This is a genomic window from Microcoleus sp. MOSTC5, assembly GCF_036701825.1.
Taxonomy (GTDB): Bacteria; Cyanobacteriota; Cyanobacteriia; order Cyanobacteriales; family Microcoleaceae; genus Microcoleus; species Microcoleus asticus.
On record NZ_JAUBRK010000012.1, the window covers coordinates 97,347 to 150,236 of the forward strand.

The 52,890-nt window shown below is 46.3% G+C and carries 46 protein-coding genes, 2 tRNA genes, 1 pseudogene and 1 other annotated feature; of the genes and pseudogenes, 18 read left to right on the top strand and 31 right to left on the bottom strand.

The window, feature by feature from the left end:
* The 3 genes from QUA54_RS08880 to QUA54_RS08890 form a co-directional block, all read left to right on the top strand.
* On the top strand, positions 1-2,257 hold a 2,257-nt coding region (locus QUA54_RS08880), incomplete at its 5' end, for a CHAT domain-containing tetratricopeptide repeat protein (RefSeq protein WP_333414209.1).
* A gap of 253 nt (positions 2,258-2,510) precedes the next feature.
* Complete coding sequence (locus tag QUA54_RS08885) at positions 2,511-2,846, top strand: hypothetical protein (RefSeq protein WP_333414210.1); 336 nt, start codon at positions 2,511-2,513, stop codon at positions 2,844-2,846.
* A 13-nt stretch (positions 2,847-2,859) separates the two neighbouring features.
* Positions 2,860-4,410, top strand: coding sequence for a hypothetical protein (locus QUA54_RS08890; protein ID WP_333414211.1), 1,551 nt, complete (start codon positions 2,860-2,862; stop codon positions 4,408-4,410).
* 47 nt (positions 4,411-4,457) lie between these two features.
* Here the strand turns inward: QUA54_RS08890 and moeB are convergent, their stop codons facing one another.
* From moeB to QUA54_RS08925, 7 genes are all read right to left on the bottom strand, one after another.
* Positions 4,458-5,630: a molybdopterin-synthase adenylyltransferase MoeB gene (gene moeB / locus QUA54_RS08895; RefSeq protein ID WP_333185375.1), complete on the bottom strand. Its 1,173-nt coding sequence runs from the start codon at positions 5,628-5,630 to the stop codon at positions 4,458-4,460.
* 79 nt (positions 5,631-5,709) lie between these two features.
* Positions 5,710-6,189, bottom strand: coding sequence for a M67 family metallopeptidase (locus tag QUA54_RS08900; RefSeq protein WP_333414212.1), 480 nt, complete (start codon positions 6,187-6,189; stop codon positions 5,710-5,712).
* A gap of 460 nt (positions 6,190-6,649) precedes the next feature.
* Positions 6,650-6,877 (bottom strand): ferredoxin family protein, encoded by a 228-nt coding sequence (locus QUA54_RS08905; protein WP_333414213.1) that lies wholly within the window; start codon positions 6,875-6,877, stop codon positions 6,650-6,652.
* A gap of 144 nt (positions 6,878-7,021) precedes the next feature.
* Positions 7,022-8,257, bottom strand: a complete 1,236-nt coding sequence (locus QUA54_RS08910) for an ATP phosphoribosyltransferase regulatory subunit (protein WP_333414214.1) — start codon at positions 8,255-8,257, stop codon at positions 7,022-7,024.
* A gap of 227 nt (positions 8,258-8,484) precedes the next feature.
* Positions 8,485-8,661, bottom strand: coding sequence for a hypothetical protein (locus tag QUA54_RS08915; protein WP_333414215.1), 177 nt, complete (start codon positions 8,659-8,661; stop codon positions 8,485-8,487).
* A gap of 53 nt (positions 8,662-8,714) precedes the next feature.
* Positions 8,715-9,653: a tetratricopeptide repeat protein gene (locus QUA54_RS08920; RefSeq protein ID WP_333414216.1), complete on the bottom strand. Its 939-nt coding sequence runs from the start codon at positions 9,651-9,653 to the stop codon at positions 8,715-8,717.
* A 102-nt stretch (positions 9,654-9,755) separates the two neighbouring features.
* On the bottom strand, positions 9,756-10,571 hold the full coding sequence (locus tag QUA54_RS08925) for an inositol monophosphatase family protein (RefSeq protein ID WP_333414217.1): 816 nt from the start codon (positions 10,569-10,571) through the stop codon (positions 9,756-9,758).
* Here QUA54_RS08925 and QUA54_RS08930 point away from each other — a divergent pair.
* On the top strand, positions 10,561-10,731 hold the full coding sequence (locus QUA54_RS08930) for a hypothetical protein (RefSeq protein ID WP_333414218.1): 171 nt from the start codon (positions 10,561-10,563) through the stop codon (positions 10,729-10,731). The genes QUA54_RS08925 and QUA54_RS08930 overlap by 11 nt on opposite strands.
* A gap of 46 nt (positions 10,732-10,777) precedes the next feature.
* On the opposite strand, the gene QUA54_RS08935 is transcribed toward QUA54_RS08930, so the two are convergent.
* Both QUA54_RS08935 and QUA54_RS08940 read right to left on the bottom strand, forming a co-directional pair.
* A complete protein-coding gene (locus QUA54_RS08935) occupies positions 10,778-11,293 on the bottom strand; it encodes a thermonuclease family protein (protein WP_172186553.1) in 516 nt (171 codons plus the stop codon).
* Positions 11,294-11,327: 34 nt separating this feature from the next.
* Positions 11,328-11,696: a 2Fe-2S iron-sulfur cluster-binding protein gene (locus QUA54_RS08940; protein WP_333185390.1), complete on the bottom strand. Its 369-nt coding sequence runs from the start codon at positions 11,694-11,696 to the stop codon at positions 11,328-11,330.
* 213 nt (positions 11,697-11,909) lie between these two features.
* Between QUA54_RS08940 and QUA54_RS08945 the strand changes: the two genes are divergently transcribed.
* Positions 11,910-11,994: transfer RNA gene (locus QUA54_RS08945), tRNA-Ser, on the top strand.
* Positions 11,995-12,443: 449 nt separating this feature from the next.
* On the opposite strand, the gene QUA54_RS08950 is transcribed toward QUA54_RS08945, so the two are convergent.
* From QUA54_RS08950 to QUA54_RS08965, 4 genes are all read right to left on the bottom strand, one after another.
* A complete protein-coding gene (locus QUA54_RS08950) occupies positions 12,444-12,842 on the bottom strand; it encodes a transcriptional regulator (protein WP_333414219.1) in 399 nt (132 codons plus the stop codon).
* Positions 12,826-13,125, bottom strand: coding sequence for a type II toxin-antitoxin system HigB family toxin (locus QUA54_RS08955; RefSeq protein WP_333414220.1), 300 nt, complete (start codon positions 13,123-13,125; stop codon positions 12,826-12,828). Before QUA54_RS08955 ends, QUA54_RS08950 begins: the two co-directional genes overlap by 17 nt.
* A 46-nt stretch (positions 13,126-13,171) precedes the next feature.
* Positions 13,172-13,597, bottom strand: a complete 426-nt coding sequence (locus QUA54_RS08960) for a HEAT repeat domain-containing protein (protein WP_333414221.1) — start codon at positions 13,595-13,597, stop codon at positions 13,172-13,174.
* A gap of 82 nt (positions 13,598-13,679) precedes the next feature.
* Positions 13,680-14,489 (bottom strand): pentapeptide repeat-containing protein, encoded by an 810-nt coding sequence (locus tag QUA54_RS08965; RefSeq protein ID WP_333414222.1) that lies wholly within the window; start codon positions 14,487-14,489, stop codon positions 13,680-13,682.
* Between the two features lie 71 nt (positions 14,490-14,560).
* On the opposite strand from QUA54_RS08965, the gene QUA54_RS08970 reads away from it, so the two are divergent.
* A complete protein-coding gene (locus tag QUA54_RS08970) occupies positions 14,561-15,463 on the top strand; it encodes a phosphodiester glycosidase family protein (protein WP_333414223.1) in 903 nt (300 codons plus the stop codon).
* Between the two features lie 295 nt (positions 15,464-15,758).
* A complete protein-coding gene (locus tag QUA54_RS08975) occupies positions 15,759-16,415 on the top strand; it encodes a HEAT repeat domain-containing protein (protein ID WP_333414224.1) in 657 nt (218 codons plus the stop codon).
* 171 nt (positions 16,416-16,586) lie between these two features.
* Here QUA54_RS08975 and QUA54_RS08980 read toward each other — a convergent pair whose 3' ends face one another.
* Positions 16,587-16,784, bottom strand: a complete 198-nt coding sequence (locus QUA54_RS08980) for a hypothetical protein (protein WP_333414225.1) — start codon at positions 16,782-16,784, stop codon at positions 16,587-16,589.
* A 20-nt stretch (positions 16,785-16,804) separates the two neighbouring features.
* Here QUA54_RS08980 and QUA54_RS08985 point away from each other — a divergent pair, with 20 nt between their 5' ends.
* The 3 genes and pseudogenes from QUA54_RS08985 to QUA54_RS08995 all read left to right on the top strand — a co-directional run bounded on the left by QUA54_RS08985 (position 16,805) and on the right by QUA54_RS08995 (position 19,501).
* Positions 16,805-16,993, top strand: a complete 189-nt coding sequence (locus tag QUA54_RS08985; protein ID WP_333414226.1) for a hypothetical protein — start codon at positions 16,805-16,807, stop codon at positions 16,991-16,993.
* Between the two features lie 562 nt (positions 16,994-17,555).
* Positions 17,556-18,274, top strand: a pseudogene (locus QUA54_RS08990) (phycoerythrobilin:ferredoxin oxidoreductase).
* A 60-nt stretch (positions 18,275-18,334) separates the two neighbouring features.
* The gene (locus tag QUA54_RS08995) at positions 18,335-19,501 is read left to right on the top strand and encodes a ribbon-helix-helix protein, CopG family (protein WP_333414227.1); all 1,167 of its coding nucleotides are present in this window, start codon (positions 18,335-18,337) and stop codon (positions 19,499-19,501) included.
* A 48-nt stretch (positions 19,502-19,549) separates the two neighbouring features.
* Here QUA54_RS08995 and QUA54_RS09000 read toward each other — a convergent pair whose 3' ends face one another.
* On the bottom strand, positions 19,550-20,473 hold the full coding sequence (locus QUA54_RS09000; RefSeq protein WP_333414228.1) for a class I SAM-dependent methyltransferase: 924 nt from the start codon (positions 20,471-20,473) through the stop codon (positions 19,550-19,552).
* A gap of 351 nt (positions 20,474-20,824) precedes the next feature.
* On the opposite strand from QUA54_RS09000, the gene crtD reads away from it, so the two are divergent.
* On the top strand, positions 20,825-22,441 hold the full coding sequence (gene crtD, locus QUA54_RS09005; RefSeq protein ID WP_333414229.1) for a C-3',4' desaturase CrtD: 1,617 nt from the start codon (positions 20,825-20,827) through the stop codon (positions 22,439-22,441).
* A 363-nt stretch (positions 22,442-22,804) separates the two neighbouring features.
* On the opposite strand, the gene QUA54_RS09010 is transcribed toward crtD, so the two are convergent.
* The gene (locus QUA54_RS09010) at positions 22,805-23,146 is read right to left on the bottom strand and encodes a winged helix-turn-helix transcriptional regulator (protein WP_190740656.1); all 342 of its coding nucleotides are present in this window, start codon (positions 23,144-23,146) and stop codon (positions 22,805-22,807) included.
* Between the two features lie 93 nt (positions 23,147-23,239).
* Between QUA54_RS09010 and QUA54_RS09015 the strand changes: the two genes are divergently transcribed.
* Together QUA54_RS09015 and QUA54_RS09020 are read left to right on the top strand one after the other, a co-directional pair.
* Positions 23,240-23,566 (top strand): nuclear transport factor 2 family protein, encoded by a 327-nt coding sequence (locus QUA54_RS09015; protein ID WP_333414230.1) that lies wholly within the window; start codon positions 23,240-23,242, stop codon positions 23,564-23,566.
* Positions 23,566-24,345 (top strand): SDR family oxidoreductase, encoded by a 780-nt coding sequence (locus QUA54_RS09020; RefSeq protein ID WP_190740657.1) that lies wholly within the window; start codon positions 23,566-23,568, stop codon positions 24,343-24,345. Before QUA54_RS09015 ends, QUA54_RS09020 begins: the two co-directional genes overlap by 1 nt.
* A 101-nt stretch (positions 24,346-24,446) precedes the next feature.
* Here the strand turns inward: QUA54_RS09020 and rplL are convergent, their stop codons facing one another.
* The 9 genes from rplL to rplS form a co-directional block, all read right to left on the bottom strand.
* A complete protein-coding gene (gene rplL, locus QUA54_RS09025; RefSeq protein WP_333203144.1) occupies positions 24,447-24,839 on the bottom strand; it encodes a 50S ribosomal protein L7/L12 in 393 nt (130 codons plus the stop codon).
* Positions 24,840-24,976: 137 nt separating this feature from the next.
* Entirely contained in the window at positions 24,977-25,573 is a 597-nt protein-coding gene (gene rplJ, locus QUA54_RS09030) for a 50S ribosomal protein L10 (RefSeq protein ID WP_333414231.1), read from the bottom strand.
* 29 nt (positions 25,574-25,602) lie between these two features.
* Positions 25,603-25,775, bottom strand: a sequence feature (ribosomal protein L10 leader region).
* A 110-nt stretch (positions 25,776-25,885) separates the two neighbouring features.
* A complete protein-coding gene (gene rplA, locus QUA54_RS09035) occupies positions 25,886-26,599 on the bottom strand; it encodes a 50S ribosomal protein L1 (protein WP_172186536.1) in 714 nt (237 codons plus the stop codon).
* Between the two features lie 259 nt (positions 26,600-26,858).
* A complete protein-coding gene (gene rplK, locus QUA54_RS09040; RefSeq protein WP_006635588.1) occupies positions 26,859-27,284 on the bottom strand; it encodes a 50S ribosomal protein L11 in 426 nt (141 codons plus the stop codon).
* Between the two features lie 3 nt (positions 27,285-27,287).
* Entirely contained in the window at positions 27,288-27,926 is a 639-nt protein-coding gene (gene nusG, locus QUA54_RS09045; protein ID WP_172186535.1) for a transcription termination/antitermination protein NusG, read from the bottom strand.
* Positions 27,923-28,156: a preprotein translocase subunit SecE gene (gene secE / locus QUA54_RS09050; protein ID WP_172186534.1), complete on the bottom strand. Its 234-nt coding sequence runs from the start codon at positions 28,154-28,156 to the stop codon at positions 27,923-27,925. Before secE ends, nusG begins: the two co-directional genes overlap by 4 nt.
* Positions 28,157-28,307: 151 nt before the next feature.
* Entirely contained in the window at positions 28,308-28,517 is a 210-nt protein-coding gene (locus QUA54_RS09055) for a hypothetical protein (protein WP_172186533.1), read from the bottom strand.
* Positions 28,488-28,560, bottom strand: a tRNA-Trp gene (locus QUA54_RS09060). Before QUA54_RS09060 ends, QUA54_RS09055 begins: the two co-directional genes overlap by 30 nt.
* 134 nt (positions 28,561-28,694) lie before the next feature.
* Positions 28,695-29,078: a 50S ribosomal protein L19 gene (gene rplS / locus QUA54_RS09065; RefSeq protein WP_172186532.1), complete on the bottom strand. Its 384-nt coding sequence runs from the start codon at positions 29,076-29,078 to the stop codon at positions 28,695-28,697.
* A gap of 67 nt (positions 29,079-29,145) precedes the next feature.
* Here rplS and QUA54_RS09070 point away from each other — a divergent pair, with 67 nt between their 5' ends.
* Positions 29,146-30,498, top strand: coding sequence for an inorganic phosphate transporter (locus QUA54_RS09070; RefSeq protein WP_333414232.1), 1,353 nt, complete (start codon positions 29,146-29,148; stop codon positions 30,496-30,498).
* Between the two features lie 248 nt (positions 30,499-30,746).
* On the opposite strand, the gene QUA54_RS09075 is transcribed toward QUA54_RS09070, so the two are convergent.
* Positions 30,747-34,829 (bottom strand): amino acid adenylation domain-containing protein, encoded by a 4,083-nt coding sequence (locus tag QUA54_RS09075; RefSeq protein WP_333414233.1) that lies wholly within the window; start codon positions 34,827-34,829, stop codon positions 30,747-30,749.
* 118 nt (positions 34,830-34,947) lie between these two features.
* Positions 34,948-39,894, bottom strand: a complete 4,947-nt coding sequence (locus QUA54_RS09080) for an amino acid adenylation domain-containing protein (RefSeq protein WP_333414234.1) — start codon at positions 39,892-39,894, stop codon at positions 34,948-34,950.
* A gap of 295 nt (positions 39,895-40,189) precedes the next feature.
* On the opposite strand from QUA54_RS09080, the gene QUA54_RS09085 reads away from it, so the two are divergent.
* Entirely contained in the window at positions 40,190-41,299 is a 1,110-nt protein-coding gene (locus QUA54_RS09085) for an alpha/beta hydrolase (protein ID WP_333414235.1), read from the top strand.
* A gap of 146 nt (positions 41,300-41,445) precedes the next feature.
* Here QUA54_RS09085 and QUA54_RS09090 read toward each other — a convergent pair whose 3' ends face one another.
* Both QUA54_RS09090 and QUA54_RS09095 read right to left on the bottom strand, forming a co-directional pair.
* Complete coding sequence (locus tag QUA54_RS09090; protein ID WP_333414236.1) at positions 41,446-42,882, bottom strand: PepSY domain-containing protein; 1,437 nt, start codon at positions 42,880-42,882, stop codon at positions 41,446-41,448.
* 429 nt (positions 42,883-43,311) lie between these two features.
* Positions 43,312-46,647 (bottom strand): amino acid adenylation domain-containing protein, encoded by a 3,336-nt coding sequence (locus QUA54_RS09095; protein ID WP_333414237.1) that lies wholly within the window; start codon positions 46,645-46,647, stop codon positions 43,312-43,314.
* Positions 46,648-47,184: 537 nt separating this feature from the next.
* Between QUA54_RS09095 and QUA54_RS09100 the strand changes: the two genes are divergently transcribed.
* Together QUA54_RS09100 and QUA54_RS09105 are read left to right on the top strand one after the other, a co-directional pair.
* Entirely contained in the window at positions 47,185-48,963 is a 1,779-nt protein-coding gene (locus tag QUA54_RS09100) for an EamA family transporter (RefSeq protein WP_333414238.1), read from the top strand.
* Between the two features lie 176 nt (positions 48,964-49,139).
* Entirely contained in the window at positions 49,140-49,700 is a 561-nt protein-coding gene (locus QUA54_RS09105; protein WP_333414239.1) for a Uma2 family endonuclease, read from the top strand.
* 24 nt (positions 49,701-49,724) lie between these two features.
* On the opposite strand, the gene QUA54_RS09110 is transcribed toward QUA54_RS09105, so the two are convergent.
* Positions 49,725-51,755 (bottom strand): SUMF1/EgtB/PvdO family nonheme iron enzyme, encoded by a 2,031-nt coding sequence (locus QUA54_RS09110; protein ID WP_445301541.1) that lies wholly within the window; start codon positions 51,753-51,755, stop codon positions 49,725-49,727.
* Positions 51,756-51,837: 82 nt separating this feature from the next.
* Here QUA54_RS09110 and QUA54_RS09115 point away from each other — a divergent pair, with 82 nt between their 5' ends.
* Positions 51,838-52,020 carry a hypothetical protein gene (locus QUA54_RS09115; protein ID WP_333414241.1) on the top strand — a complete coding sequence of 61 codons (183 nt, stop codon included), beginning with the start codon at positions 51,838-51,840 and terminating at the stop codon, positions 52,018-52,020.
* 222 nt (positions 52,021-52,242) lie between these two features.
* Here the strand turns inward: QUA54_RS09115 and QUA54_RS09120 are convergent, their stop codons facing one another.
* Complete coding sequence (locus QUA54_RS09120) at positions 52,243-52,632, bottom strand: hypothetical protein (RefSeq protein WP_333414242.1); 390 nt, start codon at positions 52,630-52,632, stop codon at positions 52,243-52,245.
* Between the last annotated feature and the right edge of the window lie 258 nt (positions 52,633-52,890).

Sequence of the window (52,890 nt, forward strand, 5' to 3'; positions counted from 1 at the left end):
CGAAAAGCTGATCGCATTTTATGAAGCAGCTTTACAAGTTTACACCCGCGATGCTTTTCCCCAATATTGGGCGATGACTCAAAATAATTTGGCAAATGCTTACAGTCACAGAATCAAAGGAGAACGGGGTGAGAATACCGAAAAGGCGATCGCATTTTTTCAAGCTGTTTTAGAAGTTTGCAACCGCAAAACTTTTACGCAAGATTTGGGGGTTACTAAAAATAATTTAGTAAATGCTTACAGAAATAGAGTCAAAGGAAATAAGAATATAGCAAGGGCGATCGCACTTTATGAAGCAGCTTTAGAAGTTTACACTCCCACCGCTTTGCCAATTGACTGTTTGCAAACAGGCAGAAATCTAGGCAATTTAGGATTTGCAGAAAGTTTTTGGGGAACAGCCATCTTCGGCTACGAAAAAGCCATCCAAGCAGTCGAACAAAGCCGCGAGTGGATAACATCCGACAACCGCAAACGAGAAATCATCGAAGAAAATCTCGATGTCTACGAAAAAATGATGCAATCCTGCATCAATCACCAACAATATGACAAAGCCCTGCAAACAATCGAACGCAGCAAATCCCGCTACCTAGTCGAACTCTTCGCCAACAGCGAAATCTACCCCAAAACAGCCACCGACACCGAGAAACAGCAACTCCAAAACCTGCGCCGCCAAATCGCCGCCTCCCAACAATTCCTAGAAACAGAAACCCCATCTCCTCTCCCTCTTTCTCCCCCCCTTACCAAGGGGGGGCCGAGGGGGGTTCCCGAAGACTCTCCCTCACAACGCACAACCCAAACCCGCAGCCTCAGCCCCGAATATTTCCAACAACAAAAAGCCAAATTAGAAACAACATCACAGCAACTAACACAACTGCTGGAACAGATAAAACAGCGAGAACCAGAATTCTCCCTAACTCAAAAAGTCGAACCCATAGACATCACCAAATTCCAACAAACCTTAGACACCGAAACAGCAATCATAGAATGGTACATCGGCAATTCTAACTCCCCCTCCAACTCCAACTCCCCCCTTCTTAAGGGGGGCTGGGGGGGATCTGCATTTATCATCACCCGCGACAGCATAGAATTAATCACATATACCACAACCGAAATAGCCGAATTACAAACCTGGAAAAACAACTATCTCGACGAATACCGCAACAAAAAGACCAACAAAACCTGGCAAAACACCCTATCCCAAAAACTCGAAAAACTCTCAGAAATCCTGCGACTAAACGAGATAATCGCCCACATCCCCCCCAACAGCAAACAACTAATCCTAGTACCCCACCGCTACCTGCACCTATTCCCCCTCCACGCCCTACAATTCACCTCAGAAACCCGATTTCAACAAAAAACCAACTTTCGCGGCTACCTCCTCGACAGCTTCCCCGCAGGCGTGAAATACGCCCCCAGCTTGCAACTGCTGGAACTCGTAAAAAATCGCCTCACCACCAGAAACTCCCCCCCACCAAATCAGCTACAACTATTCGCCCTCCAGAATCCCACCGAAGACTTATTCAACGCGGATATGGAAGTAGAAACCATCAAAACCCGATTCAATCCCCATCAAATATTACTCAAAAAACAAGCCACAAAAACCGCCCTCAACGAAAACCGAGAAAACCTCTCAAACGCCAACTACCTGCACTTTTCCTGTCACGGCATATTCAACTTTGACTATCCGCTGCTGTCATCCCTAGTCTTAGCCGATTCCCTGGAACCGCAAACCTCACCTCCGCCCCCAGAGTCAAATCAGCCCGATGAAAAACAGCGCTATGTCACCCTACGCAGCGGCAGAAAAGCCCTCCCAGAAAAATGCCTTACCCTGCGAGAAATCTTTGCCGAATTGCAGTTACCGCAGTGCAGTCTCGTCACGCTTTCCGCCTGCGAAACCGGGTTAACCACCTCAACCGCAATGACGGATGAATACATTGGTTTACCCAGCGGTTTTTTGTATGCGGGTAGCATGAATGTTGTCAGCAGTCTGTGGGCTGTCGATGATTTTGCCACCGCAATTTTGATGATTAAATTTTATCAGGAATTGCCGGATGCAGATTCAGTAGCCCTCGCTTTGAATGCGGCGCAAAACTGGATGCGCGGGGTGAGTATGGAGGATTTGCGAGTTTGGGTAGGATTGTTAAATTTAGATGAAAAATCGAGACAAAGTGTGGAATTGTGGTTATTGTGTTCGAGTGAGGAACAGCCGTTTCGCGATCCGAAATATTGGGCGGCATTCTGTGCGACGGGATATTAAGTTAGGTGTGCCATCAGGATTTGGTAGAGGCGGGTTTTACAAACAATATATAACGATGACAAACAATCTAGATAAACCCGCCCCGCCCCACCAATAAGCCACATCAACCTGAAATTTACATCGAATGCTAAAATGTAGATAATGATTGTTCGTTGGGTGGGGGCGGGTTTGAGAGATTGTCGATTTCAGGCAATTATTGTTGGTCAAACCCGCCCCTACAAAATTAAATTTTTTAATTGCGGAAGTAATTACAATGGAACCTGACAAAGTTATCACTATCTTTCTCAAATGGCTGCATGAAAATCCGGCTATCTTCACGCCGACAGCCTGGAAAAAATTACCCCAATTAGAGGAAGAAATAGCAGAATCCGCAGATGATGAATTGTTTCCCATTGCTTTCACTATCAGCAAGTGGTGTGGCAAGAATGGATTGGGAGAGAAATTAAGAGAGAGTCTGCGGAAAGATTTCGAGGATGCGGGCGAACCCACCCCAAGTACAACACCGCCGCTAACCAATATCACTCAAACTCTGCGTACCAGCATTGAATATAGCTACAAAAAGCTTCAAGAAAGCGCAGCAAATAATTAATCAGATACCAGCAATGACTCAAAGTAGCAAAATCTATGCCCCCAACGTTTATTTATTTGCCTTTCACCTCTGCGACACCCTAGAATCAGAGCCAAATTCCCCTGTGGAATCCGCCAGTTTGTGGCAGAAGTGCCATGAGATTTTGCAGTCAAAATTGGCAGTAGGCACAGATTTTAATAACAGCTACTTGCACAAAAAAAAGGAACCTGTCGGCTGGCGCGTTAACCTGATTAATAAACAAGTTGTTGGCAACCGCAATTCCCTTGCCTTTACTAAGGAGATTTCGGTTGAGAATCAGCCAATTACTCTCAAGGGTTTTGCCCAACCGCTGCGAATTGATGACAGCTATGCCCTGGGTTTAAAAATTTTTGTTCCAGAAAAACTTAACACCATTAAAACACCTGCTGTCGATGTTAGCATCTTCAAGGAATTTAATCCCGATAACTGCTTGCGGCCGGATTTCGTGCAGAGTTATTTCGGGCAAACTCTGCTGCTTACAGCTTGGTTGAGTGTCGAACAAAATCAGGCGGCGCGGGCAGATTCGCAGTTTCTCCAAGCTTTAGGCAAACAGTGTCTGGAAAAGTTGATTTCTGGTCAAAATCTGCCGGATTTTTACCGTCAAGGCGAATTGTTCGGCAGTCCGATTTTGGAGTACGGCAATCCGAGTCAGCCCGATAGTTACTGTCACATTATTATCTGGTTTTTCAACAGTCCGACAATTGATGAAATCTGGGATGAGACGCGGTACAGCGATTTTATGGATTTGTTTTTGTACCGAAATAAGATTCTTCGCGCTTATCACGACAGTCGCAAGCTTTACGCCGTGACTCGCGAGGAATACAAGCAAATTGAACAGGATATTGACAAGACTTTTAAGTATTTGCAGCGCGATCAAGCTCAGCAGAGGCAATCGAAAGGTGCGGGTTTAAAGGAGGAAGAATTAAAATATCTGGAAACTCAGATGATTGAGATGCCGCCTCGGGCTGTGAAGTATGCCCGAATGCTGATTGATGTGGAGTTTCGCCAAAATACGATCGCCATTAACGCCCAAAATTACCAAGATAAATTAAATCAAATAAGTCTTGACTTAAAAGCAAGAAACAAGTACAGTGATGGTGATATCAATTTAAGTTTTCTCGAAACATTCAGCAAAGAAACTTGCCCGCAGTTTCAAAGGCAGATTCAAGCAGATTTAGGCTATTTCAAACACGGTTCCCGCTTGCTAGACCAAGCAACCGAGGCAATTCGAGCTATTGTGGCGATCGAAGAAGCTTATCGAGATGCCAAACTAGAGGTAACGATTCAAGCTGTCGGTTTTGGTTTGGGAGTAGCCGGGGTAGTGGCTGGCAGTTCTCCTTATTTGATTAAACAAGACCCGCCGAATCAAATGGTTGCTTTGCCTTTACTGAAGGTGGGAATTAATTCTTTTGCCTTCGTATTGTTGATTAGTATCAGTGCGGGGTTTGGGGTTTGGCTTTTGGTTATGTTGGGGGCCAATTGCAAGAATCTACTAGGTAAGTTCAAGAATCTACTAACCAGAAATAAACAGTTGCCGCCGCCATAATCCCCGTTCCGGGCGGGCAATTCACCCGCCCCAGAAAAAGATTAGCCTTAATATTGAGGAACAGACGAGTCTACTTCTTGACTCCAAGCAGTAATTCCGCCCTTAACATTAGTCCCCTCAATTCCAGCTTCCTTCAAAATCCCCAAAGCCTTCGCAGAACGCCCGCCCATTTTGCAGTGTGCAATCAAGCGGTGCCCGTTCAACAATTCCTTGACCTTGGCGACACCTTCGCCGTGTTCGATATCCGGCAAAGGAACCAAAACCGACCCCGGAATTTGAGCAATTTGATACTCGTTGGGATTGCGAACATCTAACAATACAAAATCCTTCGCACCGCTGTCGATTAACTCCTTAAGTTCGGCAACAGTCATCTCAGAAATTTGCTGTTGTTCTTGCGCTTCCTGCGCTTTAGCTTGAGGAATGCCGCAGAATTGTTCGTAATCGATTAACTTTTCAATTACCGGGCGCACTGGATTAGGCCGCAGTTTCAATTGCCGGAACGTCATATCTAAGGCATTGTAAAGCAACAGTCTGCCGCTCAAAGTAGTGCCTTGACCCAAGATAATTTTGATAGCTTCCGTTGCTTGGATAGAACCGACTACTCCGCACAAAACGCCTAAAACGCCGCCTTCTGCACAAGAAGGAACCATGCCAGGAGGCGGGGGTTCCGGGTACAAATCGCGGTAATTCGGGCCGCCTTCGTAGTTGAAAACTGTTGCTTGCCCTTCAAATCGGAAGATGGAACCATAGACGTTGGGCTTGTTTAAAAGGACGCAAACGTCGTTCATCAAATAGCGAGTCGGGAAGTTGTCCGTGCCGTCGATAATGATATCGTAAGGAGTGGCAATGTCGATCGCATTTTCGGAACTAACGCGAGTTTCGTACAAATCAACTTGACAAAAAGGATTAATTTCTAAAATCCGATTTTTAGCCGACTCAATCTTCGGTTTCCCAACCCAAGAAGTGCCGTGAATTACCTGCCGCTGCAAATTGGAATGGTCAACAATATCAAAGTCTACAATCCCAATGCGGCCAACACCGGCGGCTGCTAAATACAGCAGCAGCGGCGAACCGAGGCCTCCCGTACCGATGCAGAGCACGCTGGCAGCTTTGAGACGCTTCTGCCCTTCCAATCCAACTTCTGGGAGGATGAGGTGGCGAGAGTAGCGTTCGTATTCTTGTTTGTTGAGCTGGATCTCGTCCAGATTAGGATTTAGCATGATATTGTGTGTAGCGCAGATTTTGAATTATATCCTATCTGAATCTTTCGCCTTTTTACGAGTTTGTTATTTTTACTAATTATTTCTTAATCTCAGTCGGTTCCTGTGCGAGAATTTCCTCTGCTTGAAAGTTCCCCTCTCCGTCAAGACTCCAACTGCGGAGGTCTTCCCAACAGCCTTGTCGGACGGACACAATGATGTAAGAGTATTGGGCCCAGGCCAATGTCCGATCGCACTCTGAGGGCACTGCGGGACAATCCGTGTGAGAATGATATATACCGATAATATCCAGAGTGCGATCGCGCCCGTGTTTCATCGCCCGCAACATATCTTCGGGCTTTATAGCATATCTGCGTCTTTCTGTCAATTCTTTTTGTTCCGGCCAATTCTCTTCAGCTTCCGCACTCCAAGCATTTTCAGTGGGCCAAACTTCTACTAAAGTTTTAACACCAGCAGTAACTCGACCGAGCAACAAACCGCAGCATTCTTCAGGATAAGCGCTTTCAGCGTGGGTGCGCATGGATAAAATTTGAGAGTCGGAAAGTGCGATCTGCTGCATAGGATTTTATTGTAGATTTTATTGTTAGGACTAAGGCCAACTGTCACAAATAGGGGTGAAATTTTAAGTATGTAGTTGCGCTTTAGCGCTCTTAACCAAGGAAAGAGCGCTAAAGCGCAACTACATACCTTTGTTAAATGTGAGAGTCCGAAAGTACGATCGGCTGCATAGGATTTTATTGTAGTTTTTTTTGTAAAGTGCGATCGGGCTTTTTTTTACGAACCGCGAAGACGCGAAGGACACGAAGGAAGATAGGAGAAGGGAAGAGAAAAAGTTCACAAAAGTAACACAATTAATTACCTCACTTAGATATCTAAACGTTAGATTTTTCCGATATTTCTCACGCTTCTTCTCTGCGCCCTCTGCGCCCTCTGCGGTTCGCAAAAAAAGTAAATTTAGGGTGCGCCGGGCCGCGCACCTTACCCCTGAGTTAATGTAGGTATCTAGCCCTCAATTTCAATCAAGAGGGAGTTTGCTGCAACTCAGGCCGTTCATCTGGAACGATCGCACCTTCGACAGGACACACCTGCAAACAAATACCGCAGTCAATACAGGTATCAAAATCAATCCAAAACCAATCAGTACCCTTGACATTTTTGCCTGGGCCGGGGTGAATGCAAGCAACGGGACAAGCGCCGACGCAATCAGCAATTCCCTCGCAAATATCCGTAACAATAGTGTGTGCCATAGTGTTCTCTCAAAAGATTTTAGTTAGATAGGGAATTAGCAATTAGCAATTGGCAAAACCTTTTCTCAATCAGCAGGATACATAATATCATATCGGGTGATTTTTAACCAATTACCAACTACCAATTACTAATTACCAATTAGCCTAATTTACCGTTTCAATTGTTGGTAATCCTTCGGCATTTACCCAAGCAATTTGAGCAATTCGTCGATCGCGCGCGTATTCCCGGGTCGCCTCCGCAGTCTCCCGACTCTCCAAATCTATTTCTACCCGAACTAGGTGAGCAGACTCTCGGAGTTTGCGAGCATAATCAAAGGCCGCCGCCCCAGCTTCAGGAGTTTGAGGCACAACCAACCATTCGCTAGCTGGTGTCTCCGTGGGCAATTGCCCCTCTGTCAGCAAAACTTGGTGCAAATCTTCAATATTCAGACAAAACCCGATGCCGGGGGAATTTTGCCCTTGGGGGTCGAACAGTCCCAACAGTTGGTCGTAGCGTCCTCCTTGTCCTAAAACTCGCTGTCCTGTCTTGCTGCTGCTGACAACTTCAAACACAATTCCAGTGTAGTAGTCAAATGTTTGAATTAAACTCAAATCGAGGTGAATGTGGGATTTTAGATTGGGAATTTTTGACTGGCATTTGTGCAGCAATTCGATCGCAGATTTGAGATTATTTAACGCGGCTTGCTGCGGCAAATCTAAATCCAGCTTGGCAACAATTGGCAACACCTCTTCTGGGCGACCGCGCAAGTCAAATAACAGCAGAGCTCTTTCTCGCAATTCGGTTGACAGCGGCAAAGTTTCCAAGGCAATTCGATCGAGATTGGCGATCGCCCCCCGAACTTTCTGGCGCACGTTTGGCGGAAACGGTTCTAGCAATGTTGCAGTCAAGCCCGCTTCTCCCAAAACCAAATGCCACTCATCAATTTCCAAGCTCTGCAAGCACTCAGACAGCAGCAGCAGCACTTCCGCATCCGCAACCGCCCCCCCTGCGCCGAGCAGCTCTACCCCAGCTTGATAGAACTCCTGTTGCCCGCCTGAGCCAGTATCTGGGCCTTTGCGGAACACGTTAGCGTTGTAGTAGAGGCGCTGAGGCTGCCAGCGAGTCCCGGCCATCCGCATTGCAGCCGCGCGGGCGATGGATGCTGTCAATTCCGGCCGCAAACCCAGTTCTCCATCCTCGGCGTCTTGCAATTGAATCAGAGTCGATCGGTCGATCGCGCCCCCAGCCATTAAAGTCTCCAGCCTTTCTAGAGTTGAAGTAATAATCCGGTGATAGCCCCAGCGGTGAAAAACCTGCTGCAAGCGCCGTTCGATCGAAATTTTTTGAGCAACGTCAAGGGGCAATAAATCTCTTGCACCGGATGGGGGTTGGTGAACCATATCAATTTTAGATTTTAGACTTTAGATTTTAGATGGGGCTTAGAAGCTTAGCTTTCTGGACGGTGTTAAAGTCTAACGAGGCAAGCTTAACATTCGACTTTAACAAATTAAGGTGTCATATCAATTTTAGATTTTAGATTTTAGATTTTAGATGGGGCTTAGAAGCTTAGCTTTAGGGGACGGTGTTAAAGTCGAAGAAGGCGAGCTTAACATTCGACTTTAACAAATTAAGGCGTCATATCGTTTTCGTTTGCATCGGAATAATCATTTTCTCCGTCAGTGCGATCGTCCCGTTCTTTCTGGAGCATCCGCGATCGCGGGACGATCGCACTGACGGTATAATTTTGGCGGCGATCCGATGTGCGATCGCCAACTCTGGATTCTTTTGAACGCGATCGCTCCACTGCTCAGCTATTCAACACTTTCTAACTATTCCAAACTCACAATTCACAACTTCTCACTTCTTCTTCCCGCCAAACAAACTTGCAAAAAATCCTGGTTTCTCGTCACCTTTTTTGGCTTTTGCGGAAGCTTGTTCCAGCTTTTTCTTAACCTCCAAAGCCGTCGGTTCTTCAGGATTTGATGCCAAAGCTTTGTTCATCTCAAGTTTCGCCATTGTGGCTTGATTTTGTTCAAAGTAACACATTGCTAACATAGCGTGGGCTTGGCTGTATTTCGGGTCGCGCTTCAGGGCTTCCCTCAACTCCAAACTTGCTTTAGCGTAATTTTTGCTGTCCATAAATCCTTGAGCTCGGCGGCAATAGGCTGCGGTCTGCGAGTTTGGGGGTTCGACTTTAGGCGGAGGAGGCGCCGCGGGAGTTGCGGTGGCTGGGGTTGCTGCTGCTGTTTTTTCTGTGCTAGTTGGGGTTGTGGCTTTTGCAGGTGAACCGGGTGCAACCCCACCACCACCACCACCCATGCGCTCTTTTCGCAGCAGGTAAACCATGTTGAGTTCGCTAATTTGATCGATCGCCTGTTGCGTTTCCTCAACTGATTCGTACTGCTTGAGAGCGAGTTTGCTAACTGCTGTTTTGTAAGCTTCTTCCCAATTTTGAGCCGTAGCTAACTGTTTGGCTGCTGCGCTTTCGATTTGCATTTTCGCCTGTTCTTTAACGAGGCGCTTGCTGATGGTTGCTAATAGCAGGTTGTATTCTTTGCGATCGCTTTCCTTAGAGAATTTGTTGTAAGCCGGATTGACTACTTTTGATAAAAATTGGTTGGCCCAATCTTTATCGGCTGGGTCTTCAAAAGAGCAAGTATCCGAATGCAAGCGGCGGGCGATTTTCATGTAGCGCTTGCGGATGTCGTTAAACTCGGCGTCTAAGGGAATTCCCAAAATTGCGTGCTGATCAATAAAGTCATACTTGAACAGCCCTTTTGTCATTTCAAAAGACATAACTTTTACTCTTCCTTTCCTGGCTTTTCACTATCCTTTAATGTAGCTTGAGTCAAGGGGTTGTGACCCCCGTACTACCCCCGATCCTTGGCTGCGGGGGCGCTACTTCCAGGAAGATAAGGGAGGAACTGCTAGCAGTGCGCTGCTGAGTTCGGCGTGTATTCTGCCGTTTGTGGCCAAAATCCGACCCGAGTTCATCTCAAAGGCACTGCCGTCATAAGCTGTAATTTTACCTCCTGCTTCGGAGACGATGACTACACCGGCGGCTACGTCCCAAGGGGCGAGTCCCCGTTCCCAGTATCCGTCCGATCGCCCCATCGCGAGGTGTGCGAGGTCTAGGGATGCCGAACCGCTGCGCCGCACGCCTTGGGTGAGGTGGGTGAGGTGACAGAATTCGGCATAATTATTGTCTGCTGTTTCGCGCCGATCGTATGCAAAGCCAGTGACTAGCAAGCTGGTTCTCAATTCTGAGATTTGGGAAACTTGGATCGGCTTCCGGTTGCAGGTTGCTCCCAATCCCTTGCCTGCCCGAAATAATTCGTTATGAAAAGGGTCGTAAATTACTCCAATTTGTGGTGTGCCGTCGATTAACAGTCCGATCGACACGGCCCAAAAAGGATATTGGTGAGCATAATTGGTTGTACCGTCCAAAGGGTCGATCGCCCACAGGTATTTGCTGCTGGCATCCCCTAATTTGCCGGATTCTTCGGCGAGGATGGCGTGGTCGGGTACGTGGCGGCCGAGAATTTCTAAGATGACGGCTTCTGAGGCTTTGTCGGCTTCTGTGACTAAATCGCCCGATCGGCCTTTTTCTTGAATGTTTTCTAATTTTCCGCAGAAAGATTGCAGGACGGAACCAGCGGCCAGGGCTGCTTCTGTGGCTATTTCTAAGAAGTTTTGCAGTTGAGTGTCAGTCATTAGGAAGAAGGAAGAAGGAAGAAGGAAGAAGGAAGAAGGAAGAGGGAAGAAGGCAGAAGGAAGAGGGAAGAAGGAAGAAGGAAGAAGGAAGAGGGAAGAGGGAAGAAGGCAGAAGGAAGAAGGAAATCATTGCTCGTTAGTAGTTATTAGTTATAACTGAGGAGTTTTTAGTCATTGACAAATGACAAATGACTAATGACTACTGACTATTGGCGATTTTGCTGGCGAAATTCTGCGGGAGTTTGGCGCAAAGCTCGTTCTGGATTCCACAGGCCTTTACCCATGAGTCTCGCCCATTCTTGAGCGTTCACCAGTCGCTGCTGGTATTTGGTGTTGGGCGATCGCACTGAAGCCAGGGCATAACCTTCTTTGACTAGCTGTTCGTTGAGCAAAACTTTATCTTGCCACAAGTAGGCTAGTTTGCGATCGAACCCGTCTTTCTGTTCGATGTCTGATTCTAACAATACCTGTTTTCCCCCAATTAGCTGTTCTAGTCTTTGTTTGGCTGCTTCTCCCCAAGGCTGCTGTTTTAAATCCGGCGCATCAATACCAATCAGCCTGATTTGTTCTAATAAGGCTATTTTGTCTGCTGTACTGATAACTTCGATTGTTTGCCCGCTGATGGCCCTTTCTACTTTGGCGATCGTACCTTGGGGCATTTCTGGTTTTTGGCAGCTAGCTAGCAACAGACAAAGGGCGATCGCACATAATCGATAAAGCATGGATAATTGGTAGTTGATAATTTATCAAATTGCCTCACTCTTCATCCAACGGCAAACCGGCTTTAACTTTACCTTTGCCGAAGTAGCGGCCGAATTGCAGTTCGTACACTTCGTCTTCGTCTTGCGTCTCTACCTCGATGTTGGAACGGGGATAGCTGACGCACAGCAGGGCATAACCTTCTTTTTGCAGTTCCACAGAAAGTCCCATTGCTTCTGGCTGGTGCAGTTCCCCCGACTTGACGCGCACCGCACAGGCTGTACAAGCGCCGTTGCGGCAGGAAAAGGGCAATTCTACTCCTTGGTTTTCGGCGCTTTGGAGGATGTAGCGGTCTTCGGGTACTCGCACCGTGTGGCGATCGCCTGTCTGTCTGTTATGAATTTTAATTGTGTAAGAGTCAGTCATGGAATTTTAGATTTTAGATTTTAGATTTTAGATTGGGGTTTGCGGGGCTAAATCCTTTATATGAAAGGGTTTGCGACACAGGGAGCAGAATCCGGCCTGCCCGTTTGATACCCTACCCACATTAAACAGCAAATTTATGCCGTTACCCCTTCCCAAATCAGATTTGTTCTGCTAAGATAGTTTAGCTGTGGCTAAATGAATTAATTTAGCCCTGGAGAGGTGGCCGAGCGGTTGAAGGCGCACGCCTGGAAAGTGTGTTTAGGGCAACTTAACGAGGGTTCGAATCCCTCCCTCTCCGTTAAACAAGCTGTTTAGGCAAAAAAAACAGCTTGCAACAAAAATCTCTGATATGAGATAAATACTTTGATTATAGCGATCGCCCTTGAATTCTTTTAGAAAAATCAAGGGCGATCGCTTTTATATTTTTGAGTGTAAATTAGGGCGATCGCGCCGAGAATAAACGCCCAGATCTAATGCCAATAGTAAAAAACCATAGTAACCTACACCAATCGCCAGCGATATGGTCTAGCAGAGTCACTTAATTGTTTTTTCCAAATTTATCTTTGAACTAATCATACCTTAATTCCGCAACTCCCATCGGTAACATTTAGGGACTGCCGGCCTAGGGTCAGATGCCTCTGGCATGGGCATCGGGCATCGGGCATGGGTAATAGTTAGTGGTTACTGGTTAGTAGTTTTTCTAATCACAAATAACCAATGCCCTATTCCCAATGCCCAATTTCCAAATTAAATGAACAAGCTAGGTGAGATTTTAAAATAATCGCCTAGTGCCTTAGCTTGTGCCTTGCTAATCGCTCTTTTCCCATTGACAACCTCAGACACCACACCGCTCGATCCAATGATACCTACCAAGTCCGCTTGACGGGTGCCGCTGGATTCCATGATGTGTTGCAAAATCTCATGAGGCTCCGATTTGTCGATCGGATAATTTTCTCTCTCGTAAACTTCAATCAGCGTGACTAACAACTTGTATAAAGCTCTCTCCTCTGGAGTGAGGTTTTTAGCGAACGTTAGTCGTTCTGCCACAGCCAGGAGGCGATCGTATTCCTCTTCGGTTTCGATCGCCCTAGGAGCAATTTCTGCAAGCAATTTGCTATAACTGGCTCCATCAAAAGTAAGGATCATTTTTCCATTTGTGTTTGTCGTATTCAGCGTGGGTTAGGAAATATTTGTAAAAAATAGTTTGCTCCTCGTAGTTGATGCCGACAATCAGGCGATATTCGTTGCCTTTGATATTAAAGACTGTGAAGTTTCCTACTGCTTCGGTATCCCGGTAAATCTTGCGAACATCCTCCAAATTCTGCCATTCTGCTTTCTTTACAATTGCGTTCCAGCTATCAATTTGATTTTTGACATCGGGATACTGGGCAGCATCTTTACGGAGGTTCCGGATCGAGATTAAGTGCATCGGTTTTTGGTTGGTATCTTTTTTTGTTTGACATTCCTTACCTTGCTCATGAACTACCTATTATGCTTATGCTCTCATTTTGAGAGGAAAACGTCAAGGCCCGATCGAGTAAAAATTCTTTAACCCACTCCAAGTGGGTTTTGTGTGTGTAGGCGCGGTTGGAAACCGCAGGCTTTGTCTTTAATCCCACTCTTCCTCCCCCGACTCGATCCTCATCGTGTAAAAAAGCTTCTAGCAGCGTGGTTCGGGCGATAGCCTTGCAAATCAGAGTCAGCGTTTTAGCAGAGGCTCTACGCACGACAGGGTTGGGGTGATGTGCTAGAGCTTCCAGCAAAAAAGGAGTTGCAGGTTTGCCAATTGAGCCGAGAGTTTCGGCTAAACTCAGCCTCACCATTCCCTGCGAATTTCCGATACATTCGACCATCTTTTTGAGGAGTTCGCTGTCGTTGGGATTAAAAGTTGCGAGGGCCATTTGCTCCCTCACCGTTTGCAGCAAAGCGTCGCTTTCTGCTGGATCAATTGCTGTTTGAATATCAGTCGGGGAATTTTAGATTTTAAATTTTAGATTTTAGATTGAGGTAATTTATATCGAACTTAGCATCAGCGAGATTTGCCCCTGTGAACAAAGTACCCTCAGCATTTCCAATCTCTCGAACAATAGCCGAAAAAGACACAAACGCAAACCAAAGATACAGCAGCGACAGCAAACCTAAACACATACCCCAAAACAGTTTGTGAGTGCTCAGAAAAGCGCTCGCCGTTGCACTGAACAAAAAAGCCGCTGCGTAAGTCGCCACACTTCCAGCCGATGCGATCGCCACCTGTGCAAATTGGCCGCGAATCCGCCAACTCACCAAAAACATTAACACCCCGCCGATCGCCATTCCAGCAATAGCAGCCTGGGAATTATTATTAGTTGCAGTGCCAGCATAGAAAAATCCCAACAAAGCTCCTGATAGAATAGCAGAAATTGTTCGTGCCAATCTACCCGCTTTTGAGGTTTTTGGCTGTTTGCTGGCGATCGCCGAAGCGAAACCAGCAGCGCTCAAAACGCCGTACAGCAACAGAACAAAAGGCCAACTGCGAGAGCCCGGTACTTGTCCTTGAGTTCCCAAAATCAGTCGAGTCAGAACATCGCCCACAACCAAACAAATCGCGATCGCCCCAGCACTCAAAACAGCTATCTGTCGCCGAGAAAGCCCGATTTTCGCACCGATAAAATTCGCACCCGCTAACTGAGCATTTCTAAAATTGCAGCCTCGAACATCCGCACCGCTGAAATCAGCACCGTTAAGAACTTGTCCTTGGAACGATCGATTTCGTAAAATTTGATTGCTAAAATTATTAAAATCAGAATTGTTCATATTAGTATAGGATGCTTGAAAATATATAAATATGTCAGCGTTCCCGTCCCCTATCTAAAATCTAAAATGCTATGAATTATCGACCCACGATCGAACAAATTTGGCATATTCTCGGTCTCGGAATATTGCTCGCACCAATACTAATCTACAACATTCCCTACTTTTTGCGTCCCCAACAAACAAACGAAGCCCGATCGCTCTTTCAAGGAATAGCCTACCGCAGGGAATTTCGGACTAATCCGCGTCCCACCCTAATTCACATTCTTAGCATCGACCTAAAAGCGCCGGGAATAGGAATTTTTGTCACTCCCGGAAACCCAACACCCGATTTAACAGAAACCCATGCCCGCACAGCTACTCAATTCCTGAAAGAATTTAAATTGCAATTAGCAGTCAACGGCAATTTTTTTTATCCCTGCATCGAGGAAGCACCTTGGGATTACTATCCCCGCAGTGGCGATCGAGTAAATAATGTCGGACACGCCATTGCCAAAAGCCAAGCTTATTCTCAACCAAATCCAGGCTTTCCCGCCCTTTGTTTTGATGCCAAAAACCGCGCTCAAATAATCGAAAACGGCACTTGTCCTGCGGGGACAGCCTATGCAGTTGCCGGAGATACTTTGCTGGTTAAAAATGGCAAACCCGTAGCACAAAGTCAGGAAGAACGCAAACAGGATAAACCTTATCCCCGTGCAGTCGCGGCGATCGACAAAACAGGCGACAAGTTGTGGTTAATTCTGGTAGACGGCAAGCAGAGGCTTTACAGTGAAGGGCTGAAATTGAGCGAAATAACTGATATTTCGATGCAGTTGAAAGCCGAGACAGTGCTAAATTTAGATGGCGGCGGGTCCGTAAGTTTTGCAGTAGCATCGCCGTCAGGAGCGAAACTGTTGAATGCTCCGATTCAGAATAAAATTCCCATGCAGGAACGTCCACTTTCCAATCATTTGGGGTTTTATGCGCGGGAAAACTAGGGTTTTAAATTGCGCTTTTACCTCCGAAAATAGGGGTTAAAAATGATTGTATTGTGCACTGCGCCCAAGCCGCTGCTTGTAAACAATCTGCTTTAAAAACCTATTAAAAAAAATAAATTATGCCTCCGCATACTCAAATAAATAGGGTACTGATTGCCTTCATTACTAATACAAAACTTCGCTTAAATACCCACAAAATTTCTTATTCAGCAGTGATTTTTTTTAAAATCTTCCCAAAATCCGGGAATAATTGCTAAAATTGTAAATAAACGTAACAAAAATATATAATTGGCTTATGAAAATTAGCGAAATCCAAGCAGCGCTGCAAAGTTCGGATTCTCAAGACAGGCTGCGGGGGGTAACGGCTCTGAGAAAGTGCGATTCTGCGGTGGCGCTACCGATGTTGCTGAGCAAAGTGGACGATCGGGAGTTTATCGTGCGATCGTTCGTGGCGATGGGATTGCGGCAGATTCAAACTGCGGAAGCTTTTGCGGCACTGTTAAAAATGATGCAGTTCGATCGCGATCCGAACGTGCGCGCCGAAGCCGCTAACTCTTTGTCAAGGTTCGGAACCGAGGCAATTTCTCATTTAGTCGAAGCTTTTCGCCGCGATGACAATTGGCTCGTCCGCCGCAGTATCATGGCTCCGCTGTATGAAATGCAGTGTCCTGATGCAGTATTTGAAATTTGCGCGATCGGTCTTGGCGGCGAAGATTTAGCAGTTCAGGAAGCAGCAATTGACGGATTTGGTCTGCTGGCCAATACTGTGAAGCAAGAAGAGGCATTGCAGCAATTATTACCTCTAGTAAGTTCGGATTACTGGGGAATTCGGTTGCGAGTTGCTCGCGCGCTGAGCAAATTTGACAATCCTCAAGCTCGCGCTGCTGTGAGCTATTTGGCAAAAGATCGAGATCATCGGGTTGCAGGTGCGACTTTGGAAGCTTCGCTTTAAAACAACGGCTTACAACCTCAAGCAGACATTGGTAGCTGCCCTTAAACTCTTAAACCCGCCCCTAGATTAGCCCGATCGCCCTCACAATATTACGGATTGTTACTTTGTTTCTAATCAACGAGACAGGCGCGATCGGCATCCTTGACGATCGCAAGAGTTTTGGCATCTGAATTAATTCGCCATGTACCAGCCTTTTCGGCAATACCTAGCCAAGAGGTATTTCACAGCTTTGATTTGCAAAGTCGCCCCATTCCCTCCGGGTTGGAAGTCACAGCGAGCGCGGGAAAACCCCAGATATTTATCCGCAGTTGGTGTTAGGAATGCCCGCAATTGCGAAAAGCCGCTACACTTAGATCGATGCGGGTGCATCTGCTCAAGTTTTTAATTGCGTGATTTATCCGAGTCACAATTACGATTTGCCGCTGTTGAGACTTGACCTCTTGTATTTCGGCAAGAAGAAAATTTGGGTTTTTCTCGACTTTCAGCCACTATTTAGAGATGAGGCTTATATAGCAAAATACATTCAACATCTAGAATCGCTCCGCGATAAGTACCACGATTTGAGCCAAAATTTATAAATCAATTTTTATGAGGTCAATCACTATTTTTATAGATACTTGCTGTAATTCGCTAAAACTGATGCTAAAACTGGATAAAACCGGGTATATACAGCTTATAAAAACTATATCAATTTGTACTATAAAATGCTGCGATAGGCACAACCGCTGACTACCCATAAAATATCCAGCGCATCGTTAAAGGTCAAAAAGATTGCAGCCAGTAGAGTGCAGACAGAGACGCGGCTTCGGGATTGTTTAGCAGTTATTTCGGTCACGAATTGGCTGAGAAATTTTTAAAAATTTTTTTGTTTGAAGATGCTGTGCCTTTAGCTGTAACCGCGAGTTCGCGATGACCGCTAAGTTTACATATATTTTTCAAAAAAACAAGTTCGCCGTAAAAACTTTAGTCATGGTTACAAACCTCTCGATTGAGGAGGTAAAATCTCAAATCTAAAATCTCAAATAGACAGCAAAAAAACTTTATTTTTTACTATTAACCTGTGGATTGAGTAGGTAAAATCTCAAATCTAAAATTGATATCACTCTTGATCAGCCTTTTTTATATGCGGCGATCGCTCTGATGAAAAATCGGTTAGACTTACAGTATTACCCGATTCTAGAAGGGTTTAAACTCAAGGAAGTTACAGTCGCCAAAAGGAAAAAACCAACTCAGCAGATCGTAACTACCTGTTACGCTTTTGCATCACCGAAACTGCGGCAACTTCGCGCGGCTCACCTTCAAGGCGACAGCAGCTTGCAACTTCTCAATTTTGCGATCTTCCGGCATCTTAACTTTGATTTGCTGTTTTTTGGCGCGGATTTGGTGACGCTGCCGGGTGGTCATTTAATTCTCTGGATATGCAGCCTCTGTTTGGCGGGGACGCTGACTACCAGGCTAAGTATACTGGACCGATCGAACAAATTTTTCAAACTCATCAACCGCACCTTCCCTGGGGTGGCGACTTTCCAGAGGAAGCTAAGCAGTTTTTCTCGTCGGCGTTTCTGTGGGCTCGCCCCGAGGAAACGGAAGTTGTGGAAACTCGCGTTTTTGCAGCGTTCAAAGACTATCTAGCCGCTGATTTCGATTTGGTCGATCGCGCCGAACCGGTGACATCGGGCGCAAAGTTAGATAATATCTAACAAGCTCAACAATGCTGCCTGCGGTATCGTGCCGAAAAAAGCCCGGGCCAGGGAATGTTTAAGCGGTTCTACGGCGAGGAATGGACTGAAGAGTATATTCACGGATTTTTGTTCAATTGGGAACGGAAGCTGGCACAATTGGTAAGTAACAAGAATTAATTTTAATACAAGCTTCAGCCACTACACTAATAAGTGTAGGTTGGCATGAGGAAAATGCCAATGGTCAAAAAAAATCGCAATGTAGTTAGTTCCAATTCAGAAAGTAAAGTCAAAGTCGGACTTTCGCTGACTTCTTCTAGTGCCGATCGATTAAACACGATCGCTCGAAAGCTCGGAATATCAAGGTCGGAACTCCTAGAACGCTTGGCACAAGGCGCTCTGGATATTTCTAAGGACAAGACGGAAGTTACTGTCACTTGGAAAAAAGGTGAAGAAACGGAGGTAGAGGCGGCCCACTTGCAAGGGGAAACAGCCGAAGAAAGCGAATTTAATGACGCTGTAACGGCAGAAACTCTATCGGACTCGGTGAGTGTAAAGCCAAATCCGCTGCAAGAAAGTTACGAAAGTTTACAGCAGCAGTTGACTGAACGCGAAAGTTCGATCGCTTCTTTGCAGCAGCAATTGGCCACCGAAAAACAAAATCTAGAAAGCCAATTGCAGGAAACTGTACCGAAGTCAAGTTACGAAAGTTTACAGCAGCAGTTGACTGAACGCGAAAGTTCGATCGCTTCTTTGCAGCAGCAAGTCGCCGAAAAGCAAAATCTCGAAAGCCAATTGCAGGAAACTGTACCGAATTCAAGTTACGAAAGTTTACAGCAACAGTTGACTGAACGCGAAAGTTCGATCGCTTCTTTGCAGCAGCAAGTCGCCGAAAAAGAACAGCGGGAACACGAGCTTCAGCAACAGCTAGCAGAAAAATCCAGTGCTCTGGAATCTTTGCAGCAGCAAGTCGCCGAAAGAGAAGACCGGGAACACGAGTTTCAGCAACAGCTAGCAGAAAAATCGAGTGCTTTGGAATCTTTGCAGCAGCAAGTCGCCGAAAGAGAAAGTTCTCTGGAATCCTTGCAGCAGCAATTAGCTACCGAAAAGCAAACTTTGGGACAGCAATTGCAGCAAACCGTGTCGCAGTCGAGTTACGAATCTTTGCAGCACCAGTTAGCCGAAAAGTCAAGTGCGATCGGAGAATTCCAAGTTCAACTAACCAAGTTGCAATCTCTAGAAAATCAATTGAGCCAGAGTGCGGCGATACAGCGAAATTACGACGCTTTGCAGCAACAGTCTCAAGAACAGCTAAAAACCATCAAAGCTTTACGGGAACAGCTAGGTCAAATGCAGGCTGTGGCTGGGATTGGCGAAGCTTATCTCAACAAGTGGCGGCGTCCCTGATTCTAAATCAGCAGAGAAATCGATCGCGCGCGAGCGCGATCGATTATTTCATGGTTTGTACAAATAAAAAGCAGCCTGATCGCCGTCATTATTTTTATTTAATTCCTCAGCTTTTAGTTTAAATTCTTTAAGCTCAAGATCGGAAAAATCAGAAAACTCTCTACCGCAGAGAAATTGTAACTCCCACGAGTCAAACACAATATCTTTTATTTGAAATCCCACCTCATTTGCTAGTAATTTCATACTTTTCGGAGTGTGTAAAAACAAGTGAATCGGAGGCTCAATTTGACCCCATTTGACACCATATTCTCGCCAAGCATAAGTTGAGGTAACAGGAATTCTAATCAAAGCATACCGATCGTGTTTTAGCAGTCGCCATATATTTTTTAGAACTTCCTTCGGTTGGGGTATATGCTCAAAAGAATGATGCAGCATAATCAAATCAAACCGATCTTCTAGTTCCGCTATTTCTTTTTTAAGAATCTTGACACCATTTTTATATAAAATATCACCTTCAATCAAAGGATCGAGTCCTGTAAGGTTAAAAAAACCTTCTTCAGCTAGACGCAGCAAAAGATCCCCCGTACCGCAACCAACATCTAATATTTTCGATTCCAATGTCACATTGACCTCGATCGGCCAGTCAAAATAATAAGGAAGTCCGTATATCTTTGATAAAAGTTCTCCCAACAAGTTTTTGTTACCCAGGTAATTTTCTGCTCTTTTACGCTTCATAAATCTAAACAAGCCCTTGGTTTCTTTAACGTTAGGGATTTGTAAAGAGTAATAGTTAAATGAATAATATTGTGACAAGTCTTGGGGAACGTTCACTATTTGCAAGCAACCGCATTCACTGCATTCAATATACTCAAATGGGTTGTTATTTAAACCCGGAAATTCTTGAATAGGTTCGATTTTATAAATGGTGTTATCTTGCGAAGTGCCGCAAATTTTACAAGTATTCAAACTCATTAGATTCAACCTTATTTTAAAAATAATTAAGCTGAACTACACCTGATTTTGCAAAAGTATCTATTCTAAGGAAGGGCTTGCTCTGAAAAGCCATGCAAGTGAAGTGCGAGCGGCTCAGTATAGCAGGTGAAAAGTACAAGAGACATCTCCAACAAATCATCTCCTACTATCTCGCGAGATGTAGGGTGTAAGCCAAGGGGCGACAATTCCTGTTTCCAACCTTTGATTTTATGCCCAAATGCTTAACCCTTACCAGTCCGAATTCGCACTCCACAGACAGATTGAAACCTGTCGAAGCTTTTTTTTGTAATATATGATAATAGTATTAAGAAATATTACAATAAATAAATTATGACGATCGCTCCTACCCCTTTTAGCAAATCCAATCCAGCAGACACTAAGGGCCGCGTCACGGTAATTGGAGCAGGCATCGGCGGACTCACTGCAGCCGCCCTGCTAGCCCGCAGAGGATACAAAGTGCTAGTCTTAGACCAGGCGATCGTCCCCGGCGGATGCGCTTCCACCTTCAAGCGCAAAGGCTTTACCTTCGATGTCGGCGCCACGCAGGTTGCAGGATTGGAACCCGGAGGCATTCACCACCGAATTTTTTCAGAATTAGACATAGAACTCCCCGCAGCCACACCCTGCGATCCCGCTTGTGCGGTGTTTTTGCCGGGAGAAACCGCACCGATTAGGGTGTGGCGAGATCCGCAAAAGTGGCAGCAAGAAAGACAGCGACAGTTTCCTGGAAGCGAACCTTTTTGGCAATTATTGTCTGCATTGTTCAAAGCTAGCTGGAAATTTCAAGGGCGCGATCCAGTTTTACCGCCCAGGAACTTATGGGATTTCTGGCAATTAATTCAAGCAGTTCGCCCGGATACTTTAATTACTTTACCTTTCACTTTTATGACAGTGGGAGATGCTTTGCGGCTTTGTGGGTTGGGCGACAATTTGCGCTTGAAAACTTTTCTGGATTTGCAGTTAAAATTGTATTCTCAAGTCGATACCGAAGAAACGGCGCTACTTTACGCGGCGACGGCTTTAGGAGTTTCGCAAACGCCGCAGGGATTGTATCATCTACAAGGAAGTATGCAGGTGTTGAGCGATCGACTCGTAGGGGCGATCGAACGAGACGGCGGCAAAGTCTTATTGCGGCACACAGTTCAAAGCATTGTCAGCGCCAACGGCAAAGCCACAGGTACAGTGATTCGCAATCAAAAAACCGGCGAAGTTTGGACGGAAACTGCCGATCGCATTGTTGCCAACGTGACGGCGCAAAATCTAGTAAAATTGTTGTCAGGCGAGCCGATTGTCGAAAATTTAACAGATAATTTATCGGTTAAATCAGAGACTTCAGAGACAACAAACCAACTCCCAAATCAAATGGCTGGCTACAAATATCGAGTCGATAAATTGCCGCCCGCATCCGGTGCATTTGTCATATATTTGGGAGTGCATGAAAGCGCAATTCCGGAAAATTGTCCGCCCCACCTTCAGTTTCTCTACGATTACGAAGGCGAGATTGGTGAGAATAATTCATTATTTGTTTCTGTCAGCCACCCGGGAGATGGCCGAGCGCCGGAGGGAATGGCGACAATTATCGCTTCGTCATTTACTGATACTCGAATGTGGTGGAATTCGGTTGATTATGAAGGATTAAAGCAAAAATATACCGCAGGGGCGATCGCCCGTTTGAGCGAATATTTCAATTTGACGCCAGAGTCGATCGTACACGAAGAAGCCGCCACCCCCCGCACCTTTGCCCGCTACACAGCGAGAGATAAAGGAGTTGTCGGCGGCATCGGGCAGCGAATACCAACCTTCGGCCCCTTCGGATTTGCCAACCGCACACCAATTAAAAACTTGTGGTTAGTAGGCGACTCCACCCATCCCGGAGAAGGCACTGCCGGTGTTTCCTATTCAGCTTTAACAGTAGTGCGGCAAATGGAAGCCGCCTCTAAAATCTAAGAGGCCACCGCACCGTGCCGTTTCCCTAGCGCAAAAAATAATTAATCGCGCGAGAGATGTAACTATCGCGCGATTAAATTTAGGCGGAACTACCCCGCAGGGGGTAAGTTCCGATTAAACGACGGCTGCACTAACTAATTGTTGTTACAAATCGTCGTTACAGCTACTCATGCTTAGCGATTTTAATTTTGAATGCCCTGCAAGTAACTTCAAGCGACCGTCCTAATTGAGACCTGGCGGTCTAACGCCACGTTCACCGATTTGCCCAGTAGACATCTCCAATAATTACGAAAAACAGGGCTGAAACCCTAATAATATCGTTCAAAATTTAGAATTTCTGGAGATGTCTAGTGCAATGTTTTGTTAAGCTGAGTCCTCGAAACGACCCTTCTGCTCCGCCCAATTCAGAAGTGCATCCAGAGCAGGGCACAAAGCCTGTCCCCACGCGGTCAGCCTATATTCAACCTTAGGCGGTACCTGCGGATAGATCTTTCGGATCACAATCCCGTCAGCTTCCAGCGTCTTTAATTGCTGGGACAGCATCTTTTGGGAGATGCCCGGAATAAGTTTCTCGAAATCAGAATAGCGCTGCACTTTGCCGTCGAACAAATGAAAGAGGATGACCAGCTTCCAGCGCCCTTCCAGCAACCGTATCACTTCTGCGACATCTGCCGCTGCCGTCGAGGGGGTGTAAACCTTTCTCATAGGTGTGCAACTTACTTTTTCGTGCGTTCTTGATTATTTGCAAGTCTAAGCAGAGAATTCTTGTACAGCAACTTTCCAGCAAGAGAAACAAAAATGAATCTGGAACTGGCTGAATCGATCGGCACCTATTTCGTCACCTGTAACGGCACAGACACTACCCGGATAACGGATTGTTTCACGCAGGATGCCGTAGTGTTTGACGAAGGCAAGACTCATCGAGGGCATGGAGCGATTCAGTCGTGGCTTCAGGAGTCGCGGAAAAAATTTGAATATTGTACAGAGCCAATTAGCACCGCTCAAGTGGGAGAGTCTGTGACAGTCGTTGCCAAAATCACCGGGAATTTTCCCGGCAGCCCGATACAACTCCGTCACTCTTTTCAACTTAAAAGTGGCAAAATCCAATCTCTGGAGATTAACTGATGTCTATGAATTTAGAACTGAACGGGAAACGAGTATTGGTTACTGCTGGCACCAAAGGAATTGGTGGAGCCGTTGTCACTCTCTTTCAAGATTGTGGAGCCAGTGTGCTGACTGCGGCACGAGTCCGCCCTCGCTCCTTTCCAGAAAAACTGTTTATCTCCGCCGATCTGACGACCCTAGAGGGATGTAACGCTGTGGTGGACGCCGTTAACGAACGTCTTGGTGGCGTAGATATCATCGTTCATGTGTTGGGTGGTTCATCAGCACCGGCTGGCGGTTTTGCGGCACTCGACGATCGAGAATGGCAACAGGAATTGAATCTCAACCTTTTTCCCGCAGTACGCCTAGACCGCGCCCTACTGCCCGGAATGGTGACGCAAGGGGAGGGGGTAATTATCCATGTCACATCAATTCAACACCAGCTTCCCCTGCCGGACTCAACCACTGCTTATGCGGCAGCCAAAGCCGCGCTTTCAACCTACAGCAAAAGCTTGTCTAAAGAAGTCGCGCCAAAAGGTGTACGAGTCTTGCGCGTGTCTCCGGGATGGGTAGAAACCGAGGCATCCGTGGCTTTAGCCGAACGCCTTGCCCAACAAGCAGGCACCGATTACGAAGGAGGCAAGCGGATCATTATGGAATCGCTGGGTGGCATTCCACTCGGGCGACCATCAACACCGGCTGAAGTGGCAAATCTGATCGCGTTTTTGGCATCACCGCGCGCAGCGTCTATTACCGGTACAGAACACGTGATTGACGGAGGAACTGTCCCAACAGCTTAACCGGAACTTCCCCCGTATGCGGGGGAGTTCCGTTTAGGGAACAGTCAACAGTCAACCATCATTCCGGTGTCACCGGAATTGATATCAACTACATTCTCTGACTACTTGATAGAAATCTTTGCGCCCACAGCTTCAAGCTGTTTCTTCAGTTCTTCAGCAGCATCCTTAGCAATAGCTTCTTTAACTGCTTTCGGTGCGGCTTCTACCAAATCTTTTGCTTCCTTCAGGCCCAGACCAGTAATTGCGCGGACTTCCTTCAGAATTGCGATTTTTTTGTCAGCAGGAACTTCTTCGAGCATGACAGTAAACTCGGTTTGCTCTTCTACTGCTTCAGGAGCGGCACCACCACCCGTACCAGGCATCATCATCATGCCGCCTACAGGAGCAGCAGCGCTGACGCCGAAAGCTTCTTCAATTTGCTTGACCAATTCAGAAGCTTCGAGCAAAGTCAGAGACTTAAGTTTATCCAAGATTTCATCAGTTGCTGTAGACATTTTTTGAACTCCTAGTTCGATTGTAGATTTGGAATTTGAGACTTTCGATTGGTCATTAATTGTTAGTTTCTAGTCTCCAGTTATCAGTTTGTTTCTCAAAACTAACGACTTATGACTCACGACTAATTACTAATGACTTACACAGATGCGCTTTCTGCTACTGCTTCTGCTTCTGCTTCTGGTTGTGCTTCTGCTGCTACTTCTGCTGAATCGCCGTCTTTTTCAGCATAAGCTTTAAGACCGCGAGCGATCGAAGTAGGAACTTGATTGATACCCACAGCCAACTTGGTTGCGACACCGTTGATAGCGCCAGCAATTTGAGCCATGAGTTGTTCTTTGGACGGCAGATCGGCTAATGCTTTAACATCAGCTTCTTTCAGCACCCGTCCTTCCATCACGCCGCCGCGAAGTTCAGTCTTCTTAGAGACTTTTTGGAATTCTTGGTAAGCTTTAATCGCGCCGCCAATATCTTCTTGCACGAACACAAACGCCGACGTACCAGTCAGCAATTCCTGTATCGGCTGCCAGGTTTCGTTGCCTTCAACCGCAATTCGCATCAGCGTGTTTTTTGCCACTTGGCAACTGCTGCCTTTCGGACGCAAACGCCGACGCAAATCTGTGATTTCAGCAACAGTTAAGCCCGTGTAGTCAATCACGATCGCCAGTTGAGATTCGCTCAAGGTTTGCTTGAGGTCTGCAATAATCTCATTTTTTACTGCTAAAGTTTTGCCCATACTTATTTCACCTCCTTTTAGGATCGAAAACTGCCCGTCAAAAACCCCGACCTTCGAGCCGGGGCAGAGAATTAAAAATTAACAAGTCAGAATTAAAAATAGAAAATTTCTAATCTTTGAGTCTTGAGTTTTTATTTCTTCAGCCTCGGCAGGAAATTAAGCGGTCGGCACCTGCGGTCTTCAGCTTATTGATTTTTGATTAGGCTATCACCAGAAGGCAGATATTAGCCGAGGTCTGGTGTAAGTCTTGTCAGAGATTTACACAGACAGCCGAAGCTGTCTTTTACCTTCTGCCTTCTGCTTAATTCTGTACTAGGCAGCGTCAATTTTCGTATCGCGCAGAGCACTGATATCGACTTCGATCGACGGGCCCATTGTTGCGGATACGTACAAACTGCGCCAGTAGCGACCTTTTGCACCAGAAGGACGGTTGCGGTCAACAGTTTCTTGCAAAGCATGAAGGTTGACCAGCAAATCTTCCGCTGAGAAAGCTGCCTTGCCAAACATAACATGAACGATGCCAGTTCGATCGGCACGGAATTCTAGTTTACCACCTTTAAACTCGTTGATCGCCTGAGCAATGTCAGTCGTCACCGTGCCACCTTTGGGAGAAGGCATCAAACCGCGCGGGCCCAACAACCGACCCAATTTTGCTACCAACGGCATTACGTCTGGGGTAGCAATCAGGCAATCGAAGTCCATCATGCCCTTCTGAATTTCATCGATCAACTCTTCAGAACCAGCAATATCCGCGCCGGCATTCAGAGCTTCTTTAACTTTTTCGCCCTTAGCAATCACCGCAATTCTGACTACTTGACCAGTTCCTTTTGGTAGCGATACAGTTGTCCGCAACTGTTGGTCAGTATATTTCGGGTCAATTCCCAAACGGATGTGAGCTTCAGCAGATTCGCCAAACTTAGCGGTTGCTGTTTCTTTCAAAAGTTGCAGAGCTTCCAGCGGTAGATAAGGTCTCTCTTCAACTTTCTTTTGAAGTTCTTGCAGTCTTCGCGATACTTTCTTTGCCATTGTTGTTTTTTGGGGTTAGTCGATTTTAGATTTTAGATTTTAGATTTTAGAATTGAGCCGTTTTGGTCATTTCAAATCTAAAACATTTGCGATTCCTAGCGAAGCTTTGCTTCTCCCCCTGAATCGATCGATTTTGGATTTTGGATTTTGGATTGAAGATTTTACCTTCAAAATCAGGAATTTTGGATTAGCAATTTGGAACTTGGACTAGGAAAACTCTTCCTTCTTCCTTCTTCCTTCTTCCTTCTTCCTTCTTCCTTTAATCCGCGATCGCCACGCCCATATTTTTAGCCGTTCCTGCCACAATTTTCATAGCAGCCTCAACATCATTAGCATTGAGGTCAGGCATTTTGGTTTCAGCGATTTCTCGTAACTGAGCCTGTGTAATCGTCCCTACTTGCTTGCGGTTAGGTTCTCCCGAACCTTTAGCAATGCCAGCGGCTTTTTGAATCAAAACCGACGCCGGCGGAGTTTTGAGAATAAACGTAAAACTGCGGTCTTCAAAAACCGAAATTTCTACCGGAACCACCAGACCTGCTTGGTCTGCGGTTCTAGCATTGTACTCCTTGCAAAACATCATAATATTGACGCCGTGCTGACCCAGGGCTGGGCCGATCGGAGGAGCTGGGTTGGCTTTTCCCGCCGTAATCGCCAACTTAATTACTGCAACAACTTTCTTTGCCATTAGTTAGTTCTGTTTCTGAACCTGATTGAACTCCAATTCTACAGGCGTATCGCGCCCAAAAATCGAGAGTAAAACTTTGAGCTTGTTTCGTTCCGGGCTAACTTCAATCACATCACCTTCAAAATCTTTAAACGGCCCGGAAAGTACCACAACGTGGTCTCCAGCAGACATCGATACTTTGACAACTGGTTCTGATTCCTGAGCGTTTCTGAAGATCCGTTCTACTTCCGAATGACTCAGAGGTAGCGGTTTGACGTGACCCCTGCCGCGCCCGTAGCGGCGTTTCTGCTCTGCCCCGACAAAATTAATTACATTCGGGGTATTCTTGATCACCTGCCACGTATCCTCGTCCATAAACATACGGATGAGTACGTAGCCGGGAAAGATTTTTTCATCTGACTGCCGCCTGGAACCGTCTTTGCCGACTTTGATCGCCGGAGTTTGCGGAATTTCGACTTGAACGATGCGATCGGCAACATCCAAAGTTTGAATCCGCTGCTGCAAGTTTGCCTTCACGCGCTTTTCGCAGCCAGAGGCAACTTGAACAGCATACCAGCGAGCATCAATCTCCGGCACCTCTGGCGATGCTGCCTGTCCCGTCGCTTCTGTGGAATACTCAGATTCTTCTGATGCAAAAGTCATGGCCCAAACACCTTTCCCGCGCCCCAGTTAAAGAAATTATCCACCAAATAGATCAGGCTTGCTGAGAGGATTACCATCAAAAGCACGGCCAAAGACTCGCTGATTAGCTGCTGCCTGCTGGGCCAAACCACTTTGTCGAGTTCTTCTCTAGTTTCCTTAAAAAAACCCGCAGGGTTAAACCCAGGCGCCGTTATTTCTTGAGTTTCTTGAGCTTCGTCTTTTTTCGCCACGATTCAATCCCCCTTGCGATTTTAGATTTTAGGTTTTAGATTTTAGATGGTGTGAGTGGCCCGCGGCTCTCAGATTTTGTGACACTAACCACTTACGCCCAAGTCCCAAATCTCTAATCTAAAGCCACGACTTTTTTACAAGCCCAACCAATCAACGGCGTAAATGCCGATCGCCGAAACCGACGATCGAAAAGCCACACCGAGCATTTGTTGATGGCATTTTTTGCGAACCGCCCACAAAAACTAATTCTACCCGAAAGTTTGCGGTTTTGACTGTTGCCAGCCAATAGTCCGGGCGCTTTCGGGCAGAATTTAAAGTTTGGTGATTCAGCGCGCCCTGGAGGACTTGAACCCCCGACATCAGGTTTTGGAGACCTGCGTTCTACCAACTGAACTAAGAGCGCACAGGTGAGGTTGCTGAAATTCGCTTAACCTCTAGATTTCTATTTTAACACAGTGCGCTCGTAAATGGAAAACTTTTTTTTGATTTTTTTCAATTTCCCATGAACCATGAACCAAGGGAAAGCAGGGTGCATTCCTACAGGGAGCGATCGAACCGCTGTTTGACGCGAGTAGCTTTGCCCACCCGATCGCGCAGGTAGTAAAGTTTTGCTCTGCGGACTTTCCCGCGGCGCATCACTTGGATCGTGGCGATGCGGGGCGAGTGAATCAAAAACACCCGTTCCACTCCGACGCCCTGAAACACGCGGCGGACGGTGATTGTTTCATTAATCCCGCCGTTGCGCATGGCAATCACAGTCCCTTCGTAGGGCTGAACCCGTTCTTTGTTACCCTCTTTAATTTTCACGCCGACTCGCACTGTGTCGCCCACGTAAATTTCGGGGAGTTGTTTATTAAGTTCTTGCTTGACTCTATTTATTTCTTCCGTTTCGATAGAACGGATTATTTCTGCGCCTTTCATGGGATTTACCAAAACTCACAATCCCTTATCATATATCGAAATGCCCGTTTTATGTCAAAAAATTTCTATGTTAGATAGCTCTGGGGTCGTATTTCTGCAACTGGGGGCAATGGCTGCACTGGCCTTGTACGTCGCCGCCAACTTGGGGGCAAACGATGTCGCTAACTCGATGGGGACATCCGTAGGCTCGAAGGCGCTAACGCTGCGGCAGGCAATAATTGTTGCAGGCATACTGGAATTTTCCGGCGCAGTGCTGTTCGGCCAAGGAGTTTCCGAAACTCTGGCAACAGGAGTTGTGAATGCAGATGTGTTCTCTACTCAGCCGCAAGTATTTTTAATCGGGATGGTGTCAGTGCTGATAGCTTGCGGGATCTGGCTGCAAATCGCTACCAGTCGAGGTTTGCCGGTTTCTTCATCTCATGCAGTGGTGGGCGCGATCGCGGGTTTTAGCTGTGTTGCAGCCGGAATTAATGCAGTTGATTGGCGAACCATCGGCACGATCTCCCTAACTTGGGTGGCGACACCGATCGCCAGCGGTGCTTTAGCAGCGCTATTTTACAGTGGGGTGAAGTATTGGATTCTCGATCGGCCAGATCCTCTATCTCAAATGCGCGAGTGGATACCTTGGCTGAGTGCAGCAATGCTGAGCGTATTTGGCATAATTGTACTGCCGTCTGTTGTGAATGTGGCTTTGGTGCAGACAGGGGCGATCGCCCTAGCGCACGATCGATTTGGCTGGAATCTTCCAACTCACGATATTGTCATTGGCATCGGAAGTATTGGGGCGATCGTCCTGACACTCAATAGCTGGAAAAAATTAGAATCAGTTGAGAAGGAAGAAGGCAGAGGGGAGAAAGCAGAAGGAATAAGTACAAACTCCTCCCCCACTCCGACACTCCGTCACACTCTCATCGAGCAACAAATGGCGAGATTTCAAGTCTTGAGCGCCTGTTTTGTAGCATTTTCCCACGGTTCCAACGACGTAGGAAATGCAGTTGCTCCCCTAGCTGCGATCGCCTACATCCGGCGCACAGGTTCCTTTCCCTCAGGAGATTTCAGCGTTCCCCTGTGGATTTTAGTCCTCGGAGGCGCAGGAATAGTCATCGGTTTAGCCATCTGGGGTAAAAATGTAATTGCCACAGTCGGCGAAAAGATCATCGAACTCCAACCAAGCGGCGGATTTTGCGCGGAATTAGCCACAGCCACCACAGTCTTGCTAGCATCTCGCTTCGGTTTGCCAGTTTCCACATCCCACGCTTTAGTCGGTGCAGTTGTCGGAGTCGGGCTGATCAAAGCTTGGAAAACAGTACGCTTGGAAACTTTGCTGTCAATTGGTTCGGCTTGGCTGGTGACAATTCCGATCGCAGCAGGTTTGGGTGCTAGCATTTTCACCATCGCCCAATGGATTGTGCGATTTTAGATTTTAGATTGAGGCATTTCAGAACAGTCATCACTCAACGATCGCGGATGGAGGGTGCAACCGGAATCGATCTAACTCATCTGCGTTAATCTTTGTTTATCTGCCCTCATCTGCGGTTAAAAAAAGAGAATGTATTAACCGCAGATGACAAGGGATTGACGCTGATTCACGCAGATGAATATCGGATTCATGACTAATAGCGCTTTCGCACATCAAACCCGGTTGCGGCACGCCAGCACGCGGGTTCCTCAATCACTTAATTCCTTCTCCAAGCAATGCTTTAGCTGTTGAGCCAGCACCTTGACACAGGGCTTTCTCAGCATAGTCAGGTGATTCCCAGGAACTTTAATCACCTCTACTTTTTGGGCCGTTAATTCGCTCCAGCCAAGAGTCGGATCTTGATGATTCATGCTTAGCTGTTCCCTCGATCTAAACAGAGTAATTCGCTGCGGATAAATTTTCGGTCGATAGCTGAGAGTTGCTTGACTATTAGCCTGAAATACAGTAAACATCGAGGGAATTGCCAGCTCGCGCCAGCTCCGTTCTTTTGACTCCTGAGATAGAATGCTAACCATAACGGCCTGTTTCCAATTCCAGCGATGCAAAAAATTAGCTGCCAAATTAAGCATCTTATTTAATTTCGGAAATTTGGCCGCAATACCGCCACTTTGAACATTTTCTGCAGCAGCCACCAAGCGAAAATAATCTACTACAAAAGGCCAGATAGAGCGAGAAACAGTAGTCATAATAAACTTGCAACCGTCCCAAAAAGAAGGTTTGTTAGCAGAAACCGGCGCTAAAGTATCCAGCACAGCAAGTAAAGCCACTTCATCCCCCGCTGCGAGCAACTGTTGAGCCATCTCAAAAGCAACCAAACCTCCAAAAGACCAGCCTCCTAAAAAATAAGGCCCTTTTGGTTGAACGGTACGCAAGGCTGCGATGTAGTCAGCCGCCATGTCTTCAATGCTAGTTAACGGAGAACTTTCGCCGTCAATCCCCTTTGGTTGCAGCCCGTAAAACGGTTGATTTTCTCCTAGCTGAAATGCTAACTCGACATAAGGAAACACGACGCCAAAGATGGGATGGACGCAGAAGAATGGGGGATTTTTACCGCGAGGCTTAATTGCAACTAAAGGCGACCATTCCAGAGAATTTGTTTCTGAAGATAGCGAATCGGCTAAACCTTCTATTGTTGGATTTAAAAAAAGAGCAGACAGCGGCAACTCGCGCTCAAATTGCTGGTTAATCTCATTGATGAGGCGGATTGCCAGCAGGGAATCTCCACCCAAATCGAAGAAGTTGTCGCGAATGCCAACGCAATCTGCGTTGAGGATTGTGGCCCAAATTTGGGCGAGGGTTGACTCGGTTGGTGTGCGAGGTGCAATGCAGCTCTTATCTATTGAATTGCTAACTAGATTGCCCGGTACAGGTAGGCGCAGGCGGTCAATTTTGCCATTGGGAGTTAGGGGCAGAAAATCCATCGCCACAAAAGCATTGGGAATCATGTAATTGGGCAGTTGTTGTTTGAGGAAATTGCGTATTTCCCCGGGATTAAGGGTCTGATTGTGATTGGGGACGACATAAGCAACTAGGCGTTTGTTGCCAGACAAATCATCCACAGCAACCGCCGCTGTTTCTTTGACTGCTGGATGCTGAACCACCAGCGCTTCAATTTCTCCCAATTCTATTCGATAACCGCGAATTTTTACCTGTTCGTCTGTGCGGCCTAAAAACTCAATATTGCGGTCTGGAAAATAGCGAGCTAAGTCACCAGTTTTATAAATTCTTTCTCCTGCTTTCTGGCTAAACGGATTAGCAATAAATCGCTGGGCGGTTAATTCGGGGCGGTTCAGGTAGCCTCGCGCCAATCCCCTGCCGCCGATGTACAATTCACCGGGAATTCCAACGGGTACAGGCTGTAAATTTTCATCTAAAATATAGAGTTGAGTGTTAGCTATTGGGCGGCCGATTGGCGGTTTTTTACAATCGCCAATTGCGGCCAGACTTGACCAGACTGTCGCTTCTGTAGGGCCGTAAGCGTTAAAAAATCTGCGCCGGGAAGCCCAGCGTTTAACAATATCCGGGGAACAAGATTCGCCAGCACAGATGATTGTTTGCAGTGCGGGAAGCTCGGCGTTTGGAAGGACAGCTAGCAGCGAGGGCGGGAGGGTAGCGTGGGTAATAGCATTGTCCTGCAAAAATTGGATTAATGTTTGTCCGGGCAACAAAGATTCTTTCTTGGCACAGTAAAGTGTTGCTCCGGTTCCCAAGGCCATGAGAATCTCAAAGATTGAGGCATCAAAACTCAGGGATGCGAATTGCAAAATGCGGTGATTTGAGTTTAAGTTAAAAACTTCAAGTTGAGCTAGGACTAAGTTGTAGAGTCCCCGATGTTCGATTAAAACGCCTTTGGGTTTTCCGGTTGAACCAGATGTGTAAATGACGTAGGCTAGGTTTTCTGGTAGGATATTTGTAGTTGGGTTTTCTGGGCTTTGTCGGGCGATAATTTCTCTGTCGGAGTCCAAACACACTACTGAAAAAACTCCGTAATTTTCCGGCTGCGTCAAGTTTTTTGCTAAGTGCTGCTGAGTTACCAAAATCGACACCTGAGCATCTTCTAACATGAAGTTAAGTCGCTCTTGAGGATAAGTTGGATCTAAAGGCAGGTAGGCTGCGCCTGCTTTGATAATGCCAAGCAATCCGACGATCGCATCTAAGGAACGTTCTACACAAAGGCCCACTAAAACTTCTGGTGCTGCTCCCAATTGCTGCAAGTAACGTGCAAGTTGGTTGGCTTGGCTGTTGAGTTGGCGGTAGGTTAACTGCTGGTTTTCAAAGACGGCGGCGACAGCATGGGGCGATCGCGCGACTCTATCTTCAAATAGCTGATGGAAACACTGGTTTTGCGGATAATCTCTGTGAGTTTCATTCCAATCGATTAATAATTGCTGGTATTCTGGCGCTGTCAGCAAAGCCAAGTCGTTGAGGTGCTGTTTGGGATTGGCAACAATGGCTTCGAGCAGCGTTTGAAAATGTCCCGCCATGCGCGCAATTGTGCCGCTATCAAATAAGTCTGTGCTGTAGATAAATTGCCCTTGAATACTTCCTGCATTTTCCCACAAGTGGCACTCTAAATCGAGCTTGGCGGTTCCCGCGTCAAAGTCGATCGCCTCTCCAACGATCCCCGGCAATTCTAGCGCTGCTACAGGAGTGTTTTGCAGGCTGAAACTAACTTGAAACAGGGGGTTGCGACTCAACTCGCGATCGGGGTGCATTTCCTCAACCAGCTTCTCGAAGGGCAAATCTTGGTGGGCGTAGGCTGCCATTGCGACGTTTTTTACCCGATGCAATAGTTCCCGAAAAGTTGGATTTCCTGATAAATCTGCACGCAGCACTAAACTGTTGACAAAAAAACCGATTAATGCTTCTACTTCGCTCAGGTTGCGATTGGCGATCGGCGTTCCTACTGCAATATCTACTTGTCCTGTATAGCGGTACAGCAAAGTTTGAAAAGCGGCTAGTAGAGTGATAAATAAAGTCGCGCTTTCTTGCTGGCTCAATAACTTTAGCGCCTCGCTCAAAGCAGGTGATAGTGTTATAAATTGTTTAGCGCCGCGGTAGGATGAAACGGCTGGTCTTCGCCTGTCTGTTGGTAGATTGAGTGTGGTAATTCCGTTTAACTGCTGCCGCCAATAAGCTAACTGGGTTTCTAATACTTCGCCCTGCAACCATTGGTGCTGCCATTCTGCAAAGTCGGCGTACTGCACGGGCAGTGCTGGTAAGTGCGAGAGCCCATTTTTTACAAATGCTGTGTAGAGCGTTCCCAGCTCTCGAATTAGCACTCCAATCGACCAACCATCAGCCACAATATGATGTAAATTCAGCAACAATATATGTTCTGTGTCACTGAGTTGTAACAGCGTTACTTTAAATAACGGCCCGGCGGCTAAATTGAAAGGGCATTGCGCTGCATCGGTTGCGAGTTGCAGCGCTGCGGTTTGCTGCTGATTTGGCGAGAGATTTTGTAAGTCGATTGTGGGGAGAGATACGGTTAAAAAGGGAGCAATAACTTGTACGAGTTCCCCTTCCAAAAGCGTAAAAGTGGTGCGTAAAGTTTCGTGCCGCTGCACAATTTCATTGAAGGTTTGCTCTAAGGATCTTAAGTTGAGCGAACCTGTTAAACGGAGCGCTGTTGAAACATTATAGAAAGGATTACCCGGTGCTAATTGATTGAGGAACCAAAGCCGCTGCTGAGCAAACGATGCTGGAAATACAAAAACTTCTGTTTCTTGCTGCATATTTATCGAAATTGCATCCTGTTCAACAGCCATCCTTTTCATTTACTTTCTCCATTCAACATCTTGCCCAAGCCAAAAACCATCTTAAAATTATCTGCGTTTATCAGCGTTAATCTGCCCTTCATCTGCGGTTGCTCTATCAATCAAAAAATTATGCAATAGGTCCATTAAAAGATGATAGCTTCCGCCGCCGACTATCGCGCGAAATCGGCACTAAAGCCGGAGCATCACTTTTAGCATTCTTATCTTTTAAACTTTCCACAATCTTAGATAATTCTGCAATTGTCGGCGCTTCAAAAACCCGGCGCAAAGGCAACTCTACCCCGAAAGCATCTCGCACTCTAGAAACAAGCTGAGTCGCCAGCAGCGAATGGCCTCCCAATTCAAAGAAATTGTCCCGGATACCCACTCGCTTTATCCCCAAAACCTCAACCCAAATTTTCACTAAAACTTCCTCAATAGAAGTCTGAGGCGCAACATAACCGCCAGCCCATTCTAACTTAATCGGCTCCGGTGCAGGCAAAGCGAGGCGATCGACCTTTCCGTTAGCCGTCACAGGTAGCGACTCCAGCACCACAAAAGCCGACGGAACCATATATTCCGGCAGTTTTTCTGCTAGATAAGCCTGCAACTGTGGCACTAATTTACGCGCTGCTTTAGCTTGTAAGGGATTGTTAGCATAAGAGCGCCAAGGACGCAAGTTATCGCTTCTGGTTTCTCGCACAAAATCTCTGGTTTCGCCCCGTGCAAACACTACATCGTAGCGCCCTTGACTGTCGGAATTAAACCAACTAATATTAACATTATACGGAACTTCCAAAGCATACCACGCTTCTGGATCTACTCCTAAATCCTCGACTTTTTCCACGGCTTTCTGCAACTGACCTGCTGTGGGAAATTTATCGACAACAGACAGCAATTCTGCCGCCTTAACTGCTGCCATTACCCGCGCATTAGGCACATTAGCAATTCTTAAAACATCGAGTTGATTTCCCAATAATATTTGTTGCACCTTGGTAACAGTCAGATTCTGATTTTCAGCCGACCAATCCAGCCGTTTTTCTGCGCCCCACTCCCCTTGTGGCGATGATTTTGGGCGTGCTGTTTCCGACGCCATATGCAAAATAGCATTGTACCGAAAATTAGTTAACTCATTGTAATAACTACCGCGAATTAATTGAATCTCTACGCCACCAATCTGCGGAAAGCGGTGCTTTAATGCGCTAAAAAAATCTGGTTCAATAACTAACTCTGTTTCTTGAAAAATTTGCATTTGTACTCGCTGCTGCAACTGTTCGCCAGAGAGAGAAGGTTCGGCTTGATACAGTTGTACCGAAGCGTGAAAAGCTTCCAGCAACGGCAAGCTGCGGACATCTCCGATGAATATAAAGCCGCCGGGAGCAGTTGCTTTCACTGCACCTTCTAGCACCTGCACGAGATAGTCGATATTCGGGAAATATTGCACGACAGAGTTGAGAATTACTGCGTCAAAAGCTGCTGTCTCTACTCCTTCAAAGTCTGTCGCCATTTTCTGAAGCAGCGTTACATTAGCTAACTCTTGATTTGCCAAGTGCTGCTGAATATACTTGAGCGAAATAGGTGAAAAGTCTGTTCCGCAATATTGAGTGCAGCGAGGCGCAATCTGGAACAGCAACAAACCTGTGCCGCAGCCAATTTCTAACACTCGGCTCGGCTGCAAAGCTAAAATTTCGGCGGCTTGATTGTTCGCCCAGTCGCGCATCTGTTCTGCTGGGATTGGCTGATTAGTATAACTGCTATTCCAGCCGACAATATTAAATGTTGGATCTGAGTCAACAGCAGGTTGATTGTAAGTTTCATTGTAGAGCATTTGCCACTGCAAAACCTGTTCGTCCTGCAATTGCATTATTTGGTTTTTTTCGCGGGCAACGCTATATTCTGCATTCAGGGCAATATAAGCTACTAAACGTTTATCTCCCTGTCCATCTTCCGAAGCTATTGCTACAGTTTGCTGCACCGCCGGATGTTGAGTTAATAGTGTCTCGATTTCTCCTAATTCGATGCGGAAACCGCGAATTTTTACTTGTTCGTCAATGCGTCCTAAAAATTCCAGGTTGCGATCGGCTCTGTAGCGCACTAAGTCGCCGGTTTTGTAAATGCGCTCTCCTGAATTTGGTTTAAAAGGATTGACAATAAATCGTTCTGCGGTTAAATCTGGGCGGTTGAGGTAGCCGCGAGCGAGTCCGTTTCCGCCGATGTACAATTCGCCAACAACGCCGATCGCCACTGGCTGCAAATATTTGTCTAATATGTAGATTTGAGTGTTAGCAATGGGGCGGCCAATTGTCGGGGCGATGTCTGTTTGCTCTGTTACAGGAATATAACCGGAAGTTGTGACGACGGTGTTTTCGGTTGGGCCGTAATTATTTACTAGCTTAAATGGATGGGATTTTAAAGGATGTTGTTGCAGTTTTTCGCCGCCTGTGAGCAAGATTCGCAACGCTGTTGTTGGAGGCCAATCTAATAGCAAAACTTTCTCGGCTAAAGGTGTTGGCAAAAAGCTAATGGTGATCGCGTTTGATACTAACCAGTTTTGCAGTTTTTCAGGATCTCGCCTGATGTCATCTTCTGGAAAGTAGATGCTAGCTCCCGCGGCGAGATAAGGCCAAATTTCCCACCCGCAAGCATCAAAGCCGATCGCAGCAATTTGCGTTGCTCGATCGCCCGCTGACACCCCAAACTCTCTTTGATGCCAAAAAACGAGATTTAACAAGCTCCCGTGCTCAATTTCCACTCCTTTCGGCTTTCCCGTGGAGCCGGAGGTGTAAATCGCGTAAACCAGATTTTCGGCTGTGGCTGCGCTGGTGGGATTGTCGGCGATTTCTTGGGAAATCATCTCCCAGTCTGTGTCTAGAAAAACAACCCTTGGATGGTGAATTTTATCATTTGACTGTGTTTCTAAATTTTGCACTTCGCCATCATCCACCAGGGAATAAATTCCCTGGCTCATAGCTGAAGTCGGCTGAAGCCGACTGGAAACTTGTCCTCCTTCAGTCGTCTTTAGACGACTTTCGCTATTAGACAGGGAATTTATTCCCTGGCGGGTAAGCAATACTGACACTTGAGCATCTTTTACCATAAAGCTCGATCGCTCAGCAGGATAGCTCGGATCTAAAATTAAGTAAGCTCCTCCCGCTTTCAGGATACCCAACATCCCCACGATCAGATCGAGCGATCGCCCGCAGCAAAGCCCGACTAAAACTTCCGCCCCAACCCCCATTTTTTGCAAATAACGTGCTAGTTGGTTGCTGCGGAGATTTAGCTCTCGATAGGTGACTCGCTCATCTCCAAATACCAGCGCCACCGCATCCGGTGTCCGATCGGCCTGCATTTCAAATAGCTGATGGATGCACAAGTCTTGCGGATTATCCGCCTGAGTATTGTTGCATTCAACTAACAAATGATAGCGCTCTTTGGCGCTCAAATATTGCAAGTTGGCAATTCGCTGTTCGGGATTTTTCACAATGCTTTCTAACAAGGCTTGAAAATGCCCGAGCAGGCGGGTAATCGTAGCTTCATCAAATAAATCGGCGCTGTAAATAACCATGCCGCTGATGCCCTCCGAGCTATCAACCCACAGCTTATTGCTGGGCGATTGGTTGCTTCCCGAGCTGTTGGGCGATCGCTCCCACAAATGAAACTCCAAATCAAACCGCGCTGTACCCACATCTAACTGCTGCGGGCTGAGTGTTAATTCTGGCAATTCTAACCGATTCCCCGGCGCGTTTTGCAGAGCAAACGCCACCTGAAATAAAGGATTTTGGTTCAACGCGCGATCGGGGTGCAGTTCTTCTACTAACTTCTCGAACGGCAAATCTTGGTGAGCGTAAGCTCCTAATGCTACCTCTTTGACTCGGTTTAAAAGTTCCCGAAAAGTTGGATTTCCCGACAAATCTGTACGCAACACCAAACTGTTGACAAAAAACCCGATTAATGCTTCAATTTCACTGCGGTTGCGATTGGCGATCGGCGAACCTACAACAATATCTTCTTGCTGCGCGTAATGGTAAAGCAACGTTTTAAAAGCTGCCAGCATTGTCATAAACAGCGTCACTCCTTCGCGCTGGCTCAACGTTTCTAAAGCCTCGCTCAGTTGTTTTGACAGTTGCAAAAATTGCCTTTTGCCTCGGTAACTTTGAATTGCTGGTCTGGGTCTATCCGCCGGCAAATTTAGCATAGAAATGCCGTTTAACTGCTGTCGCCAGTAAGCAAGCTGCGTTTCTAAAACTTCCCCTTGCAGCAATTCGCGCTGCCATTTTGCAAAATCAGCGTACTGGATCGACAAAGCCGGTAAAGGCGAAGGTTTTTCGCTAGCAAATGCCGTGTAAAGCGCGCCTAATTCCTGAATTAGCACTCCGATAGACCAACCATCGGAGACAATGTGGTGCATATTCAGCATTAGTAAATATTCGGCATCATCTAACTGCAATAATGTGACTCGCAGCAACAAGTCATTGGACAAATTGAAAGAGCGTTGAGCTTCCTCAGCGGTGAGCCTGTTTGCTTCAGTTTGTCGAGATTCCTTTGGCAAGTTTCGCAAGTCCACTACATTAATCGGGAGATGGAAAGCAGCACCTATTCTCTGAACAGGTTGGCCCGAAACTACTGCTAAAGTCGTGCGTAAAGCTTCGTGGCGGCGCACAATTTCATTGAAGGTTTGTTGCAGCGCCGAAAAATTGAGCGAACCTGTCAAACGCAATGCTGCGGGAACATTATAAAAAGGATTGTTCGGGACTAATTGGTCGAGAAACCACAAGCGCTGCTGTGCAAAGGAAAGCGGTAGATTTCCTTCCCGCCCCATCGGAACAATCGGTGTAGGAGTGAAACTAGAAGTACGATTAGCTGCTTTTAAAAATAAAATAATTTCGGCTTTTTTCTGAGAAATTTTGGCGCGCAGTTCGGGTGTAATAATTCCTTCGGGAGCGTTGCAGCGCAGGATCTCGCCCTCAACAAAAATATTAATATCTAGACTGCGAAGGTAAGATAAAAACTCAACTAACTCCACCCTGACAGAATCTCTGGCATTTGGCGATGAACTCGATATTTTTGGCTCCGGCATTTTGAGTCATCCTGTCAATCGATTTTAGATTTTAGATTTTAGATTTTAGATTGAAGCATTGACCCCACAGATAAATTCGGGGGCTCCTTTATCGGATACAGGTTTTTTATTTCTGGACGGATGAATCCGGGGGCTTGTATCCTGGATGCTTTCGGTCATTACTTGGGCACATCAATAAAAGAAATTCCACCAGCGCACAAATTAAGAGCTTAACTTACCGCTTGCTTAGTGTGGCCTAACCTGAGTATGATTCTGTTTGAATCCGCAACCAAAATCCTACCCAAGGTTTCAGCTTATGCCGTTCATGCCCTTCAATTTCCTGTTCCTATGGCTGGTAGGACTGCTGTCCGTCGGGGTACTTGGCGGAGGTATATACATTGTCTATGAATGGTACATCGGCGCACTTGTAGGGATTTCCTACTTAGTCAGCGGAGTGTTGATGCTTCTTTGGTCTGTTGGCGGCCGCTTTATCAGTTTGCCGCTGTTCCGCCGCCCCGGTGCTGACGAACCCAAGCCTACGCGGACGGGTACGGTTCAGCGGGTAGAGAGGCCTGATGGCACTATTTTACAAGTAGAATTCTACGGCCCAGAGGACGGACAGCCGATTATTCTCTCGCACGGTTGGGGGCCGAACAGTATGGTTTGGTATTACGCGAAACGGCAACTAACCGATCGCTTCCGAGTGATTGTGTGGGATCTTCCAGGTTTGGGAAAATCCACTCGACCAAAAAACAGCGACTACTCCCTAGAAAAATTTGCCCGCGATCTCGAAGCCGTCATTGCCATAGCAGGAAATAAACCTGTTATCCTACTCGGACACAGCATGGGCGGCATGATTTCTCTAACATTCAGTCGGCTTTTCCCAGAACTTCTGGGTAGTCGAGTAGCTGGTTTAATTCTGGTAGATACGACTTATACTAATCCCGTCAAAACCGCTATTTTTAGCGGTTTATTACGCGCTTTGCAGAAGCCGCTGCTCCAACCTATCCTCTATCTCACCGCAGCTCTTGAACCAATTATGTGGGGAATGACTTGGCTGAGCTATCTCAATGGTTCACTGCACATCAGTGTAGAATTATCGGGATTTAAAGGCACTGAAACGCGCGGTCAATTAGAGTTTTCAGCTTTATTATCAGCCTTGGGTTCTCCCGGCGTTCTCGCTCGCGGGACACTGGGAATGCTCAAATTTGAGGAAACAAAAACTTTGCCATCAATTGACATTCCAGTATTGGTGATATGCGGTGATTCAGATATTGCCACTACCCCCCCAGCTAGCCTGCGAATGAAAGCAGAATTACCTCAAGCAGAGCTAGTTACTATCAAGCGAGGAGGACACATGGCATTAATGGAACATAACCAGCAGTTTGCAGAAGCTGTCAGGGCATTCTGCACTGAAATAGTGTAATCGGCGTACTAGGCGCACCATATTTCAATACGCTTAGGTTAAGGAAAATTGTAGCGAAAATGTTGGGCGGAGGGTTCGTTCCCTCGGCGCCCAACCTACGCACTGATTCGGTCTAGTTCCTAGACCTCTTTGTCACCCTCCCACCTTTAACTGAAAATGCGCTTGACGGCAGGAATACGAGCCAAAACGAAATAATCCAACAGCAGAACGGTGACGAGTGAAAGTCCTACAAGCGGGAAGGCAATCCCTGAAACAGCAACGATTGCGAGTGGCACTTTCCATCCCTGAACATGGGTGGGCATAGCTGGCGCACCGAGCCAACCCGTCCCTTTTGGACGACGCTGCCACCACATCACCCCACCACTGACTGAAAGCACAATCACAATTAACGCTGCAAACAACATCAGCAGTTGATTGCTCAATCCAAAATATTTGCCCATGTGAATGGAAGTTCCCATTTCTACGGCTTTGGGTATTAACCCGTAATCCTTCCACCGCACATCTGCTAACACTTTGCCACTGTATCGATCGATGTGCAGAGTGACTTCTTGCGCCGGATTATTGGGAAATACCGAAACCGTGTATACACCAGTTTGGGATTCTGGAAAACTAACACTAAATCCAGGGGGTGCGCCTTTTGCTTGGGCTAAAGTTACAACAGAATCTAGATTTACGGACGTATCCGCAGGAGTTTCCCTGATAATTTCGTTGTGTCCTGAATGATGCTCCTCTCCAGGCTTACTAGATTTGGGAATTGGTAATTGCTCTACTGCCCAAGGCACAATTAGATTGCCCTGTTGATTGAGTGAGCCTGTGAGTGTTGTCGATTGAGGCACGTTATCCCACATTTGTGCAGGATAGTGACTCGACAAACGAGCGAAGGTATGTCCCCAAAAACCTGTCCAGGGTAGTCCACTAATGATGAGAAAGCCAATTAGCAATACGCCATAAAATCCCGAAACGGCGTGTAAGTCCCGCCAAAATACCCGCTTATTCTGACTCCACAGACGCGGAATTAATGTTCCTAAAAAATTTACTTTGCCGCGAGGCAACCACAGATACAATCCCGTAATCAGCAGCACAAGCCCCCAACAAGAAGCAAGCTCTACTAAATAATCTCCCAATTTTCCGATCATCAGTTCGCCGTGAATCTTGCGTGCGATCGCTTGGAGATTATTATTTTCATCGCGATCGCCTAAAATCTTAGCCGTATAAGGATTCACGAAAACGGCTAGTGTTCTTTGATCTTTAGTCGCGATCGTCACTTCAGCACTACGATTAGACGCAACGCTCGGCGTAAATTTTGTTACTTTGGCATCAGGATAAGTTCGTTGAACAACTGCCACCTGTTGAGTATAAGGCATCACCACATCCGCAGGCTGCACAAACATATTCTGGTGATACATCGCAGCATCTAATTGCGGTTTAAACAGGTAAATGATGCCTGTGATTGACAAAATTAGCATGAAAGGAATAACAAACAAGCCTGCATAGAAGTGCCATCGCCAAACGGTGCGATAAAAACGATTACTGGGAGGTTCAGCAACCAGTGAAGGGTTCAAAACGCTGTTCAATTTACTCATTGTCGTTTGCCAAAATATCGAGAAAAAACCATTATGCTACACAAGTATGAAAAATGTCAAAAGACAGGCTGTTAAACAGAGTTGCTGCTTCTGAAGTTTTTAGCCGTCAGTAATCCTGATGAAGATTTATTCAACAGGGAAAGTAACTAAAGACCAGTATATTGCAATACCGTTCAGTTAAGGCTGCCTATCTTTTTTTAGCATAAGCGATGCTCAATCTTTACTCCATCAGGGTTTGATGAGGGTTGTCATCCGAGAGCATCTCATATTTGTAAAAAAACTTCTTTTGGCTCCTTCCTTCTTCCTCTTTCCTCCTGCCTCCTGCCTCAAAACTTAGATTTCTAGCTTGCCTGCAAAAGTGAGATGATCCCCACTTTTGGACGGTCATTTCACAAAACAATCAAAATCATCCCGCAATTATGTAAGCCCTTAAAATTGCACATCTTCTCGCTCATTTTTGTCGGTTCTAAGAGTATCCAAACCTTTCGCAGCCCAGCGCATTGTCTCAATGTATTTTGCCAGACTCGCCACAGTCGGAGCCTCAAACAAATTGCTGACCGATAACTCGACTTGCAAAGCGTCTCGGATGCGAGAAATCAACTGAGTTGCTAGCAGGGAATGCCCGCCTAGTTCAAAGAAATTATCGTAGATACTAACCTGCTGTTTTCCCAAAACTTTAGCCCAAATTTTCCCGATCGCCTTTTCGAGATCAGTCCGAGGCGCTACATAATTTTCTGTTATATCCTCGCTGTCTGTATCTAGATCGGGCAAGGCGCGGCGGTCTACTTTGCCATTAGGCGTCAGTGGCATATTCTCCAACACTGCATAAGTTGCAGGAACCATATATCCTGGTAACTTTTCTTTCAAAAATTGGCGCAGGTCACTTGACTTGAGATTTTGAGTTTCGGATTTTTCATTAAGGCCGTCAGGAATAACATAAGCTACCAAATGTTTATCGTCGGGGATGTCTTCCCTCACAATTACTACTGCTTCGCGCACTTGTGGATGCTGGCACAATGCCGCTTCAATTTCTCCCAATTCGATGCGGTAGCCGCGAATTTTTACTTGGTCGTCAACGCGGCCTAAAAACTCGATGTTGCCGTCAACCCAATAGCGGCCTAAATCACCTGTTTTATAAAGGCTAGAACCAGATTTATTGCTAAAAGGATTAGGAATGAATGCAGCAGCAGTTAAATCAGGCTGGTTGAGGTAGCCTTTCGCCAATCCGTCACCGCCGACGTACAATTGACCTATAACACCGATCGCCACCGGCTGCAAATCCGCATCGAGGAGATAAATTTGCGTGTTGGCGATCGGGCGGCCGATGGGGATAGATGTTGCGGTTTCGGGTACGTCTTGCACGCAATAATAAGCCGAAAATGTGGTATTTTCTGTAGGCCCGTAAACGTGAATTAATTTAGTGGTTGGCTGTTGTTTGAGAAGTTTTTTAACCCATCTCATATCGACCGCTTCTCCGCCAAACAGCAAGCAGCGCAGCGAATCAAAAGCTTGCGGTAAAACTCTGGCAATTTGTTGAAATAAGGCAGTTGTTAAAAACAAGACGGTGATGCCTTCTTGGCGCAGTTCTAAGGCTAAATCGTGAGGCGAAAGGGTAATATTTGTGCTAATTCCCACGAGTTGAGCGCCGTTAAGCAAGGCTCCCCAAATCTCGAATGTGGCTGCATCGAATGAAGCGTTTGATGCTTGGGCAATTTTATCGGTAGGTTCTATTTTTATATAGTTGGTGTTGAGTACCAGCCGATTTACTGCTTTGTGGGTGACAGCAACTCCCTTGGGTTTTCCTGTAGATCCAGATGTGTAAATAACGTAAGCTAGGTTGTCTGCTGTTGCGGTGTTGGCGGGATTTTCGGCGCTTTCTTTGGCGATGTGTTCCCAATCGCGATCGAAGTAAATCACCGAGTTTGAGAAGTCTCGGAAATTCTCAATCAATTTATCCTGAATTAGCAAGACTTTAACTTGAGCATCTTCCAGCATCAAGTTTAGCCGATCGCGCGGATAGCTCGGATCTAACGGTAGGTAGGCTCCTCCCGCTTTCAGTACAGCCAACATCCCGACAATTAGGTCGATCGATCGTTCTGCACAAAGCCCCACTAAAACCTCCGCCCCCACGCCCAGTTTTTGTAGGTAGCGCGCCAGTTGGTTGCTGCGACTGTTGAGTTCTCTGTAAGTGAGGTGCTGGCTGTCGAAAGTTAGGGCGACATCCTCCAGATGCTGCTGGGCCCGCTCTTCAAATAACTGATGAATGCACTTATTTTGAGGATAATCTGTCCGAGTATCGTTCCATTCTCTGAATAATTGATTCACTTCATCCTCGCTCAATAAAGGTAAGTTAGCGATTCTTTGTTCGGGATTAGCCACAATGCTTTCCAGCAGCGTTTTAAAATGCCTCAGCATTCGGGCGATCGTAACTTCATCAAATAAATCTGTATTGTACACAGCTAAGCCTCTGAGGCCTTCCGAATCTTCCCAATGTTCGCCGTATCTGCTCCTAAAATTATCGGAAGCTTCCCACAAATACAGCTCTAAATCAAAGCGCGTTGTTTGAGTCTCCAAAGGGAAAGAACTCAACTTTAATTCTGGCAATTCTAGCTCGTCCAGCGGCGCATTTTGCAGCCCAAATACCACCTGAAACAGCGGGTGGCGATTCAGCGATCGCTCTGGGTGCAATTCCTCGACTAGCTTCTCAAAAGGCAAATCTTGGTGAGCGTAAGCTCCCAGGGTTACTTCCCGCACCCGGCCCAAAAAATCTCGAAATGTCGGGTTTCCCGAGCAGTCTGTTCGCAGCACTAAAGTATTGACAAAAAAACCGATTAATGCTTCTATTTCGCTGCGGTTGCGATTGGCGATCGGCGAACCTACAACAATATCTTCTTGCTGCGAGTAGCGGTAAAGCAAAGTTTGAAATGCTGCGAACACTGTCATAAACAAAGTCGCTCCTTCTCGCTGCGAGAGCGCTAAAAGTGCGTCCTTCAGCTTTTTAGGCAGTTCTAAATATTGAGTTTTTCCCCGATAATTTTGCCTAGCTGGTGCAGGGCGATCCGTCGGCAAATTTAACACAGAAATTCCGTGCAATTGCTGCCGCCAATAAGTTAGCTGAGTTTCTAATACTTCACCTTGCAGCCATTCGCGCTGCCACTCGGCAAAGTCGGCATATTGAAGTGATAATTCTGGCAGGGGAGATGGCTGTCGATCGATCAAAGCTGTATAGATAACCTCCACTTCTCGAATTAGCACGCCGATCGACCAATCATCGGAGGCTATGTGGTGCATATTTAGCAAGAGAATATGCTCGGTCTCTGTCAGCCGCAGGATGGTTACTCGCATCAGCGGCCCGGTGGATAAATTGAAAGGGCGAAGAGATTCTGCTGCCGAGAGTTTATTTGCTTCTATTTCCCGTTGTTCAGGTGGCAAATTTTGCAAGTCTAATACTTTTAAATTAGTCTTGAAAGCGGGAGAGATTATCTGCACTGGTTGACCTGATACCGCTGCAAAAGTCGTTCGCAAAGTTTCGTGGCGCTGCACTATTTCGTTGAATGTTTGCTCTAAAGCTGTTAAGTTGAGGGAACCAGTTAAGCGCAGTGCTGTTACTACATTATAGAAAGGGTTTTCCGGTGCGAATTGGTCGAGAAACCACAACCGCTGCTGGGCAAATGATGCCGGAAAGACAAAGACTTCGGCTTCTGAGGAAATATTCAGTTTTTGTCGATCGTTTGTAAAGGAATTGTCATAAATTTCTGATGCCATATCTATTGCTCTTGGGGGATGAGGTGTGTTAATTTTTTGATGGCGCGGGGTGGCTTTTTGAGGGTGCGATCGCCTCTTAAAACTTTCGCGAGCAAAAGATCGGAACCTTTAATATAATAAATCTGGGTGCGGGAGTGCGAGAGAAAGGCGGGCAAAAGAAACCGGATTTTTGGCCGCAGCATCAAGTTATCCGTTGAGGGGCTAGGAGTGCCACCCCCCAATCAAATTTAGTAGCGGAACGGGCTCTTAGGCTTGTGATTCGGGTGCAATCGGGTGAGTTAGATGCGAGAATTTCCGGGATCAATCCGTGGAGAGGTCAAGCTGTAGTATGATTTTTAATTGCACAAAGTGTTCTTGAGGCGATTAAGAGCGGGATAGCTTTGCTTCACGCAATTTTCTCACATTTCTAGTTTAGCGACTACTATTGATTAAACAGTGTTCGCAATCTCTTAGATCAACTCACTATAACTTGCGACCTGATTTGGCAAAATACTTAAGAACACTGAACGTGCAGTTTAAATTAGAGGTTATGGGCTAATGGCGCAGCGGAACGTATACTCGTCAAAGGGCGAGCCAGAGGATGCACAATCAGCAGAAGAAGTCCTCCACTCAGTAATGCAAGAACTGGACGCTTTGCATGAAAATGTCAAAGGCCAGTTAAATCAAGACATTACTCGGCTGCAAACTGAAAAAAATCACCTGATTGAAGATATTGAAGACCTCCGGGAGCAATATCGCAAATTGCAGTCTCAGCAAATGGAATCTCTGTCTGGGCGATACATTCAGCAGCAGCAATTGTGGCTGAAGCAGTTGGCTCAAGTTTTGGCTCACAATTTGCAAGATTTGTTGGTGCAGCGGTTCAACGAACTCAGCGCTAACTCGGGACATTCTCTCAGCAGCCCGATCCCCAGCGGGGAGTTCCCGATACCCCTGCCGCCGAGCAACTACGACGAACGGGCCTCGGAGTTGCTGGCGGCGCTGGATGAAAGGATCGATCGCAGTTTCCAGATGCTGGAACAAGATTTAACCAGTTACGAAAGTGAGCTTTCCGTGCGGCTCAACAACATGAAAACCCTGGAAATGCAAGGGGAAGAGCTGTTACAAAATCTCGTAAACCGCATCAGAGAAGAACTCGAAGCAGAAGAAGAATATCTTGAGAATCCTTTCGATGCTCAAGATTCCTATCCCGAGGAATCAACTAATTCTGTTAATTCTGTCCGCCCGCCATTAGTGCAGCCAACACCTGTGGAAACGCCGCGGGAGCCGGTGCCGGAACCCTCTTCAGTGCCCTCTCCAGCAACCGCTAAAGCAGCTTCTCAAGTACAGACAGGTTTGGTGCTGGCTTTGTCTTCGGCGGTGGTATTGTCACTATTTAATGTGTGTTTGAGAATTCTGATTAAAGGCAAAAATCCTCGGATGGTTTTTGGCTTGTTTGAATTTCCGGGGGTGGTGACTCCAGGTTTTGGAAATTCTTTGTTGATTTTGTTGATGCGGCTGATCGTAGTGATGGCTTTGATGCCGATATTGGCGACATTTTTGTATCCTTCTGTGTGGAAAGATATTAGACGGTTGTTCCAGTCGGGCGATCGAGCTTTGTGGAGCAAGGTTTTAGGAAGCGCATTTTTTCTGTTTTTGTCTCAGGTTTTGATTTATTTGGCGATCGGCAATATTCCAGCGGGGATTGCGATTACGATTTTCTTTATTTACCCGATCGTCACCGTACTGGGTTCTTGGATCTTGTTTGGTTCTCGCCCCACCACAGTTGGCTTTTTTGCGATATTCGGGATTACCGCAGGTCTGATTTTAGCTGGGTGGCCGAGTTTTGCGGCCCCAGCTCCGGGCGGCGGCAATGTTGGAGTGGGAGTCGCTGCAGCACTGGCTTCTGGGATTACCTTTGCAGGTTACGTATTGCTGACGCAAATGGCCGCGGGCAAGCTGCACCCCATTCCTTTTAGTTTAGTTAATTTCGCCGCGATTTTTGTATTTTCGTCCCTGAGTTTGTGGGTGCCACTGTCGGAAAATTTATCTCCTAAAATCGACCAAAATGTTTGGCCTGGTTTGATTTTAGGAGGTGTTGTTTTAGGGGTGCTGACGCTGTTTAGCTATCTTTTGAATAATTTTGCCATCCGGTTCGCGGGGGCAGCCTTAGCGTCAGTAATTGGCACTTTGGGGCCGGCGATGACCGCACTCTTCGGTTTTCTAATTATCAATGAAAAGTTGCAGCCTGTGGCAATTCTCGGCATGGCTGTGGTGACGTTGAGCGTGGCTGCTATGAGTGTGGAACGCATAGTGGCTCCTCAGAAGAAGGCTAGTTAAGGCAATAATTTGTCCTTCATACAGCAGATTCCACGTTGATGAATGACACCCGCCGATCGCTCAATCCTCGTAGGGACACGGCACTGCCGTGTCCCTACTGCTGTTAATAAACCTGGGATACGCTGTATCTATCCAATTTAAAATCTAAAATCTAAAATCTAAAATCGACCTGACTTATGGCTACAGTCATTAAAATATCGCCCAACTTAGAGGAGTTCCTAAAACTTCCAGAAACTGAGCCAGCTTCCGAATATATCAACAAACAAATCATTCAAAAACCCATCCCCCAAGGTGAACATAGCAGATTGCAGGGTAAGCTTTGCAATGTCATCTACCAAATAGTCGAAACACCCAAGATTGCTTATGCTTTTCCCGAGTTGCGTTGCACTTTCGGCGGTGCATCACTCGTCCCAGATGTAGCAGTATTCCGGTGGGAAAGAATTCCCTTTCTACCATCGGGTAGAATTGCTAACCGCTTTGAAATTTATCCAGACTGGGCGATCGAAATTCTTTCTCCCGAACAAAGCCAAACAAAAGTGCTTGCTAAATTACTTGCTTGTTCGCAACAAGGCACTGAACTGGGGTGGTTAATAATTCCAGAAGAAGAAAGTATTTTAGCGGTATTTCCCGGGCAAAGAGTGGAACTGTACGAAGGTGCCACTGATTTGCCAATACTTAATGGAATCGAGTTAGAATTGACTGTTGAAACAGTTTTTAGCTGGTTGAGTTTTACTTAAGTTAAAAAGGCGTGACCCCGCTTGTTAAACAACAGAAAGAACCACTCGAAAACCCACAATACTAGCCTTACAATCCGGCTGATATCTGAGGCGGCACGCGCTGCGACAATTCGGAGAATGATCGTTCCAAGAACCTCCCCGCAACAACCTCAGCGAAGAGTCCCCGTCAGACTCCCAAACGCTGCCATCAGCAGGCGCACCGTTATAATTATGGTGCCAAGAATCCGCGCACCATTCCCAAACATTTCCGTGGAAATCGTACAATCCGAAAGCATTAGGTTTAAAACTGCCAACATCTGTCGTTTGAAAGCGATAAACTCCCTTCGGCGCGTCAGCGTAATTAGAATTTCCGTTGTAATTGGCTAACTCGCTGGTAATCGTTTCCCCAAAGTGAAACGGCCCCGTAGTTTGCCCCCGGCAAGCATATTCCCATTGGGCTTCGCTAGGCAAGCGATAATTCTTACCAGTTTTGCGAGAAAGTCGATCGCAAAACTCTACAGCCTCGTACCAAGATACATTTTCTACAGGTCGATTTGCACCTTTAAAACGGGCAGCATCGGGATTGAGAAATATTTTAATTTCCGGCAGCGCCGCAACTGCTGTCCACTGGGCTTGAGTGACTGGAAATTTGCTAATATAGAAAGATCCTAAAGTTACTGGGTGCTGCGGTTTTTCGTCGCTGTCACCCCGATCTTTTGGAGAACCCATGAGGAAAGTACCGCCAGGAACAGATACCATTTGCAGCACTGTACTGCTACCAAGATGTTCTTCAAAAAAACGCGCTTGGCGGCTGTTAACATTAGTTTGCTTCCCGCGCTTGTCTACTGTCACCACCTGAAACTCAAAAGTGCTTTTAACAGCGGCTATTCTCTGCGAAACCTTGTTGAGAGGCGGATTGGTGCTGGATTTTCCCGTGCTATTGACAGAGATATTGCTATTGATTTGCTCGCTTTGATTGAGCGGAGTATTGATAGCAAGTAGCCCTCTCTTTGTCACAGAAGAATTTAAAGCAAGTGGCCCTCCCTTTGTCACAGAAGAATTTAAAGCAAGTTGTCCTCCCTTGACAAAAGGGGGTTGGGGAGGTAAAGAATAGAGATTTAAAGCTTTGATTACTTCATCAGCAGATTGATATCTATTTTTGAGATAATCTTCAATTAACTTATCTAAAATTTTTGTCAGCTCGCTGCTGACTTTTGTGCCTGCTGGCAACCGTTCTCTCCACATCCAGTCGCCGTTTATCGGGTCATAAAGGTCATCGGAACCGTCAACTTTTGGCAAACATTGAGTTAGCAGTCTCAGGCAAGTTATTCCCAAACTGTACAAATCGCTTCCGGGGAAAACTTGACCGCGCATTTGTTCTACCGGCGAATATCCAGGCGTTCCTACCGTCGTGCCTACTTTGCTCATCAGCGAGCCCGTCACTTGTTTGGAAATGCCGAAATCTATCAAAACTAACTCTCCCCGCCCTCCCCTTCGGAAAGCTGAATTCCGAAAATTTCCCGCCTTTGGCAGGGAGGAGCTAACAGAGGTGCGGCGCCGCATGATATTCTCAAGTTTGATGTCTCGGTGAATGACATGGCGATCGTGCACAAATTTCAAAATCGGCAAAATATCTGCCAGCAACTGCCAAATTTTATCTTCGCTAAAAACACCCTGCTGAGTTAATTCAGCCAGTAAAGTTTGCCCCTCAATCAACTCTTGTACTAAATAAAGTCGCTTGTCTTGTTCAAAATAAGCAATTAATCGAGGAATTTGGGGATGTTCACCGAGTTCGTAAAGTCGTTTCGCTTCTTGCTTAAACAATTCTGCAGCTTTTTCAAGTGCTGAGGTTCCTTGAAATTGGGGTACAAACTGCTTAATTACGCAGGGATCGTCCATGCGATCCGTATCTACCGCTTCATAAGTTCTGCCAAATCCCCCTTCGCCCAACAGTCGAATCACGCGGTAGCGGTTTCTGAAGAGAGGGTTGAGGCCTTGCAATCCGCAACTTTGACAAAATTTAGAGTTGTCGGGATTGAAAGGATGAGAACACGTGGGATTAGAGCAGTAGAACATATCTGGGAAGAAATGATCCGATGAAGATTATGATATATCTTTTTGGCCGCCTCATGGAATACTAAAAATTAATAATTGATTATTGACAATTGACCGTAGGGAGGGCATTACCCCGCGCTTGTGTCGCCCCAACGGAGAAAGTAGAAGGGAGCATTTAAAACGCCAATTCATCCCAAGAAAGCGATTTGAGGGCAAAAAAGGTCAGCGCGATCGACCGATTTTAGCAACCCGCTTACCGCCGATATTCGTCTGGGGATTTTGGTAATTTCTTTACAGATGGCAGTATAGTACAACTCTGCGATCGCGCAACCAAAAAGCGATCGCACTCTCCGTATAAAAATAAGACTATAAACTAACAGAGCGATCCTCTTCGAGGGCTTCGCTAACGCACCGAATTGAAGAGCGATCGCTCTACTGGTAATTTTAAAGTATTGCGTATTGCGATCGAGTGTTGGAAACTAAAATTCATCAAATGAATGATTAAATATTAATTTGTAGTTTGGGGCAACAATTGATTTAGTGCACCACACAAGTATCCCTTCACCGTGTCTTTACTTGCACCCACGCCACTCGGAAGGGTAAAGATCATCTCAACATTTAATAGATTGCCGTCCATTGAGGCAAATACGTCAATTGGCAAAGCACGCTGAAATGCTGTTGCGGGATTTTCGGCTTTCATTACACCTAAGTTCAGATCCGTGCTGAGAGTCTTGATGCCCTCGCGGGCTAAAATGGGTCGTAATTGGGAAAATGCTCTCTCTATCGATAACCCCTCAACCTGAACACGTGCAGAAAAGGCTGCACCATTCAAAAAGTCCCCCTTTTTTTGAAAGCTTTCCTCGCAGGTTGTGGCAACAGCGGGGGTGGCTAAACACATGAGAGCTATAGTCAAGACAAGCGATCGCATATTAACTAAGTTATAAGAATGAAACAATCATCAAGATCGTGATGAACCATTATAGGATTGTTTGGCAAGTGATGCAAATACCTTCGATGGTTTTTAGCATGAGTTGCAGTTCGATTAGTATTGGCTTCTATTTTAGCCAGTATCTGAACTACAATACTCCGGACAGTTTTTAAAGAAGGATGCGACGCCTACGGCAAGCAACGCTTACGCAATAAATCACAGAAGCGA

Excerpts from the sequence above, each read along its gene's own strand:
- QUA54_RS08975 (WP_333414224.1), top strand. The coding sequence starts at position 15,759 with ATGAAAATTAGCGAAATCCAAGCAGCGCTGCAAAGTTCGGATTCTCAA.
- QUA54_RS09070 (WP_333414232.1), top strand. The coding sequence starts at position 29,146 with ATGTTAGATAGCTCTGGGGTCGTATTTCTGCAACTGGGGGCAATGGCT.
- QUA54_RS09085 (WP_333414235.1), top strand. The coding sequence starts at position 40,190 with ATGCCGTTCATGCCCTTCAATTTCCTGTTCCTATGGCTGGTAGGACTG.
- QUA54_RS09080 (WP_333414234.1), bottom strand. The coding sequence starts at position 39,894 with ATGCCGGAGCCAAAAATATCGAGTTCATCGCCAAATGCCAGAGATTCT.
- QUA54_RS08910 (WP_333414214.1), bottom strand. The coding sequence starts at position 8,257 with ATGGTTCACCAACCCCCATCCGGTGCAAGAGATTTATTGCCCCTTGAC.
- QUA54_RS09010 (WP_190740656.1), bottom strand. The coding sequence starts at position 23,146 with ATGAGAAAGGTTTACACCCCCTCGACGGCAGCGGCAGATGTCGCAGAA.
- QUA54_RS08950 (WP_333414219.1), bottom strand. The coding sequence starts at position 12,842 with ATGATCCTTACTTTTGATGGAGCCAGTTATAGCAAATTGCTTGCAGAA.
- QUA54_RS08900 (WP_333414212.1), bottom strand. The coding sequence starts at position 6,189 with ATGCAGCAGATCGCACTTTCCGACTCTCAAATTTTATCCATGCGCACC.
- rplL (WP_333203144.1), bottom strand. The coding sequence starts at position 24,839 with ATGTCTACAGCAACTGATGAAATCTTGGATAAACTTAAGTCTCTGACT.
- QUA54_RS08960 (WP_333414221.1), bottom strand. The coding sequence starts at position 13,597 with ATGGCCCTCGCAACTTTTAATCCCAACGACAGCGAACTCCTCAAAAAG.
- QUA54_RS09000 (WP_333414228.1), bottom strand. The coding sequence starts at position 20,473 with ATGAGTTTGAATACTTGTAAAATTTGCGGCACTTCGCAAGATAACACC.
- QUA54_RS09090 (WP_333414236.1), bottom strand. The coding sequence starts at position 42,882 with ATGAGTAAATTGAACAGCGTTTTGAACCCTTCACTGGTTGCTGAACCT.
- QUA54_RS08920 (WP_333414216.1), bottom strand. The coding sequence starts at position 9,653 with ATGTCTTTTGAAATGACAAAAGGGCTGTTCAAGTATGACTTTATTGAT.
- QUA54_RS08955 (WP_333414220.1), bottom strand. The coding sequence starts at position 13,125 with ATGCACTTAATCTCGATCCGGAACCTCCGTAAAGATGCTGCCCAGTAT.
- QUA54_RS08935 (WP_172186553.1), bottom strand. The coding sequence starts at position 11,293 with ATGCTTTATCGATTATGTGCGATCGCCCTTTGTCTGTTGCTAGCTAGC.
- QUA54_RS08885 (WP_333414210.1), top strand. The coding sequence starts at position 2,511 with ATGGAACCTGACAAAGTTATCACTATCTTTCTCAAATGGCTGCATGAA.
- QUA54_RS09075 (WP_333414233.1), bottom strand. The coding sequence starts at position 34,829 with ATGGCTGTTGAACAGGATGCAATTTCGATAAATATGCAGCAAGAAACA.
- rplJ (WP_333414231.1), bottom strand. The coding sequence starts at position 25,573 with ATGGGCAAAACTTTAGCAGTAAAAAATGAGATTATTGCAGACCTCAAG.
- QUA54_RS08980 (WP_333414225.1), bottom strand. The coding sequence starts at position 16,784 with ATGCACCCGCATCGATCTAAGTGTAGCGGCTTTTCGCAATTGCGGGCA.
- crtD (WP_333414229.1), top strand. The coding sequence starts at position 20,825 with ATGACGATCGCTCCTACCCCTTTTAGCAAATCCAATCCAGCAGACACT.
- QUA54_RS09110 (WP_445301541.1), bottom strand. The coding sequence starts at position 51,755 with ATGTTCTACTGCTCTAATCCCACGTGTTCTCATCCTTTCAATCCCGAC.
- rplA (WP_172186536.1), bottom strand. The coding sequence starts at position 26,599 with ATGGCAAAGAAAGTATCGCGAAGACTGCAAGAACTTCAAAAGAAAGTT.
- nusG (WP_172186535.1), bottom strand. The coding sequence starts at position 27,926 with ATGACTTTTGCATCAGAAGAATCTGAGTATTCCACAGAAGCGACGGGA.
- QUA54_RS09055 (WP_172186533.1), bottom strand. The coding sequence starts at position 28,517 with ATGTCGGGGGTTCAAGTCCTCCAGGGCGCGCTGAATCACCAAACTTTA.
- QUA54_RS09095 (WP_333414237.1), bottom strand. The coding sequence starts at position 46,647 with ATGGCATCAGAAATTTATGACAATTCCTTTACAAACGATCGACAAAAA.
- QUA54_RS09120 (WP_333414242.1), bottom strand. The coding sequence starts at position 52,632 with ATGTGTTTAGCCACCCCCGCTGTTGCCACAACCTGCGAGGAAAGCTTT.
- QUA54_RS08925 (WP_333414217.1), bottom strand. The coding sequence starts at position 10,571 with ATGACTGACACTCAACTGCAAAACTTCTTAGAAATAGCCACAGAAGCA.
- QUA54_RS08905 (WP_333414213.1), bottom strand. The coding sequence starts at position 6,877 with ATGGCACACACTATTGTTACGGATATTTGCGAGGGAATTGCTGATTGC.
- QUA54_RS08940 (WP_333185390.1), bottom strand. The coding sequence starts at position 11,696 with ATGACTGACTCTTACACAATTAAAATTCATAACAGACAGACAGGCGAT.
- rplK (WP_006635588.1), bottom strand. The coding sequence starts at position 27,284 with ATGGCAAAGAAAGTTGTTGCAGTAATTAAGTTGGCGATTACGGCGGGA.
- QUA54_RS09015 (WP_333414230.1), top strand. The coding sequence starts at position 23,240 with ATGAATCTGGAACTGGCTGAATCGATCGGCACCTATTTCGTCACCTGT.
- QUA54_RS09100 (WP_333414238.1), top strand. The coding sequence starts at position 47,185 with ATGGCGCAGCGGAACGTATACTCGTCAAAGGGCGAGCCAGAGGATGCA.
- QUA54_RS08970 (WP_333414223.1), top strand. The coding sequence starts at position 14,561 with ATGAATTATCGACCCACGATCGAACAAATTTGGCATATTCTCGGTCTC.
- rplS (WP_172186532.1), bottom strand. The coding sequence starts at position 29,078 with ATGAAAGGCGCAGAAATAATCCGTTCTATCGAAACGGAAGAAATAAAT.
- QUA54_RS09020 (WP_190740657.1), top strand. The coding sequence starts at position 23,566 with ATGTCTATGAATTTAGAACTGAACGGGAAACGAGTATTGGTTACTGCT.
- QUA54_RS08890 (WP_333414211.1), top strand. The coding sequence starts at position 2,860 with ATGACTCAAAGTAGCAAAATCTATGCCCCCAACGTTTATTTATTTGCC.
- moeB (WP_333185375.1), bottom strand. The coding sequence starts at position 5,630 with ATGCTAAATCCTAATCTGGACGAGATCCAGCTCAACAAACAAGAATAC.
- QUA54_RS09105 (WP_333414239.1), top strand. The coding sequence starts at position 49,140 with ATGGCTACAGTCATTAAAATATCGCCCAACTTAGAGGAGTTCCTAAAA.
- QUA54_RS08965 (WP_333414222.1), bottom strand. The coding sequence starts at position 14,489 with ATGAACAATTCTGATTTTAATAATTTTAGCAATCAAATTTTACGAAAT.
- QUA54_RS08995 (WP_333414227.1), top strand. The coding sequence starts at position 18,335 with ATGGTCAAAAAAAATCGCAATGTAGTTAGTTCCAATTCAGAAAGTAAA.